General features: G+C 36.5%; 51 protein-coding genes. 43 read left to right on the top strand and 8 right to left on the bottom strand.

Annotated elements, in window-relative coordinates; genetic code table 11:
• Positions 1–169: 169 nt before the first annotated feature.
• The 4 genes from ACIQ0C_RS24675 to ACIQ0C_RS24690 all read right to left on the bottom strand — a co-directional run bounded on the left by ACIQ0C_RS24675 (position 170) and on the right by ACIQ0C_RS24690 (position 4,008).
• Positions 170–1,357, bottom strand: a complete 1,188-nt coding sequence (locus ACIQ0C_RS24675) for a tyrosine-type recombinase/integrase (RefSeq protein ID WP_403064923.1) — start codon at positions 1,355–1,357, stop codon at positions 170–172.
• Positions 1,358–1,405: 48 nt separating this feature from the next.
• Entirely contained in the window at positions 1,406–1,903 is a 498-nt protein-coding gene (locus tag ACIQ0C_RS24680) for an ImmA/IrrE family metallo-endopeptidase (protein ID WP_403064926.1), read from the bottom strand.
• Positions 1,904–1,978: 75 nt separating this feature from the next.
• Positions 1,979–3,520, bottom strand: coding sequence for an SNIPE associated domain-containing protein (locus ACIQ0C_RS24685; RefSeq protein ID WP_403064929.1), 1,542 nt, complete (start codon positions 3,518–3,520; stop codon positions 1,979–1,981).
• Between the two features lie 143 nt (positions 3,521–3,663).
• On the bottom strand, positions 3,664–4,008 hold the full coding sequence (locus tag ACIQ0C_RS24690; protein ID WP_239860735.1) for a helix-turn-helix domain-containing protein: 345 nt from the start codon (positions 4,006–4,008) through the stop codon (positions 3,664–3,666).
• A 161-nt stretch (positions 4,009–4,169) separates the two neighbouring features.
• Here ACIQ0C_RS24690 and ACIQ0C_RS24695 point away from each other — a divergent pair, with 161 nt between their 5' ends.
• From ACIQ0C_RS24695 to ACIQ0C_RS24760, 14 genes are all read left to right on the top strand, one after another.
• Positions 4,170–4,400, top strand: a complete 231-nt coding sequence (locus ACIQ0C_RS24695; RefSeq protein ID WP_239860736.1) for a helix-turn-helix domain-containing protein — start codon at positions 4,170–4,172, stop codon at positions 4,398–4,400.
• A gap of 13 nt (positions 4,401–4,413) precedes the next feature.
• Positions 4,414–4,719 carry a DNA-binding protein gene (locus tag ACIQ0C_RS24700; protein ID WP_239860738.1) on the top strand — a complete coding sequence of 102 codons (306 nt, stop codon included), beginning with the start codon at positions 4,414–4,416 and terminating at the stop codon, positions 4,717–4,719.
• Positions 4,719–4,937, top strand: coding sequence for an ORF6C domain-containing protein (locus tag ACIQ0C_RS24705; protein ID WP_403064934.1), 219 nt, complete (start codon positions 4,719–4,721; stop codon positions 4,935–4,937). Before ACIQ0C_RS24700 ends, ACIQ0C_RS24705 begins: the two co-directional genes overlap by 1 nt.
• A 45-nt stretch (positions 4,938–4,982) precedes the next feature.
• The gene (locus tag ACIQ0C_RS24710; protein WP_403064937.1) at positions 4,983–5,234 is read left to right on the top strand and encodes a helix-turn-helix domain-containing protein; all 252 of its coding nucleotides are present in this window, start codon (positions 4,983–4,985) and stop codon (positions 5,232–5,234) included.
• A gap of 274 nt (positions 5,235–5,508) precedes the next feature.
• Positions 5,509–6,414 carry a DUF4373 domain-containing protein gene (locus ACIQ0C_RS24715; protein WP_403064940.1) on the top strand — a complete coding sequence of 302 codons (906 nt, stop codon included), beginning with the start codon at positions 5,509–5,511 and terminating at the stop codon, positions 6,412–6,414.
• A 3-nt stretch (positions 6,415–6,417) separates the two neighbouring features.
• The gene (locus ACIQ0C_RS24720; protein ID WP_403064943.1) at positions 6,418–6,774 is read left to right on the top strand and encodes a hypothetical protein; all 357 of its coding nucleotides are present in this window, start codon (positions 6,418–6,420) and stop codon (positions 6,772–6,774) included.
• A 2-nt stretch (positions 6,775–6,776) separates the two neighbouring features.
• Positions 6,777–8,087, top strand: coding sequence for a replicative DNA helicase (gene dnaB, locus ACIQ0C_RS24725; RefSeq protein ID WP_403064946.1), 1,311 nt, complete (start codon positions 6,777–6,779; stop codon positions 8,085–8,087).
• A gap of 340 nt (positions 8,088–8,427) precedes the next feature.
• Positions 8,428–8,664, top strand: coding sequence for an XtrA/YqaO family protein (locus tag ACIQ0C_RS24730; RefSeq protein WP_403064949.1), 237 nt, complete (start codon positions 8,428–8,430; stop codon positions 8,662–8,664).
• 97 nt (positions 8,665–8,761) lie between these two features.
• Entirely contained in the window at positions 8,762–9,556 is a 795-nt protein-coding gene (locus ACIQ0C_RS24735) for a spr1630 family ClpXP-sensitive toxin (protein WP_403064952.1), read from the top strand.
• A 32-nt stretch (positions 9,557–9,588) separates the two neighbouring features.
• The gene (locus ACIQ0C_RS24740) at positions 9,589–10,773 is read left to right on the top strand and encodes a spr1629 family repressor/antitoxin (RefSeq protein WP_403064955.1); all 1,185 of its coding nucleotides are present in this window, start codon (positions 9,589–9,591) and stop codon (positions 10,771–10,773) included.
• 291 nt (positions 10,774–11,064) lie between these two features.
• Positions 11,065–12,687, top strand: a complete 1,623-nt coding sequence (locus ACIQ0C_RS24745) for an RNA-directed DNA polymerase (RefSeq protein WP_403064958.1) — start codon at positions 11,065–11,067, stop codon at positions 12,685–12,687.
• A 237-nt stretch (positions 12,688–12,924) separates the two neighbouring features.
• Positions 12,925–13,086: a hypothetical protein gene (locus ACIQ0C_RS24750; RefSeq protein ID WP_403064961.1), complete on the top strand. Its 162-nt coding sequence runs from the start codon at positions 12,925–12,927 to the stop codon at positions 13,084–13,086.
• Positions 13,083–13,556, top strand: coding sequence for an ArpU family phage packaging/lysis transcriptional regulator (locus ACIQ0C_RS24755; protein ID WP_403064964.1), 474 nt, complete (start codon positions 13,083–13,085; stop codon positions 13,554–13,556). Before ACIQ0C_RS24750 ends, ACIQ0C_RS24755 begins: the two co-directional genes overlap by 4 nt.
• On the top strand, positions 13,531–14,073 hold the full coding sequence (locus ACIQ0C_RS24760) for a tyrosine-type recombinase/integrase (RefSeq protein ID WP_403064967.1): 543 nt from the start codon (positions 13,531–13,533) through the stop codon (positions 14,071–14,073). The genes ACIQ0C_RS24755 and ACIQ0C_RS24760 overlap by 26 nt, the downstream gene beginning before the upstream one ends.
• An 841-nt stretch (positions 14,074–14,914) precedes the next feature.
• On the opposite strand, the gene ACIQ0C_RS24765 is transcribed toward ACIQ0C_RS24760, so the two are convergent.
• Both ACIQ0C_RS24765 and ACIQ0C_RS24770 read right to left on the bottom strand, forming a co-directional pair.
• The gene (locus tag ACIQ0C_RS24765; RefSeq protein WP_403064970.1) at positions 14,915–15,580 is read right to left on the bottom strand and encodes an HNH endonuclease; all 666 of its coding nucleotides are present in this window, start codon (positions 15,578–15,580) and stop codon (positions 14,915–14,917) included.
• Positions 15,581–16,834: an AAA family ATPase gene (locus ACIQ0C_RS24770; protein ID WP_403064973.1), complete on the bottom strand. Its 1,254-nt coding sequence runs from the start codon at positions 16,832–16,834 to the stop codon at positions 15,581–15,583.
• 348 nt (positions 16,835–17,182) lie between these two features.
• Here ACIQ0C_RS24770 and ACIQ0C_RS24775 point away from each other — a divergent pair, with 348 nt between their 5' ends.
• The 28 genes from ACIQ0C_RS24775 (at position 17,183) to ACIQ0C_RS24910 (ending at position 42,696) form a co-directional block, all read left to right on the top strand.
• Positions 17,183–17,503, top strand: coding sequence for a hypothetical protein (locus tag ACIQ0C_RS24775; RefSeq protein ID WP_403064976.1), 321 nt, complete (start codon positions 17,183–17,185; stop codon positions 17,501–17,503).
• A 108-nt stretch (positions 17,504–17,611) separates the two neighbouring features.
• Entirely contained in the window at positions 17,612–18,121 is a 510-nt protein-coding gene (locus tag ACIQ0C_RS24780) for a hypothetical protein (RefSeq protein ID WP_403064978.1), read from the top strand.
• A gap of 286 nt (positions 18,122–18,407) precedes the next feature.
• The gene (locus ACIQ0C_RS24785; protein WP_403064981.1) at positions 18,408–18,770 is read left to right on the top strand and encodes a type II toxin-antitoxin system PemK/MazF family toxin; all 363 of its coding nucleotides are present in this window, start codon (positions 18,408–18,410) and stop codon (positions 18,768–18,770) included.
• Between the two features lie 86 nt (positions 18,771–18,856).
• Positions 18,857–19,105, top strand: a complete 249-nt coding sequence (locus ACIQ0C_RS24790; protein WP_403064984.1) for a hypothetical protein — start codon at positions 18,857–18,859, stop codon at positions 19,103–19,105.
• Positions 19,106–19,161: 56 nt separating this feature from the next.
• Positions 19,162–19,491 carry an HNH endonuclease gene (locus tag ACIQ0C_RS24795; RefSeq protein WP_403064987.1) on the top strand — a complete coding sequence of 110 codons (330 nt, stop codon included), beginning with the start codon at positions 19,162–19,164 and terminating at the stop codon, positions 19,489–19,491.
• 44 nt (positions 19,492–19,535) lie between these two features.
• The gene (locus ACIQ0C_RS24800; RefSeq protein ID WP_403064990.1) at positions 19,536–20,255 is read left to right on the top strand and encodes an HNH endonuclease; all 720 of its coding nucleotides are present in this window, start codon (positions 19,536–19,538) and stop codon (positions 20,253–20,255) included.
• 111 nt (positions 20,256–20,366) lie between these two features.
• The gene (locus tag ACIQ0C_RS24805; protein WP_338150301.1) at positions 20,367–20,678 is read left to right on the top strand and encodes a P27 family phage terminase small subunit; all 312 of its coding nucleotides are present in this window, start codon (positions 20,367–20,369) and stop codon (positions 20,676–20,678) included.
• Positions 20,675–22,339 (top strand): terminase TerL endonuclease subunit, encoded by a 1,665-nt coding sequence (locus tag ACIQ0C_RS24810; protein WP_403064994.1) that lies wholly within the window; start codon positions 20,675–20,677, stop codon positions 22,337–22,339. The genes ACIQ0C_RS24805 and ACIQ0C_RS24810 overlap by 4 nt, the downstream gene beginning before the upstream one ends.
• Before the next feature lie 244 nt (positions 22,340–22,583).
• Positions 22,584–23,099 (top strand): hypothetical protein, encoded by a 516-nt coding sequence (locus tag ACIQ0C_RS24815; RefSeq protein ID WP_403064997.1) that lies wholly within the window; start codon positions 22,584–22,586, stop codon positions 23,097–23,099.
• Positions 23,100–23,344: 245 nt separating this feature from the next.
• A complete protein-coding gene (locus ACIQ0C_RS24820) occupies positions 23,345–24,487 on the top strand; it encodes a phage portal protein (RefSeq protein ID WP_403065000.1) in 1,143 nt (380 codons plus the stop codon).
• On the top strand, positions 24,484–25,209 hold the full coding sequence (locus ACIQ0C_RS24825; protein ID WP_403065003.1) for a head maturation protease, ClpP-related: 726 nt from the start codon (positions 24,484–24,486) through the stop codon (positions 25,207–25,209). Before ACIQ0C_RS24820 ends, ACIQ0C_RS24825 begins: the two co-directional genes overlap by 4 nt.
• Before the next feature lie 12 nt (positions 25,210–25,221).
• Positions 25,222–26,361: a phage major capsid protein gene (locus ACIQ0C_RS24830; protein WP_403065006.1), complete on the top strand. Its 1,140-nt coding sequence runs from the start codon at positions 25,222–25,224 to the stop codon at positions 26,359–26,361.
• 15 nt (positions 26,362–26,376) lie between these two features.
• On the top strand, positions 26,377–26,679 hold the full coding sequence (locus tag ACIQ0C_RS24835; RefSeq protein ID WP_403065009.1) for a head-tail connector protein: 303 nt from the start codon (positions 26,377–26,379) through the stop codon (positions 26,677–26,679).
• Positions 26,666–27,034, top strand: coding sequence for a phage head completion protein (locus ACIQ0C_RS24840; RefSeq protein WP_403065012.1), 369 nt, complete (start codon positions 26,666–26,668; stop codon positions 27,032–27,034). Before ACIQ0C_RS24835 ends, ACIQ0C_RS24840 begins: the two co-directional genes overlap by 14 nt.
• Positions 27,031–27,423, top strand: a complete 393-nt coding sequence (locus ACIQ0C_RS24845; protein WP_403065015.1) for a hypothetical protein — start codon at positions 27,031–27,033, stop codon at positions 27,421–27,423. Before ACIQ0C_RS24840 ends, ACIQ0C_RS24845 begins: the two co-directional genes overlap by 4 nt.
• Positions 27,423–27,809 carry a DUF3168 domain-containing protein gene (gene gp17 / locus ACIQ0C_RS24850; RefSeq protein ID WP_258832823.1) on the top strand — a complete coding sequence of 129 codons (387 nt, stop codon included), beginning with the start codon at positions 27,423–27,425 and terminating at the stop codon, positions 27,807–27,809. The genes ACIQ0C_RS24845 and gp17 overlap by 1 nt, the downstream gene beginning before the upstream one ends.
• Before the next feature lie 26 nt (positions 27,810–27,835).
• Positions 27,836–28,447 carry a major tail protein gene (locus tag ACIQ0C_RS24855; protein WP_403065019.1) on the top strand — a complete coding sequence of 204 codons (612 nt, stop codon included), beginning with the start codon at positions 27,836–27,838 and terminating at the stop codon, positions 28,445–28,447.
• A 5-nt stretch (positions 28,448–28,452) separates the two neighbouring features.
• Entirely contained in the window at positions 28,453–28,794 is a 342-nt protein-coding gene (locus tag ACIQ0C_RS24860) for a hypothetical protein (RefSeq protein ID WP_403065022.1), read from the top strand.
• Positions 28,795–28,832: 38 nt separating this feature from the next.
• Positions 28,833–29,180: a phage tail assembly chaperone G gene (gene gpG, locus ACIQ0C_RS24865; protein ID WP_403065025.1), complete on the top strand. Its 348-nt coding sequence runs from the start codon at positions 28,833–28,835 to the stop codon at positions 29,178–29,180.
• A gap of 38 nt (positions 29,181–29,218) precedes the next feature.
• On the top strand, positions 29,219–29,365 hold the full coding sequence (gene gpGT, locus ACIQ0C_RS24870) for a phage tail assembly chaperone GT (protein ID WP_374116811.1): 147 nt from the start codon (positions 29,219–29,221) through the stop codon (positions 29,363–29,365).
• Between the two features lie 34 nt (positions 29,366–29,399).
• Positions 29,400–33,788, top strand: a complete 4,389-nt coding sequence (locus tag ACIQ0C_RS24875; protein ID WP_403065030.1) for a phage tail tape measure protein — start codon at positions 29,400–29,402, stop codon at positions 33,786–33,788.
• On the top strand, positions 33,785–35,455 hold the full coding sequence (locus ACIQ0C_RS24880) for a distal tail protein Dit (protein ID WP_403065033.1): 1,671 nt from the start codon (positions 33,785–33,787) through the stop codon (positions 35,453–35,455). The genes ACIQ0C_RS24875 and ACIQ0C_RS24880 overlap by 4 nt, the downstream gene beginning before the upstream one ends.
• Positions 35,456–35,468: 13 nt before the next feature.
• A complete protein-coding gene (locus ACIQ0C_RS24885; protein WP_403065036.1) occupies positions 35,469–37,799 on the top strand; it encodes a phage tail spike protein in 2,331 nt (776 codons plus the stop codon).
• 92 nt (positions 37,800–37,891) lie between these two features.
• Positions 37,892–40,519 carry a collagen-like domain-containing protein gene (locus ACIQ0C_RS24890; protein ID WP_403065039.1) on the top strand — a complete coding sequence of 876 codons (2,628 nt, stop codon included), beginning with the start codon at positions 37,892–37,894 and terminating at the stop codon, positions 40,517–40,519.
• A gap of 45 nt (positions 40,520–40,564) precedes the next feature.
• Complete coding sequence (locus tag ACIQ0C_RS24895) at positions 40,565–41,005, top strand: hypothetical protein (RefSeq protein ID WP_403065042.1); 441 nt, start codon at positions 40,565–40,567, stop codon at positions 41,003–41,005.
• Between the two features lie 73 nt (positions 41,006–41,078).
• Positions 41,079–41,384 (top strand): hypothetical protein, encoded by a 306-nt coding sequence (locus ACIQ0C_RS24900; protein ID WP_403065045.1) that lies wholly within the window; start codon positions 41,079–41,081, stop codon positions 41,382–41,384.
• Positions 41,385–41,386: 2 nt separating this feature from the next.
• Entirely contained in the window at positions 41,387–41,659 is a 273-nt protein-coding gene (locus ACIQ0C_RS24905; RefSeq protein WP_403065048.1) for a holin, read from the top strand.
• A 56-nt stretch (positions 41,660–41,715) separates the two neighbouring features.
• Complete coding sequence (locus tag ACIQ0C_RS24910; protein ID WP_403065051.1) at positions 41,716–42,696, top strand: peptidoglycan-binding protein; 981 nt, start codon at positions 41,716–41,718, stop codon at positions 42,694–42,696.
• 38 nt (positions 42,697–42,734) lie between these two features.
• Here the strand turns inward: ACIQ0C_RS24910 and spoIIP are convergent, their stop codons facing one another.
• Positions 42,735–43,667 carry a stage II sporulation protein P gene (gene spoIIP, locus ACIQ0C_RS24915; protein WP_403065054.1) on the bottom strand — a complete coding sequence of 311 codons (933 nt, stop codon included), beginning with the start codon at positions 43,665–43,667 and terminating at the stop codon, positions 42,735–42,737.
• Complete coding sequence (locus ACIQ0C_RS24920; protein WP_403065057.1) at positions 43,657–44,196, bottom strand: RNA polymerase sigma factor; 540 nt, start codon at positions 44,194–44,196, stop codon at positions 43,657–43,659. Before ACIQ0C_RS24920 ends, spoIIP begins: the two co-directional genes overlap by 11 nt.
• Before the next feature lie 312 nt (positions 44,197–44,508).
• Between ACIQ0C_RS24920 and ACIQ0C_RS24925 the strand changes: the two genes are divergently transcribed.
• A complete protein-coding gene (locus ACIQ0C_RS24925; RefSeq protein ID WP_403065060.1) occupies positions 44,509–44,820 on the top strand; it encodes a YolD-like family protein in 312 nt (103 codons plus the stop codon).
• Positions 44,821–45,112 lie beyond the last annotated feature (292 nt).

A 45,112-nucleotide genomic window follows, 5' to 3' on the forward strand; every position in this document is an offset into this window, starting at 1 on the left:
GATATGTTTAGAACTCAAGTTCACCCATGGGAACGCGAACAATATATGTCAATGTATTAATAGCTTTAAAGCCTTGGTATTACTGAGTTTCTCAGTTGCCAAGGCTTTTTTTATTTTTATAAAATGAAAGGGAACTGGCTGACTGACCACATTTTGACCACATTTCAAACTATTTCATATTCAACTGGGGATAATCCATGTAATTTGAATATCCGTCCACACTTTTTTCTTCGAGTTTTTTTGATACGTGAGCATAGACATCTGCTGTTGTTTGAATGGATTTATGTCCTAAGCGTTCCTGCACATCTTTTAAACTGGCTCCAGATTCAAGAAGTAAAACGGCGTGGGTATGTCGTAAACCGTGGATGGTTATATGTTTTGTAATTCCGGCTTTTCTACAGATGCGATTAAATGCTCTGTGTAAGGTGGATTTTGAATAGGGGAGGCCATTGCCTCGTTCGAAAACAAGAGTTGTTTCTCTATGATATCTATCTGCCAATTTCAACTTTATTTCCTTTTGCTTAATGACATGACGTGTTAACAGAGCGGCAAGGCTTTGGTCGATTAAAATTTTTCTATACGATGTTACAGTTTTAGGCGGTCCAAACATTTTATCAATATCCAATACATCATAATTTAAAGTTTTGTATACTTTAATTTTATTTTCGGTAAAGTCTAAATCGAGAACCTGGAGAGCTAAAGCTTCGCCTTTTCTTAAACCAGTATCGATTAATGTTTTAAATAAAATAAAATAGTTCCAATTTTCTTTTAGAGCTGCATCTAAAAATCTAATTACTTCATCTTTGCTTAGATACTCTAAATCTTCATCTTCTTTTATTTGGTTTATTGCCTTATTAGGGATAGTCATACCAGTACAAGGGTTTTTAGATAACATTTCAAGAGAAACAGCTTTATTCATTGCGTTAGAAAGAGTGGTGTGAATTATTTCTACTGTTCTTTTACTATTTTCTTGATCAGCTAGTTTATTAACGATTTTTTGGTAAATGGTTGGAGTTAGATCTTTTATTTTCATATGACCAATTAACGGAATGATTTTTTTTTGGACATTACGCTCATGAAGCTTATAAGTATTTTCTTTCACTGCGTTTTTTTTGTAAGTGGCTAACCAATCAGGTAAGTAGTCTTTAAAAAGAATATCTTTGTTATAAGCTTGTCCATTATAAATTCTAATTTCTTTAAGAGCTTCTTCTACCTTAAAAGCAGCTTCCTTTTTTGTGTCCGCACGCCGAGTAATTTGAGTTCTTTTCCCAGTAGCTGGATTACGAGGACCTTCTTCAGTACACTTCCATTTATAGCCCTGTTTATTTTTAGCAGGGACTTTTTGAAAGTAAGCCATAATGATTCACATCCTTTAATTTTTAGCCAGAAATCATTGCCTATAGAATTAGTAGGTATACATTTTTGAATTCTCAGCAACCAAATGAGAAGTGTAAATTTGATTTTGATATTGATCAAATCTTTGTGAAGCAAATTTATTTGTGACATTAAACGTATTAGCTAAATAATAAATTGCCTGATTACGATGGTTAGGCATTTCCAGCTTTAAAAGCATAAAAGTAGGAATGCAAAAATGGTAAGCAAAATAAATTGCCTGATTTTCCTGTAATTCTAAAAACATCTTAGGCATGTAGATTTGATTTCCAGCGTGTCTGAGAACATGGCATAACTCATGGGCAAAATCCTGCCACTGCTCCTGGGAAGATAACCGATCCTCAATAATGATTTCACCATCATAAAACCTGCTAGACATTTCCTCGAAAGAAACGACAAGTCCTAAACGTGCTGCAATATCTAAAAAATCTAGTTGGTGAGCATGAAAGATGTCAATGGAGTAGTAAAAGTCTTTAATCCAGTCCTCTAGTAATGAAGTGGTGTAATACATATTTTCCCTCCTTTATAGTGGAATGTATGTTCGTGTTGTAGTTGAAAGAAAAGCCCGACTGGGCATGTTCTTTTTTTAAGATAAAGATTGAAATTCTTTTTGTAATTGTAATGATTTTCTAAAATCCTCAGCTTCTGCTAATTTAGTGAATGCTACAGTCTTGTTGTGATTTTTCTTAACGACGTCTTCAATTTCATCTAATTCGACTTTGAAAAATTCTTTACGTTCGTTAACTTTATTAACTTTTTTATCAGCAAATGCTTTGTGTAATGCATTTTCAAGACTTGGTGCATCTTCACTAAAAATCATTCCATGAACGTCAAAAGTGAAAGGGACTGAAGCATCGCCTAATTCTTTAACGCGATCCATTGGCTCTAACCGTCTCGTCATACCAATTTTAAAGACATTCTCTCCAAATGAACCAATATTAGAAATAATATAAACATATCCTGCTCTGGTATGTTGAACTCGGAATAATACATCTTCTTTATTCTTCTTAGTTTCCTCAAGCTGTGCTTCAAGTTCTTTAAGTTTAGCAAGTAATTTTGCTTGTTTGTTTTCATTTGTTTCGGTTAATTGTTGTTTCAACGTTTCAATTGCTTGTTCAAAGTGCTTTTCTTCTTTTTCAACTTTTTCTTTAGCCTTTTCAAGTTCTTTCAATGCTTTGGCTTCTTCGCGCATCTGTTCCTTGATAGCCAATTGCTCTTCTTTTTCTTCTTGCTTTTTCTGCTCGTATTCATACTTTAAATAAAGCTCTGCTATTTTTAAGTTTAAGTATTGCTTAGTAATTGAAACATTTTGCATATCAGTAAGCTTATTAAGATCTTCATATACTTTGTTGATACGCTTTTCACTAGCTTCAAGATTATTAAATTTAACTTTTAAGATAACATTGTCGCATTCATTATTAAAAGCTCTTATGGTTAATTTAATTGTATCTAGGATAAACTCTCGTCCTTTTTTGGTATCGGAACCAATGGTCCAGTCTAAACTATGGTCTGTTGCTCTTTTATCTTTGACCAGTTGCTTTTGTTCTTTCCTGATTTCATTCAGTTTTACTTGATACGCTTCAGATGATTCGAAGTTATACTTGGATTCAAAGAATCCAAAAGACTGCATAAGAAGTTCTTCTTTTAATTCAATTACGTTTTCTTGTAGTTTCATTATTTCATTTACTATTTCTTGTTTCTTAGTTGATAGATCATCAATTTCATTTGTAATCCGTTGTTTCGATTCACTAATATCGACTAGAGATGTAATATCATCCAGTTTATTAACAAGATTTTCTTTTTCTTTTTCCAAGTTGCTAATTGTTTCTCTAATTTGTATTTTAGTTATATTTAAATCTGTAAGTGGTTTAAACTCTTCCAATTCACTTGTGATTTTTTCTTTGGTACTGGTGAGTAGTTGGATTTCATCTGTTAATCTTTTAAGTTCATCTTTAATGTTTGCTATTTTATCAAATTCGTTGTCTTCCCAATACCTTTGTGCTTTTTTCAATTCCTTATTACGTTGAATGATCAACATAATAGCTGGTACTAAAGGTAGGATTAAAAACCAGCCAGTAAATAACAGTCCAATAAACCATGATGAGTGATACCATTTTTCTTTATACAACGTTATACCCCCTAAATTAATAATAAACATTTGCAATAAAACAAATGAAACACTTGGAATGTAGTGATAAAGAAATGAGTAAAAACTCCTAGGTTGAGAAGTTTTTTTAGAACACCCCATAAGAGTCTTGGGTGCCCTAAATATTACTTATTTTTATCTCTCTCTTTAATGAATTCCCAAAAGCGAATTAATTCTTCAATTTTTTCTTCTGGAGCGTTTTGTAAATCCTTGAAGAATATTTGTGTTTTAGGATTAAGAAATTCTTGCCACATTTCATCTGGAGATATGTTTTTCTCGTTCCCGGTAATTAAATAATCAAGAGTTACATCAAAAAAGTCAGCGATTTTTTTCAAAGTGTCATAATCAGGTTGTCTTTTATTAATTTCGTAATGAGCATAGGTTCCTCTTGTTAAACCGAGAATTTTAGAAAGTTCTTCTTGAGACAGTCCTTGTCTTGACCTTAGTTTTTTAAGTCTAGCTCCCAACATTATAAGGCCTCATTTCTTTACTAATTACCTTAATTATACTGTAGCAGAATGCTACATGAAATAATTGTAGCAAAACGTTACAAAAGTTATTGACTGTAGCATTATGCTACTGTATATTAATATTTAAAGTAGCATAACGCTACAATAAAGGGAGGGATAAGGTGAAACCAAGACAATGGCTCCTTGATAAAAGAACTAAAGCAAATTTAACTCAAGATGAGGTTGCCACTCAAGCAGACATTAAACGGCCATATTATACTCAAATCGAGTCAGGGGTTAGAAGTCCAAGTGTAAAAGTTGCTAAAGAAATAGCTGAAATCATAGGGTTTGATTGGACGCTTTTTTTTGAGAATAATTGTAGCGATTTGAAACGAAAAACAAATACAGCTTAAGGAGGTAATTCCAATGATTCAAGTAAATCTTGATTTTGCTGATGAAAACTTTCGAGAAGTGCTTCGGCAAGAAATCAAAAATGCAATGGCCGATGTAGTCCAGCAAAATCAATTACCGCCAATGCTCACAAGAAAACAGTTGATGCAACTCTTCAACATCGGTGAAACAAAAACATCTGAATTATTAAGCCGTCCAGACTTTCCGGTTTTCAGAGAAGCTGGTGTATTGATTCCAACACATTTACTGTTCAAGTGGATTGAGCTAAACACTCGCTTTGTTGATGAAAACACAAGTTATTTTAAGAAGGAGGTTGTTTAATGACTCAACTAACTCATGGCGAACAGCTCCGCCTTGAAAAAGGTGTAGCACGTCGAGTCTATGAATTCACAGATGACAAGAAAGAAGCTGCCAGGCTTTTTAAGGAATTGTATCGGGAAATCAAAGATATATTCGGCGTGCATACTTACAAAGATGTGAGGAGCAAGGACCTTCAGTCTGTCATACAGCTCATTGAAAATTGGTCACCTTCATCTTAGCAAGTTCCACCAAGATGAAGTATTCCGATTTGGCATATAAAGGTGGTGAAAGTATTGAAATTCGGATCTGTTCTGCAAGCTTGTAGGGAACGGGCCGGTCTATCACAAGAAGAGTTAGCTCATCAACTGAACCGTACGCAGTCTTGTGTTTCAAAATTTGAGAAGGACCGAAAAGTTCCCGATATAGGGACGTTCATGCAATGGGTTCAGATAACTAATGCACCTGAAGTGGCAGTAGCTTTCCTTTATGGTATGGACGGTATAAATATTATTCATCAGCTGCTCCCGTTGATCTGAGGATTAATTTTATCTATACGTGTTTTATAAAAAATGATTGGAGGAAGTAAAGTGAAGATTATCGCAGGAGAATGGTTGAAGTTGTCTCTATTACAGAAACATGATCTATTAAAAAATAACATAAAAAAAGAGCAGTGAGCTACCGACTCAACTACTCAATATTTCGATAGTTCTATTTTAACAGATTATTAATGGAGCGGCAAACATTCGTTCCTTAAGTAGGTTTTATAATCGATATCCACCAACAATTTTTGAAAAAGGAGGCGAGGTGGTAATGGCCAGACCTAAAAAAGAAGGCTTAGATTATTTTCCATTGGATGTTGATATGGATCAAGACGATAAAATTGCTTTGATTGAAGCGAAACATGGTGTCATAGGTTTTGGAATTACGTTGAAACTTCTAATGAAAATCTATAAAGAGGGGTACTTTTATCGATGGACAGAAAGAGAGCAATTACTCTTTTCCAGCCGAATAAATGTAAACATTAATGCCGTTCAAGAGATAGTTATTGATTGCATTAACTGGGGATTATTCGACAAAGAAACATATGATAAATATGAGGTTTTAACATCAAAAGGCATTCAAACACGTTATATAGAGGCAATTGTCAGGAGAAAGTCCGTTACTCTTCACGAAGAATTTTTGCTGATAGATTATCGAGAACATATTGGCTCTAGTAAAATCTCAATTACTCTGATTAATACGGACAATAAAGAAGTTAATGTAAACATTAATTGTCAATCAAACATAATTAATGGTGACATTAATCCCCAAAGTAAAGTAAAGGAAAGTAAAGTAAAGGAAAGTAATAAAAACAATATACCCGAACAAATTGAAAATTTGCGTCTAAGGTATTCCAAAAATCAATTAAAGATTATTGATGATTACCTAGAAATGATTCGGCATACAAGGGTGAGTGCTAAGATATCTCCTTCTGTGATTTTAGGAATGTATCAAGACTGGGACAAGCATCCAACGATTTGTGTAGAGTATGGCTTAAAAATCCATACTGAAAATCCTGCTTACCATTCTAAAAAGGAGAATTACACCAGTGGAATCATTCGAAACACTCCAGCAGAAGAAGCAGCAGAAAAGTTGGCTAAACCATTGCTACAAATGAATACGGGTACACATAAAAAACAAAATAGCTTTTTAGCTCTTGTAGAAAAAGGGGGTTAACTCATGGAGAGAAGGCAGATTGCAGAATTACTAGATGCGATTCATTCTAGTTATCCAGGTAAGTTCGTTGTTCAGGATCCTACTAGTTTACTTGATTCCTGGGAAAGAGTATTGAAAAAACACGATTCTGAAAAGGTCCTGAAAAACTTTGATCGTCACCTTGAATCCAGTGTTTTTCCTCCTACAATTGCTGATCTTGTGAAGAAAAGGCCATTAGATAGAATGGACTCCATTCCTAGCGTGAATGAAACTTTAGAATATCTAAGGTTGATAGAAAGTAAATCAGAAATTAGCGAAGAGGCTGCACACTCTATCGAAGAATGTAAGGCGCAAATCAGAAAAATACTAGGAAGGTCTTAGATATGGAAGAGCAACTTTTATACAATCTTGAAGTTGAAAAATCATATTTAGGGATTTTACTGGCCGAGCCAGGATTAATTAAAGACGGGAAGATAAAGCCTTTTCAACTGTCGCCAGGGAAGAATTTCAATGTTTTATGGACGTTACAAGATTTAGACGAGAAAGGGATTCCCATTGATTTTGTTTCTGTAATGGAACGAGTAGGAAGGAAAAACATAGAGAAAATTGGTGGCCCTGATTATTTAGGTGACTTAGCAGCATCGGTACCATCTACAGCCAGTTTTACATACTACGAAAAAATAATTCACGAATACTGGCAAAGGCGAGAAGCAGTCACAGTCGCAAATCAAATTAAAGAATCTGCTCTTACTGGAGAGCCTGCAATTGTTATTCAGACAGGAATCAATGATTTGATGAGGTTAGAGGATAACTCTACAGACGATGATGATGGGTCCATAAAGGATGACTTGGTTGCGGTATACGATGAATTAGAAACACCAAAAGGTGAAATTACCGGTATGCCTACAGGATTTAAAGAATTAGATCGAATGACAGCTGGATTACAAAAACAAGATCTTATTGTCATCGCTGCCCGGCCATCTGTAGGGAAAACCGCATTTGCTCTGAACATAGCAGAAGGAGTAGCTAAACAGGAACAATTCGCTGTCGGAATTTTCTCCTTGGAAATGGGCAGAAAACAATTATTAAAAAGAATGATTTCGATTAACGGCAGGATTAATGTTCAGCATATTAGAACAAGCAACCTTATTGATAAGGATTGGGGAAAGCTTACAGGTGCAATGGGAGATGTAAGTAACCTTAATCTAAGAATCTTTGATAATTCAGGTATTACTGTTAACCAAATATGGGCGAAGGTCCGCAAGATGAAACGGGATTACGAAGGTAAAGACATTCTGGTCATTATTGATTACCTGCAGCTCATTACAGGATCGGCCAAACATAAAGGGAATCGAACACAAGAAATTAGTGAAATCAGTCGGATGCTTAAACATCTGGCAAGGGAATTGGATGTATGTGTCATTGCCTTAAGTCAGCTATCAAGGGCGGTAGAACAAAGGCAAGATAAACGGCCTATGATGTCAGATATACGTGAATCAGGCCAAATTGAACAAGACGCTGACGTGATTGGATTTCTTTATCGGGATGATTATTACGATAAAGAATCTGAGAGCAAAAACATTATTGAAATCATCATCGGCAAACAAAGGAATGGACCCATAGGAACCATATCATTAGCATTCATCAAAGAGTATGGGGTGTTCCTCAATCTGGAGCGCAGACATGACGGTTAGGGAACTTTATCATGAGTCCGTCAAACACAAGCATACTTCACTCCGTCTGTTGATTGAATTTCTAGTATACGAAAAAAACACTGTGAACTTTAATGACGATAAATCTGTACTCGATCTTTATTTCAAAGAGAATAATAGGCCGAGAATGAATGAGTTGTTGAAGGAATATCAGAGGATTTATGGGGAAGTTATATGATGTTTTTCCTAGCAGTAGACCTATATTGTTAATTTAGATGTTTTACAAAAACTATTGAAAAATAAATAATCCCCGTTTGACGACGGGGAATCAGAGATTTCTCTATGCATATCCTATCTTTACTTTAGCATAGGAGGAAACTCAATGAAAGAAGCTGCCACGCTAAATAATGAAAATTCTACAAGGTTACAAGTTATTGAAATTAATCCTAGTACAAAGAGGCTGGAAATTGATGTAATGGAACAAGAAGGTAGCTTTGCCATTGTTTTTTGCGATGGGAAGGCCAAGCTTACCCAGCTACCGAATCATGGCGAGACGAAGATTATTACTCATCAGGGGAAGATCAAGCGAATTAAGTTTGATGAAGGAGAAGATTTTTAAACTTTAAAAATTTCTAAATTTTATCACTTTTTATTTAAAATTATTTTAATTAGTATATAATTTAAATAAGATGATAAAATATAGAAAGAGGGATTATATGAAAGAATATCGTTTTTCTTCAGAAGTCAATCAAAGAGTTGTTGATGGTATTTTACATGGATATAGGAATTATATTGATGAGCGCAATGATAAGCGTTTAACTATGAAAATAAGTGATGCTTATGCATGGGTTAAGGGCAATCACATTGATGATCAAACAGCTAGAGAATGTGAAGAAATGGGTATTCTTTATAAAAAGGCAAAGGCAGGTTATACATGGGGATACTTACAATTTGCCTCCTCTAGAGATAAGAGCATGTTTATAATTAAAAATGCTAAATATTTCAATTCGGATAACTTTCCTGGTGGGAAAGGTATTAAAGGAAATAAAAAAAGTAATAATGACGAAGATAATTACCTGAAAAAACTCTCAAGAATAAATAGTAAGGTTGCATTTCCTGAAGAGCTTTCATTTTTTTCTCAAGAAACAGAACTTCCTGAATATCTATCTATTTTTGATGATAATACACTTAAATCGTTAGAGAACAAAGAAGTCGACCGATTAAAGGAAGATTACGATAAATTTTATATCATTACCTACGAAATTGACCAAGCTTTTATGATTTCAAAAATACAGGTATTGATGCCTAATCCCAATGATAATAAAGCCTATCTAGTGGATGACTTGACTGAACTTATTAATAGTAGTTCCGTTGACTTTGATGATGTAGATACTACAGTTTTAGAAAATGATGAGATTGAATATGATTTTGATTCACCTGCTGCAATTGATTTTGATATCATTCATGAAAATGATTTGGACCAAGAAAAAACAGAAGATGAAGATGATTAATGTGAAAATTATATTTAAGGAGGTATGTACTCATGTTTGTTGGTACAAATTTGACCAACATTCGAATTCTCCATGGATATACAAGGAAACAACTTGCTGACATGCTCCAAATTACAGAGCAATCTGTTTGGCAATATGAAAATGGTTACATGTCTCCAAAAATGGAAGTTGTTAATGAAATGAAAAAAATTTTCAGAGTGAAAGGTAAGTATTTTTACTCTCAAGATTTCCTTAATAAAAATGGTAGAGCGAATATACAACAAAGCCACATTGCTTATCGAGCCGAGATTATTAATAGTGCTCAAAAGACTCAAAGCGAAGCTAAGAATATTGAATTCATCAGCTCATTTTTAAATATCATAGAGAAAAAACTCCATTATCCTAGAAATGAAATAGTTATCTTAAGAGAAAAGATAATTGAATATATTACGACTTCAAATGAAGAGGATAAAATAAAAATTCAGCAAGCAGCTAAAATAGCTAGGGGATTTTTGGGGTTGGACAATAAAAGTAACTTGAACTTGTTATTTATGCTTGAAAAAAAGGGAGTATTTATCTTTGAGAAGGCTATTGGAGAAAAAATAGATGCCTATAGTTTATGGACCGAAGACGAAAGGCCCTTTGTAATATTAGGTAATTTAAAAAAGTCAGCAGCTAGAAGGAATTTTGACTTAGCTCATGAATTAGGTCATTTATTATTACATTATAAAGTTGAATTTTCTTCTTTAGATAATAAATCTCACAGGCAGCATGAGCAAGAAGCAAACTTATTTGCTGGGGCTTTCTTGTTACCTGAAAAGGAATTTATTGAAGACTTTATTTCTCTTCCTAAAAAATCAAATCCAGATGCTTATATTGATTTAAAAAGGAAATGGATTATTTCGATCCAAGCACTTGCACATCGTGCTTATTCCTTGGGATTATTAGAGTATCAACAATACAGATATTTCAACATCAAGTTAAATAACAAGGGGTATAAAATTCAGGAACCACTTGATGATAATTTGAAAATAATGAGACCAGGAAAAATTAGAAGCATATTGCAACTATTGTTTGACAAAAATTATTTATCATTACGTACACTTTTAGATACACTAATGGTTGATATTGAATTTCTATCTAATTTACTAGGAATAGAATTAGAATTCTTTGAAAAGTATCAAATTGAGATGTCTAAAGAATTTACGGTCTCTGATTTGAATATAAAAGCAAAATAAATGTTCTACCAGCTCACTGGAGGACACTGAATGAACGGTTAAAGCCGTCATTTGGTGTCCTTTTTATAATTTTAAAATTTCTATACTTAGTACTATGGGCCTGTAATCTGCTATAATTTAATAATAAGATGGATGTACCATTATTAGATGGATGTACCATTATTGTATGTGGAAGGAAAGTCTAGCGTACTCTTGGACTAGTACATTGGGAGGGGAAGGTTTTCACTTTCAAAAGAAAGTAAGATTTAATGAGGCTCGATTTTGCTCCTTATAGAGAGAGGAAGAGAATAATTGGAAAAGGTTAGCGCGAAAGAATTAATTGGAAAAGGTTATTTTCCAAAAGAGATCCCTGAGATATTTAGTACAGATAAATTATCAAAAATAATGAATCAAATCGATTTTACAATATTCAATAAGCATGATAATAAAAAGTGGTCTAAAACACTTAATATATCAATCCCTAAACTTGCGCATGCAAGGAGGATATTAAATGTTCCTACTCCATTTCATCAGATAAAACTCTCAGAGTATATTGAGAGTGAGGCAGCTAATCTAAACGATTTTTTTAAGCAATCAAAATTTTCATTAACTACACCGGTAATCAAAGAAAATTCTAAAAGAGCTGTTGACCGGAAGTATGACTTTTCAGAAATTGTAACAAGAAGAATATATGGTACTTCAGATAAAAAATACGTTCTAAAAACAGACTTATCTAGATATTTTCCTACAATATATACACATAGTATACCCTGGGCCTTACATACGAAATCTACAGCTAAACTTAATATAAAAGACAAGGATTTAACGGGAAATAAAATTGATGAGCTTATAAGGAATATGCAAGATGGCCAAACTTTTGGTCTACCAGTCGGGCCAGATACTTCTTTAATTATTTCTGAAATCATTGGGACTGCTATAGATATTCAATTACAAGAGTTATATCCGGATTTAGAAGGTGGTAGATATACGGATGACTTTGAGTTTTATTTTAAAACATTTTCGGATGCAGAAAAGGTATTAAATTCATTACAAAAAATAGTTAGGGACTTCGAATTAGATTTAAATCCTTCCAAAACTGAGATTATTACTTGTCCTGATATGTTAGAACCTATTTGGCTATCTAACTTAAAACTATATCATTTTAGAAATAATTCACAAAACTCCCAAAAGAATGATATAGTTACGTTTTTTAGTAGAGCATTTGAATTTCAAAAAAAATTCCCATTTCAAGGTGTGCTAAAATATTCATTGCAAAAAATCAAGAATGTTAAAATACTTCCAGATAATTGGTCTATTTTAGAATCATTGCTATTACATTCTATGCTAATAGATTCCAGCACCATTTCTATAATTCAAGACATATTTTATGGTTATAAAGAAAAGGGTTATACAATTAATAAAGAAAAAATACAATCAACTATTGGAGAAATAATTAATAGCAATATATCTATTGGTAATCATTATGAGGTAATATGGGCCCTATCAATGAGCACTAAATTAAAATTAACAATTAATGAGGATATAGGTAAGTTACTATTCAATTTTGAAGATTCATTTTCTAACATATTAACTATGGAATCATATATAAATGGTAACATTAAGGGAAATCATGACTTGGATTATTATCAGTCACTATTAAATGACAATGAATTGTATGGTCGTAACTGGCTGTTTGCCTATGAAATGGGTATAAAGGATTGGCTAAAGCCCAAAGAGAATATGAATTACATCAAAGAAGACAAGTTTTATAATCAGTTAGTTGAAAACAATGTAGAGTTTTATAACCTTATTGATGAACAAATAGAGGATATAGATGATGATTGGTTAACGGCTATTTTAGCTGAAGAAGATTTCTTCAATTCAACAAACCCCTCTGAGGGTGAAGGTTATTTCTTAGGATTAAAAGATTATTAGTTCGGATGTTCTACCAGACTTCTGGAGGACACCAAACGAACGGATAAAACCGTCGTTTGGTGTCCTTTTTATTTTTCTAAGGGGGCAAAGGGATGGATCAGAGAAGTAAAAAGCAAATAGTAGCACGGAAGGCTAAAGAGTTCAGTCATCGCGAATTGTACGGATTAATTGGCAAATATAAACCGAAAATGGAGCGTAGTGGTGGAGTGTTAAAACATAATAGGAGGTCGTTATTAGATGACTGAGCAAATGATGAAGCGCCAAGTGAACCCTTATCGGATGGACAAACGCACGGGTGCTCTCAGTCCGGTAAAGCCAAGTCGTTATGTACAATATGCTTATGATAAACCAGAACGTCAATTTCCTAAAGAACAGAAGGAGAGGTGTCAGGACACATGAAAAGTAGAAGTGATATGCCGGTTGTTGATGAAAAAAAGACTAAAAGAGAAGTCGAGAAGGCGATTGCGGAATATCGGGATTTCTTAATCACGTTACCTATCTTTTTAATGCCAAAAGTGACACCCTCTTATTCATTGGTGCCTCCTTCTAACACCAACGTGTTTCATTCCAGCACGGAAGATGCAGCACTTGAACGGATTGAATTTGAGCAAAACCGAGCGGATTGTTTAACTAAAATGCACGATGCGGTGAACAGTTTGAAAGATATCGAGAAATTGATCATGGTGAAAAAGTATCTTCTCCATGATCAACACGGTTACGACTTGTTAATTTGGACTGAATTAGGGCTAGGAAAAACCAAGTATTATGCCATTAAAGGAGAGGCCATGTTGCGCCTGGCCTTCGCCTTGAAAATCGAAGTCTACAATAAAGGGGGTGTTTCGAATGAACGTGGTCCAACCCATTCGTGATAAGGTCCTGCTGCAGGATATGAAAGACTTCCTGAAACAGAATAATGAACGAAATTACATTATGTTTTTGCTCGGAATCCATACAGGCCTACGTATCTCGGATATTCTTCGTTTACGGGTAAGGGATGTGCAAGGATGGGACATTGTCCTGAAGGAAAAGAAGACGGATAAACATAAAGAAGTAAAGATGTCGAATGAATTGAAAAGGGCGATCCGCAGTTATGTGAAAGAAAAACCTTCGAATGAGTATTTGATTAAAAGTCGAAACGGAAAAAACAAGCCGATTACAAGGGGAATGGCCTATGTGATTTTGAGTCAGTTGGCGGAGGAATTCAGACTGGAACGAATCGGGACCCATTCCCTTCGAAAGACGTACGGGTATAATCATTACAAGAAATTCAACGATGTCGTAGCCCTTCAACAGATCCTGAATCACACGGATCAACGAGAAACCTTAATTTACATCGGAATTAAACAAGATGAACTCAATAAAATGCAGGGGAAAATCGATTGGTGATTTCCTCTTTTTTGTAGGTTATTTTGCTTTTGTCCTTTTAATTCACTTCAACCTGGCGGTTGTTCAATTCATTTTTAGTAAACGTGATATTCCCTTGGGCCTGTAGGAAAAGGTGGGTGCCTGTGAATTATACACAATCTGGATTATAGCTAATTCAAAGGGGTATTTTCATTCCATCATTGAAGAGGCAAAAGGAAAGCAATGATTTACTATCTAAATTTAGGACGAACGATTCGTGAACGATTTCTGAACGATTCGCGAACGATAAACGGACACTTATTCATTTTGAATGTGATAAAGTGATAGTATGGAAGTTTTGAAGAAGACTTCTAAATAAGGTGTGATGGTTTTTAGCTGTTTCGGCTTATCCCCTTTTTTACCTGAATTAGATAGAAATGCGACTCAATCGGCTGTTGAGGCTGAATTAGAGAAAATATCGCTTATATATTTACTTAATCTTTGAAGAACGTGAGGCATCTGTTACTGTCAGCTCAGAAGTTCGATATCATGGTCCTACTAATATGACCACTGATCAAACTGGTTCTATTGCAATATATAATGCAGATCAGCAGCGGTATAGAAAAGAATACTGTGAATGGTTGAACGAGCGGTTAACAGGTTGCCAAAGATGGAAAGCTTTTTAATTGAGGAAAGGTATATGTCTCAGGATGGGGATTATTTAACAGATTTTAATGTGTATTGTCACAAGTTTCAACCACCAATTAGTGCAATGACATATGCGAAGGTTCGATGGAAATCTTTTTATAGACTTGCGCTAAATTTGAATATAGCAATTACGAAAAAATAAATTAGAAAAGCCACTATATACGTGGCTTTTTGTTTAGGCGGATTGACTATTATCATACGTTAAATTAAATTGTTTTAAGAAGAATGTTACCATGGAACTGAATTCCTTATTCTTTTCTTTATAACTTTGGATGTCTTGAAGCAGAAGTTTTTTTAATTCAGCATCCTGTTCATTTTCATAACAGTCAAGTAATGGTTGGATCTGATTAAGTAATTCAATTCTTTTTTCAATAAGATCAACACGGTCAAGTTGTAATTTTTTGATTGTAATTTTAGCTTTACTGCTACCTGGCTTAGGGAAAGGTAGTGGTCCACAAAAAATAATTTCTTCTTCAGTTTTATCAGTATAGGGGTTTAATAAAGGTAAATTTGTATTATAATACTGAGCTTTATTTTGGTTACATTTCCTACAAGCTATGGTCAGATTAAACCAATCGAAAGTCTTACTCGGAACTAAGCTCTTTGGCTCAATATGCTCAATATCGCCATGATCAATATGTAACACTTTGCTTTCACAATAAGCACACTTATTATTTGTTTCCTTTAATAAGCCTACTTTAATGTCTAAGTGCCTATATCGATTTTGTATTGTATTTGGTATAGGACTACCTTTAGATAATGCCACTGTAAGCTGGCTTAACCATTGTTCCTCTTTATTAACAAGAATCTCTGGTTTTTCTCCTTTTTCTAAAGCAATCACCTAATTTCCTCCTCGCATGAAACTTAATGCTTGGGGCAAATACTCGCTAAGTCCGTATTCAGATAGATCTAATTTAAGTTGTATATAATTTTCTGCGTTTAATTCAGTATTTGAGTACCTCTCTATTACCTTTTTAATTTCATGCTCTACCCAAATAGGAAAAGTAACAGGTACACCCAATACATCCCTTAATATTTCAGCTGCATTAGCAGTTTTATTTTCAAAATCAAGTGCTTGTGAGCAGACTAATTTATTTTCATTATAGCTGAGTGCATAGACAGATGAGTCTTGAACAGAATTCACCATAAAAGGACTGTGAGTCGAAATAATGAATTGTGCATTTGGAAATGCTTTAATTAAATCAGGCAACAAACTTCTTTGCATCGAAGCATGTAGGTGGTTCTCTGCTTCATCAATTAATACGATGAAATTTTCACTTTTTCCCTCATCATACATATAAATTTGCCATGCTAAGTCGATTATGGCACCAATCCCACCAGATACAGAGTCTAGTAAAAAATCCCCTGTATCTGTTATTAAAAGAATTTCTCCATCTTTAATATGTATATTATTAAAGCCTAGAGATGGGGGTAGTAACATTTTAAGAACTTCTACAAATCCAAGAAAAAGATCATAAGCTTCTTTATCACTAGAAACATGTTCATTACCTTTTCCAAAAACAGCTAATGACATCATTGTTGATTTCATATGTAAAGTAGGATCGTCATCTTGAGGGTTATAATATTGATTTTGTAAAAATCTTTTCTTTACTGAATTAGTGAAATGATTGAAGGCCTCTTTCTTTGATTGGGGTTTAACTGGAATAGAATTTAGTTTTTTATATGAATAGGGCAATCTGTGAGAAGGGATGTTAAGCCCGTTCAAATTTCCTGTAGTTCCCTCATGTTGCCAAAATACATTATATACGGCATTTTCAGAATGTGTTGGTACAAAAATTTTATATCCACCAGTTTCAGTCTTTATAGAACCAATCTGTGTATTCGTAGTATCATTATCAAAATTTAACCTAGAGGATCTTATACCTGAGTTAAATCGCCCTCTTAATTTAAATTTTTTGGAACTGGGAATTCCATTTTCATTATATTGCCAACCTATTATTCGGCCTATTAATCTAATTAGGGTGCTCTTTCCAGAGCCATTTGCACCAGTAATCACAGTTAATTTCGGGTGGAAATTAATAGATATATTTTCGAATTGATTCCAATCGTTAACTTGAAGTTGAGTTAATAGCATAACTAATATCATTCCTTTTCTAAAAATGCCTTACAAATGATTCTAAACTATTTATTTATTTCGAACTACCTTTTTGGTATACCTTCTATTAGTTTTTTAGAAAAAAATAGTAAATTTTAATAATATGTTAGATTCAGGAGTAGTTAGCAGTGATTACTTATAGGTTATGTGTAATGATCGAGGCGTAGTCGGAAGTAAACATCTTGACCCAGGTACGGTTGGAAGCTAAGGATTTATATCATCGAGAATAAGAAAAGGGGCAGACTCAAAAGGTGTCGTCTATTTATGGATAAAGAAGGAAAATAAACCTTTGTGTCGAATGTAATAGGCAGAAAGGGGTGTTTTGAAATGAAATTTAATATTGTAGTAGTTCCACCAGATGGGGGAGAAGCAAATTTTTCAGCTCCTATAAAAGGTAACAGAATTCCTCAAAAAGGTGAGTATATTCAATTTACAGAGGAAGATGGTACTTCATATTTTTTAGTCAGAAATATTATATCTTGTTTTGAAGATGATGATTCGCCAGTGAAAAACTTTAGTGAAACTGGAATTCATGTAGAAGTTGAACCTCTTGATTATGAGATGCAATCACCTTCACAACAAAGGATGATAGAAAGTTATAAAGCCAAAGGATATACTGTTAAACAATATATTCCGTCAGGATATTAAGGGAGAGCGAACAATGAAAGATCCAGGAGTAGTCAGTAGTGAATACTTAGATCCAGGTGTTGTTGGAAGCTGAATAAAAAATATTAAGGATTCATAAGGTGAGATAAATTGGAACTGGGACAGGAATTTCAATTAGAGATTGAACAGTTTGTTCAAGAAATAAACTCTCCAGATTTATTAAACGTTATTTTAAGAGGCCATTTGTATATCGAAGCGAAGATTATAGAATTATTAGAGAATCGTTTTACTCATCCGGAAGAATTTAGAATGTCTGACATAAATTATCCGAATAAAATAAACTTATGTGTAGCTTTAGGGATTATAGATAGATCTGAGACTAAAGCTTATCTAAAATTAAATAAGTTAAGAAATACTATGGCTCACCAATTACAACCATCGCAAATTGAAAAAGAGATTGGAGATATTATTTCTTCTTTAAGTAATGAACAAAGGAAACTATATAAGACCAATAAAAAGGAAGATGGCCTGCTCTACAATCTCAGGAAAGCTTTAGCAGTTTTGTTTGTAGATTTAAATGTAATCTTAGAGTCCATAAAGCACGAAGATCAGTTGTTTCAAGAAATAATTCCACTGTTTAAAGATTACAAAAAAGAATAAGTACTGTAGTAAGGCGCTCATTTATTGAGTGCTTTTTTTAATGGGAAATCTGCAAACAAATGTTCCGTACTCCAATTGCAGTACAGTCAGGGTATTCCAGTTACAGTACGCTAGAGTACTCCGATTGCAGTACTCTAAAAATTTTTCCTTCATTAAAGCAGAATTCCTAAAGAAAATCTTTAAAGAAAATATATAAAGAAAACCCTTTGAATGATTTTAAGGGAATGTCTTTAGAAGGTAATTGGTTCTTTTTGTCGAATTAACCAGTAATAAAAGGGGGGGTATTATGAAAGAAATCAAAAGGGGAGAAATATATAATATTGATTTATCTCCAGTCGCTGGTTCCGAACAATCTGGTCTGAGACCTGCTCTAATAATACAAAATGACATAGGAAATGAAAATTCTCCAACTGTTATTATTGCTGTATTGACTAAACAAATTAAGAGGAATAATTTTCCTACTCATATCTATTTAGATAAAGATAAATTTAAGCTTAAAGAAAACTCTATATTGATGTTGGAACATATAAGAACTGTAGATAAAACTAGGATTTTTGATAAAGTTTCATCTATAGATGAAAAAACCATGTTTGAAGTAGAACAAAAGATACTCATTAGTTTGGGTATAAATGCAACTATAAATAGATAAGTAAGCATCCATTCATTGGGTGCTTTTTGTTTTGAAGGAAATTATCTTATTTTGGCGAATATGTAGTACATTAGGAGGTGTTTTGTATGTTAATTGAAGGGGAGACTACTTGTCAAGATTGTAAGCATGGCTTTATGTGGTATTACTTTTATAAGGAAAAGGGAAACACTGTCTATAAAATACCGCGGTTTAGCAATAAGGAATGCGCTACATTAGTGACAGCTAATGAAGATAAAACACCAAAGAGTCTAAAAGCTTATTGTCCTAAACAAGAATGTGGATATTCAAATTATTTTGATGTCGATTATACCAATGTGAAAATACCCAAACAGTAAAAGCGAAGCGCTCAAAACAGAGCGCTTTTTATTATGTTAAGGGAGGTAGAGGGGAAGTGACAGAGTATAAGTCAGAAGAACAGAAGCGAACCTTCTATAAGTCAGGGGCATGGAACAAGCTAAGGCAGCAGGCATTGGATAGAGACAATCGTGAGTGCCAACAGTGTAAGCGAGAGGGCAAGGTTCATGTGGACTCAATCAAAGTAGAAGGTGAACGTAAGAGTGTAGAGCTCAACGTTCATCATAAGTATGAGATTGAACACTATCCAAAGTTAGCGTTGGTATTAGATAACCTCGAAACGGTTTGCTTGAACTGCCACAATATGCTGCACGACAGAGTGTTTGGAGAACAGAAAAAGAAAAGATGGGATGATGAACGGTGGTAGTAAAACCTGTCATAATAGGCTTATAGTTTGAGGGATGGTTTACAATGACTTACTCAATTGTTTGTTTGAATTGTGGCAATGAAAAGTTATCAAGGTATAGGACCACTAAATTTTGCAGTGATCAGTGTAGAGGAAAATATAACAAAAAGAACAGAGGGCACAAACAAAAATGCAAACAATGCAATACGACATTTTATAACTACAAAGAAAGAACTTTTTGTTCTTATGAATGTAACGTGAAATTCTTAAGAGATAACCCTACACCTATACAAGTATACAAACCAAGACCTAAAAGGATAAAGAGTTGTATTAACTGCAATAAGGAATATGACACTCATCAAGATAGAAGTAAGTATTGCAGCTATAAATGTAAATATGAATATAAAGTTAAAAAGAAGCCGATCTCAAATATTAAATGCAAAGAGTGCGGTAAATGGTTTTCTACAACAAATAAGTTAAAGGTATTTTGTTCTGAAAAATGTGGAGATAAAAATTACTACAGAAGAAAAGAAATGTTGAGAAGAGAACGAATTGTTTCTAATGGTAAAGTTCATTGGGATATAGCTATTGAACGGTTGTTAAGAAGGGAACGACATAGTTGTTATCTCTGCGGTGAAACAGTTAATACTAAGACTGATCATAACGACGATTATTATCCAAGTATCGAACACGTCGTTCCAGTAGCAAAAGGTGGGACTCACACTTGGGATAATGTTAAATTAGCACACAGAAGATGCAATTATTTGAAGTCAGATGAAGGATAATAAGCCCCCCCATTCTAGGATTGGTCAAATATTTTCAAACCGGGGACCGGGGAGGGGGCTCGATTTCCGAGATTTATGATCAATTTTTTTCACGTTAGGGGGGGGGGTAACATGCCGGTGAGTGTGATGGAGCTAAAAAAACAATTAATGTCAAAGATTGATAAACAGGATTTCGTACAAGTTGATAAAGTAGAAAGGTATATAGATTTGGTTAAATCCTTCAGAAAAATAAACAAAATCATTAATAAAGAGGGAGAGACTCTTACAACAAAAAATGGGTCACAGCAATTCTTGAAGGCCCACCCTCTCATAAACGAACGGAATAAAATTAATGCTACATTGTTGAGTATTGAGAAATCTTTTGAATTCAGCAATGGGGAGGACCCAAAGCCTTTAAAGCGTAACGCGAGTGATTTAATATGATATCGAACAAATATGTTGATGGATATATAAAACTGTATGAAACAGGAAAAATAAAGCTAAATAAAGAGCGGGTCCTGCTAATTGAATATCTTAATAAACATGTTTTGTCTCGAGATGATCTATATTTCGATGAAGAACAAATCAATAATTTCAAGAGGTTTACCGAGAAATGGTATTTCCCATTAGAACCCTTTCAAATGTTCATAGCGGCATTTGTTTTTTTATTTTATAAAGAAAACGGAAGAAACTTCTTTCGGAAATTCCTTATCATGATGGGGCGCGGTGGAGGTAAGAATGGTCTAATTACTGCCCTAACGAATTTCTTCATAAGTGAATTACATGGTATCCCAAAGTACAATGTTTCCATAGTAGCAAACTCGGAGGACCAGGCTAAAACTTCCTTTATGGAAATGTATGAGACTATTGAAGAACATGAAGTTCTTGAAGAAATGTTTTATAAAACAAAAGTGGAAATAAAAAATAATGCCACAAAGAGTATTGTTAAATATCGAACGTCCAACGCCTCCACGAAGGATGGTTTGCGTGATGGCTGTGTCATTTATGATGAGATCCATCAGTACGAAACAAATGAAGTCGTTCGAGTATTTTCTAGTGGATTAGGAAAAGTCAAAAATCCACGAGAGTTTTTTATTGGTACAGACGGTTATGTCCGTGAAGGATATCTCGATAAAATGAAAGAACGCGCCAACAATATCCTTGAGGGAAAAGAATTAAACGATTCCCTTTTTCCGTATATTTGTAAGCTGGATAAAGCGGAAGAAGTCGAAGATATAAGCACATGGGAGAAAGCTAATCCCATGTTTTGTGAGCCTAGAAGCGATTATGCAGAAGGGCTTTTTTATACGGTCCAAGAAGAATATAAGGATCTAGCTAACGACCCATCTAATCGTGAAGAATTTATGACTAAGCGAATGAATATCCCCGAGGTAGACCTAGCTAAATCAGTAGCCAGCTGGGAAGAAATAATGAGAACTGGTTATGAAGAAGATGGGGAAACTCTTAGACTTATTCCAGAGCTTGAACATCGTACTGCTGTGGGAGGCCTTGACTTCGCCAGCATCAAAGACTTTGCATCAGTAGGATTATTGTTTAAGGTTGGCGAGGATTACATTTGGAAAACTCATTCTTTTGTCCGCAAAGGTTTTATTGATACAGTCAAGTTAAAAATCACACCTAAACTCAAAGAGTGGGAAGGAAAAGGGCTGCTAACCATTGTCGATGAACCTGTTATTAATATCAAGCATATTGTTAATTGGTTTGTGGAGAAGCGTGAAAAGTATGGAGTTAATACAATTGTTGCTGATACCTTTAGACTCGATTTAGTAAAAAGCGCATTGGAGGAAGAGGGATTTACGTTATTGTACATCCGTAATCCCAAATCGATTCATTCCCTTTTAGCCCCACGAGTAGAAACTCTATTTGCAAACAATCATATTATCTTTGGGGACAATCCTCTTATGCGTTGGTATACGAATAATGTATATGTCCATATCAAGAAAGATGGAAATAAAGAGTATTTAAAAAAGGATGAGTTTAAACGAAAGACAGATGGATTCCAAGCACTCATTCACGCCTTATGGCAAGCGGATGAAATACTAATCGATGATGTGGACTTTTTCTTAGACGATATAGATTTTTAAAAGGGTCTGTTAAAGGATGTTGTTGATTTTTTGTCTTGAATTTTTTTGTCCCTTACACAGGAGGAATATTACTCTGCCGCAATGGCAGCTTAAGTATTTGAAAATAAGGCGGTTTTCAGAATTTATCAAGGGAAGACTAAAGATTAGTTTATCTAATACATAAAATGTCTTAGTTTGGTTAAATTAAGTTTATGATGCGATGTATATTAAGATTTTGCATCCGAAGCACGCCCGGTGATGATTGATGGGCTGGGGTACTGAACCGGCGGGCCCGCTCGACCTGGTGGACGTCGCGGGTGAGAATGTAGCAGCCCTCTCTCGCCCACAGGATCTTCCCGTCTTTCAACGAGAAGCAGCCCGCCTATCTGAAAGTGCCAGCGTGGCAATCATCCAGAAGGGGAAAGGAGGTTTCATGATGCCCAACGAAGTGAGATTTGTAAGGCTTCAATGCCTAGAAACGGAAGATAATGGAAATGATGAGATCTATATGCATTACAACGGCAGCCATCTGTACCCACAAGGCGCTGACACTGCCGACATCGCAACTGGACAGACGCTGCAAATGGATATGAATCGACGCATCGACGGAGAGGCAATAGTGTCTCTCTTTGATGAGGACGACATCGATGAGGACGATCACCTTGGTACCATCGTTATAAGTGAGTCTGAATTAAATCAAGGACTCCGCTCTCAGACGTTTAACGGAGACGATGCCAACTACATCCTGTTCTATCGAGTGGTGCAGGGGTTTGACGACTAGCTAATTCCCGGACAGCGTTCTAATGATGAAAAAAGCCTTGGTTTTTCCGAGGCTTTTTCCGAAATAATCAGTAGATCACTGATTTTGATTTACATAAATGATAATAAGAGAGCTTTTTTTATTGAATTAACAAGTGCGTTAGTTCTTAGGATTCACTAAAGAAGACCACAATATAAGTGGTCTCTTTTATTTGTTCAAAGATCAACAATAATGTTTAACAAAGCTTTAAAAAAGAAGGTGAGAAATTGGGATTTCTGGATTTAGTGAAAAGCAGAAATAAAGAACTTGAATTTATGTTGGACTTTGATTTAATCCAAGATACGTCCAATAAAATTCACATGAAACAATTGGCAATCCAAACCTGTATTAATATGATTGGTCGCACCATTAGCCAATCGGAATTTTTTGTGAAAAAGGATAAAAAAATTGTGAAGGACGAAATGTATTACCGGCTAAACGTCAGACCGAACCCAAACATGTCAGCAAGCCAATTTTGGCAAACTGTTGTTCACAAACTGATATATGACAATGAATGTTTAATCATCCAGTCCGATACACAAGATTTATTAATTGCTGATTCTTTCACGCGGATTGAGTATGCCCTGGTCAATGATTCATTCAAAGATGTAACGATTAAAGACTATACATTTTCCAGGACATTTCAAATGAGTAATGTTATTTATCTGGAATATAGCAATAAAAAGTTATCGACTTTGTTTGACGGTTTGTATTCTGATTATGGAGAACTGTTTGCCAGGATAATAGAGTTTCAGAATCGCAAGAATCAAATACGTGGGCTTGTTGATGTAGAGGCTATCACTGATAAGTCAGAAAAAGGACATGAAAAATTACAGAATTATATAAACAAAATTTACAATGCTTTTACCTACAAGTCAGTAGCTATTGTTCCACAACAAAAGGGATTTAAATTAGAGGAAATGAAGAATACAACTCAGCTTCAGAGTGTGGATGAAGTCGCCAAGGTAATTGATGGTTTTTTAGATCAGGTTGCCAAAGCTTTAGGCATTCCAGTTTCCTTACTACACGGTGATATGGCTGATGTAGAAAAGCCAACACGAAATTACATGACATTTTGTATTGACCCATTTTTGAAAAAAATCAAGGATGAATTGAATGCCAAGATGATTGATAAAAAGGAATTCCTTGCAGGAAAGAAGATGGAAACTAAACGGGTTTCTTACAGTAATATGTTTGATGTGGCAGCAGCTGCTGACAAGCTCCGGGCCGCCGGCATCTTTAATGGCAATGAATTGCGTGAAGCATTAGGAGCTGAACGAGTGGAGGGAGACGAGATGCTGGACAAGTATGTTATCACCAAAAACTATCAAGAAAGTTCAGAAGCACTTAAAGGAGGTGAGAAAAGATGAAGCATAAAATCAAGGGTGACATTATTAATTGGAATTCAAGTATTTGGGATTTTAACTACTATATGAAGTCAATTAAAGAAGATGAGGATATTGATTTATCCGTTAATTCTTATGGTGGTGATGCCTTTTTAGGAATTGATATTTGTAATACTCTTAAAGATCATAAAGGATTTGTTACAGTAACGATAACTGGAATGGCAGCAAGTGCTGCATCAGTTATTTGTATGGGTGCTGATAAAATTAAAGCTCATGCCAATACAATGCTAATGGTTCACAATGCTCAAACATACGCTATGGGCGATGCTAACAAACTTCGCAAAGCAGCTGATAATGTAGAAAAGGTAAGCCAAGCTGTACTTAAATCATATACCAATCGGGTAGATGAGGATACCATGAAAAAATTACTCGATGATGAAACATATCTTACTGCTGAAGAGGCTTTAAAATATGGGTTGATTGATGAAATTATTGATGCTGAACCAGAAGAAGTTGAGTCTGAAATCTTTGAAAACAAAGCAAAAGAATTTAATAATAAAATATCGGCTTCTGTTGCTCCCAAGCAACCTATCTCTGCATCAACATCAGGCATCGACGAAAACACTTTAAAACAAATGTTTGCTGAACTTAAAAATGAAATTACAAATGAATTAAAACCAAAAGAGATTGTTCCTGATCCTGTTGCATCTAAACAGAACTTGGGCAGTCTCTTTTTAAATTTATAGGGGGAATGGAAAATGACAATAAAATTTAGTAACTTCACTGAGAAAAAACAGGCATTTGCTTTAGCAACACAAGAAGGAAGTGCTGAAGAACAGGCAACAGCGTTAAATAATATGCTTGAGGCACTCGCATCAGACGTCCAGGGGGACATTATGGCGAAAGTTAATACGCATATGGCTGACAACTCAATCATGCAAGCCAGAGGTTCTAATGTACTTACAAGTGAAGAAACAAGATTCTTTAATGTTGTCATTGAAGATGGTGGTTTCAAAGAAAATGCTACTTTACCGGTCACTACACAAGAGCGCATTTTTGAGGACTTAGTACAAGCACATCCTTTATTACAACAAATCGGCATTCAAAATCTTGGTGCTGTAACTGAATACATCTATGGTGATCCTGAAGGTATGGCAGTATGGGGCGAATTATTTGGGGGAATCCAAGGGCAATTAAATGCTACGTTCCGTAAAGAAAAAATCAGCCAACTTAAATTAACAGCATTCATTCCATTATCCAATGACATGCTTAATCTTGGACCAGCATGGGTAGAACGCTATGTCCGTACGATGATTGTGGAAGCTATGACAGTTGGATTGGAACGTGGGTATGTTGCCGGTGATGGAAAAGGCATGCCAATTGGTCTTTTGAAAGACCTAAAAGGTGCCGTTGTGGATGGGGTATATCCAGACAAAGCATCTGCCGGCACTCTTACATTTGAGCCAGGCCGCAAAACAATTGATGAATTAAAAGGCGTTGTGGAAAAACTGTCTATTCGTACAGTCGGAGCGAATAATGAAGAAAGAGTTCGCAATGTGGCCGGAAAAGTTGTAATGGTTGTCAATCCATTCGATAACTTTAGCATTCAAGCTAATGCAACAGTTCAAAACGCTGCTGGTATATACGTGACAAGCCTGCCATTTAATCCAGTTATCACGGAATCCATGTTTGTGCCAAAAGGCAAAGTGGTATTCTTTGTTCGCGGGGAGTACATTGCAGCTATTGGTGGAGCTATGGAAGTGAAGAAATACGATCAAACATTAGCTTTGGAAGATGCTACCCTTTATATTGCTAAGCAATATGCGACAGGTAAGCCGAAAGACAATTATGCATCACAAGTGTACACTCTTGAATTAAATGCACCTGCAGGCGCATAACCGGGGGTGATATGATTGGACATCTCTACTAATTTATTAGAAGAGTTTAAAGAACGCATGCATATTTCCCATACGAGTGAGGACGACAATTTAAAAAGATTGTTGTCCTTTTCTATTTCTGCGATAAAAAGCAGTTGTGGAGAGTTTGATATTAATGGCGAAAAGGATACTGATCAGAGAGCAAAGGAACTTATATTCGAACGTACTCGTTATGCTTACAATGATGCTCTGGAGTATTTTGATGACAATTTCTTAAGTCAAATCACAAGCTTAGGGCTTTCTTTAATACCGGAGGGGGATACTGATGCAGCCGTTTAAATATAACCCACCAAGGGTGAACACAGGAGATTTACGCACTCCCATTACGTTTTATAAGTATGGAGCAAATGAGGGTCCGGAACCTGGTGAGTCTGAAAAAGGAAATCTCTATGAGGCATGGGCCAAAATTGATAATGTATGGCTGAAAGATTTGGAGTTAGCAAAAGCAAATGGGACCTTATCCGATATCACCATCAAGATAAGAGATCCACAGGCCGATTATATTCCCAATAACAAGCATTATCTTTCAATCGATGCTCCTGAATACCGCGACAAGCGATATAACGTCAAACACGTTCAACCTGACTTGCAAAACAAAGATTTTATTACGATTGTGGCGGGGCTAACCGAATGAGTGTGAAATTGACAGGTGAAAAGAAATTGATTGCGGACATAGAAAAACATATAGGGAAATTGAAGATGCAGCAATTAAGTGATATGGCCCTAAAAAAAGGTGCTGAGGTTTTTGTCAGGGAATTAAAAAGTCAGTTTGAATCCTTTAAAGATACAGGTGCCACAATTGATGAAATGACTATTTCCGAACCAATGTGGGTGAATGGTTCCCGTACGATAAAGATTCATTGGAGTGGTCCTAAAAATCGTTATAGGATTATTCACCTGAATGAATTTGGTACAGTAAAAAATCCGAACCCAAAAGGTAAGGGAGCAATAGCCAGAGCCATGAGAAATGCGGAGAAACAATATCGTGATACCATCAAAAGGGTGATAAAGGAGGGAATCTAATGGATATGATGATGGTTATTTACAATGCACTTCTTGCTGATGAGTACATCAAAGAGCAAGCATCTGGGCGCATTAAATTTTACGAATATCCACCTACTGGTGACTTAACCGGACCATACATCGTCATCGATCCGTTAGGCCCTCCACAATCAGCAGATTATGGTGATAACGAGCCCATCACAGACGATTACCTATATCAAATTGATGTATGGACTAAAAACCGGTTAGTGACAAAGGAATTGTCCAGGCGTGTTCAAAAGTCTATGAGATCAATTGGGTTTGGTTATTTTGCTGGCGGTGTGGATGAGTACGATGAGGACACAGGTATCTATCGAGATGCTCGAAGGTATCGAGGCAAGGCTTACACAGAAGAATTCGAGATTTAAAAAACTTAAATTAGGAGTGAAGTAGAATGCCGGAAAAAAGTTATAGATCTTCCACAGGGGTAGATGAATTTTACTATGCAGCGATTGATGAAACAGGGACTGCAGTAACCCTGGGAACACCAGAACGAGTAAAGTTTTTACAAACTATCAGTATTGAAATGCCACAGGAAGCAGTGAGAGCTTATGGTGATAATCAAACGGCTGAAATTGCAGTTTCCAGTGGGAATACGACCATTACATCTGCGTTCCATAAGTTGCCTGATGAAGATAAAGCTGTACTGTTTGGATTGGAGAAAACAGCAGGAGGCTTATATTCTTATGGTTCTAACGACACACCTCCATATGTGGCTTGTGTGTTTGCAAAAACTTATGAAGATGGATCAAAAGAATGGGTAGGCTTAACGAAAGGTATTTTCATGCGCCCGAATATGGAAGGCAAAACAAAAGAAGATGGCGTTGAATTTTCTTCTGAAGAGATTTCTGCTGAATTTATGGATCGTGAAGTTGCTGGCTTCAATGAGGAAAAATCGGTTATTTTTGGTCGGGATGCTAAAGGTGTAACTGTACAGCGTGATGCATTGTTCACTGCAGTATTCGGTAAACCATATCCAGGTACATCAGTACCAGAGGGAGCGTAAGTTAAATGGCTAGAAAAAAACAAGAAGATATAGTAAAAAGTGAAGAAATAGTAGATACAGAGCAGGAAAACAACTTGGAAGATTTTCAAAAATCCGACCAAATAAATGCGGCAGGGGAAGCAGTCGAGATTAGTCAAAATGAACAGGAGTTAAGTGAAGCTCCCAAAAAATATGTTGTTATTCATGATTTTAAAGATTTGAATGACAAAAATATTATTTACATTAATGGTGACATTTACCCTCGACGTGCTGACGCTGTAATTGATGAAGAAAGAATCAAGGAACTTTCTTCATCTAAAAACAAGATTGGCAAACCACTAATCAAGGAAATCAGTGAGCAGGAGTAATCCTGCTTTTTTTTATTAGAAAAGGAGACGTGTTGAAAATGGCTAACTTGAAACGTAATATGATCAAATTGGTGAAGGAAGTAAAAGAAGGAGAAGTCATTACCGAAACATACTTAACACCTGTTTTTATCCCTTTTTCCGTAGTATATGAGGCTGTTGATATTCAAGAAGAAATCGAAAAGGAAACATTAACTGAAAAAGAATTGTTCGATAGGATGATTGATATTGTAGCCAATAAAATTTACAACAAGCAATTTTCGACCCAAGACTTAATCAATGGCCTGCATGCACCCGATGCTGCTCTTATACTTGAAGAACAAATTCTATTCGTCTCACGAGGGTACCAAAATGATGAAACAAAAAAGTATATGGAGAAGAAAGGTTAACGGATGAGGACTTTTCTCCTGCCAAACAAAAGGAATACATGGACAAACTCATCTTTGACTTAGCGAAAAACGGGAAGGACATCAATGAAGTGCTAAATATGCCTTTCCATTTCTTTATTCAAATCCTTAGCGAACAAAATAAGCCGAAAAAAGAAAAGTCCCTAATTGCCGCATTTGGAGGGTAGGGGCTTTTTTGGCATGTGAAGGGAGGGTAAATCAATGGAGAAAATTGAAGGGTTATCAATAGGACTCGGTTTAGATACGTTAAAACTCGATAGTGGATTAACTGATTTGAAAGGTAAATTAAAATTAGTTAATAGCGAAATGAAAGCCAATCTTTCTGCTTTTGATCGTGGCGATAAGTCATTAGAAAAATATGAAACTCGTTTACAAGGTCTAAATAAGAAATTGGAAGTCCAAAAGGCTATTACTGATAAGGCATTAAAAAGCTATGAAAAGATGGTTAAAGAGCATGGTGAAGGTTCCAAGCAAGCGGAAAATGCAGCAAAAGGCTATAACAATGAAGTAGCTTCTTTAAAAAATTTAGAACGCTATGCTGGCAGAGTTGGAGATGAATTAAAAAATCTCCAAAAAGAGCAACGACTTGCAGAATCCGGTTGGGGCAGAATGAACAAGCGATTAACTGTCTTTTCAGGTAAGTTGAGCAAAACAGGGCAAGAAATGAGCGAAGTCGGGCAAGGAATGACCAGCTCATTTGGTGTGGCAACTGCAGCAGTCGGAGGAGGTTTAGCCTTCGCAACAAAAAAGGCTATGGACTTTGAATCTCAGATTTCATCTATGAAGTCTGTTATGTCCCCCGAAGAAGCTGAATCGTTTGGTAAAGAGCTTGAAAATTTGGCCATAACCATGGGTGAGAAAACAAAGTATTCAGCTACTGAAGCTGCCCAGGGTATCGAAGAACTAGTCAAAGCCGGTGTATCTGTGAAAGATATATTAGGCGGTGGATTAGAAGGAGCACTAAATCTAGCAACAGCAGGTACGCTTGAGTTGCAAGAAGCTGCAGAAATAGCCTCCACAGCCTTGAATTCATTTAAAGATGATAACATCACGGTAACACGGGCAGCTGATATTCTTGCAGGTACGGCAAACGCTTCAGCTACAGCGGTAGGTGAAATGAATTTTGCATTGTCTGCAGTTTCAGCAGTTGCAAGTGGTGTGGGGCTCAACTTTGAAGAAACAAGCGCAACCCTTGGCGTATTTGCTCAAAACGGGTTAAAGGGCAGCGACGCGGGAACGTCCCTGAAAACCATGTTGCTAAACCTTTCCCCTCATACAAAGGCGGCGCGGGAGCAGTTCGACGAATTAGGATTATCAGCTTATAACGTTTCAGCAGGATATAAATACTTAGTGGACAAAGGCATAACACCAACAGAAAGAAGCGTCGAGGGCATACAGGCTGGATTAATGGAGCTTGCTAGGCAAGAAGCAGGTGCGGCTGCATCAAAAGCTGACCTAAAAAAAGCCTACGACACTGTTACGGAAGCATCAGGTTTAAATTCAAGCGCGTTCTACAATGAACAGGGCGAAATTAGATCCATGTCTGAAATTGCGGGTATATTAAAGAAATCGTTGTCAGGATTGAATGATGAACAGCGGCAAAATGCTTTAAATACCATGTTTGGATCGGATGCTATCCGAGCAGGTAACATTCTCTACAAAGAAGGCGCTAAAGGCATAGACGGTATGACCACAGCCTTAAATAAGATTAAGGCTTCAGATGTTGCTAAACAGAAGCTTGATAACCTAAAAGGTACCATAGAAGAATTAAAAGGGGCACTGGATACTGCGGGAATAAGCATCGGGACAGAACTTATTCCACCATTAAGAGATCTTGCTGAACATATTCAATCCAGTGTGGAATGGTTCAACAATTTATCGCCATCTATGAAACATACCATTGCCATAGGCGGAGCGTTATCAGTTGTTGTTCTAGGTCTAGGAACTGCAGTTGGTGTTCTTCTATCTTTATTAGGTAGCGCGGCGACAGGAATAAGTGTATTATCTGCAGGACTTGGAAAAGGTATTGGCCTGTTCGGGAAGTACCGAACTCAGACAGCACTGACGAGTACCTCTGTGAATAACCTTGGTAATTCTGCATTAGTTGCTTCCACAAAAATGAATACAGCGAATGTTGCAATGGCAAAGTCCACAAAAGGAATGGGAGCTCTACGAGGCGGTGCTGCAGCCGCAGGCGGGGCCATGACAAGGTTTGGTGGTAAATGGGGAATGGTTGCAGGAGTTGCGACTACATTTTTACCGGAAATATTAAAAGGCGGTAAAGCCGTTTTTGGATTTGGGAAGACTGCCCTTGCTTCTGCCGGTGGTATAGGTACTCTTACAAAAGGACTAGGTGCAGCCCGTCTTGGTGCAGGCGCCCTGGAAGGACCAATCGGATTATTAGCTACCATTGCTATTCCAGAACTCATATCCGGTGGTATAAAGCTATATAAACACATGAAAGAAGAGCAGATCCCTGCATTAAACGATTTTGGCAATAAGGTTTCGGATTCAACAACTAAAGCTGTTTTAGGATACAAGAAGTTGAATGACGATGCTACTGTGCAGTTAAATCTCCTATCCTCTTCAGGTAAAGCAGTTTCTCAAGAAATGGCTGATAACTTGGTAGGTACATTCAGCAAAATGGGCGGAACTATTTCAGCGAGTTTAAAGAAGGATTTTGAAGAGAGTACGACACATATCCAAGGTCTTTTTAAAGAAAGTAACTTGCTTAATGATAGTTATGAACAAGAATTACTTGGGAAAATGGAAACATCTAATCAAGAGAAATTAGACAAACTTCAAAAGTATGAAGCAAGAGTTAAAGAAATCACTGATAGAGCTGTTGCACAAAAACGCGAAACCTCCCAAATTGAAAAGGCAGAGATTAATGCAATAAAACAACAAATGATGGATATGGCCGTTAAAACTTTATCAAATGGCGAAGTTGAGCAACTAGCTATCATGGATAGATTAAAACGGGAATCTGGTAACATCTCAGCAAGAATGGCAGCACAAACTGTAGCTGAGAGTAAGAAAGCTAAAGACGGATCTATTAAAGAAGCAAAAGAAAAATTCAAAAATGTTCAAGCAGCTGCCATTCGTGAACGTGATGAGACAGGCTCAATCTCTTCTGAAGAAGCTGATGAAATAATTAGATTAGCTGAAAAACAGCGGGATAAGTCTATTGAAAAGGCAAAAAAAATGCATCAAGGTGTGGTCAAAGCATCAAAGGCACAAGCGAAAGACCATATTCACGATGTGAATTGGGAAACAGGTGAGGTTCTAACTGGCTGGGACAAGATGTTGGGCGGTGTAAAGAAGGCAGTTGATTGGTTCAAGAAAGTATTTGGACAAGGTAAAACGAAAGATACGCCTTCCTTAACGACCAATAAAAGTGTTGCAAAGCCACCTAAAGAATTAGCGTATGCAAAGGGTACGCCCAAAGGTGGGCATCCTGCTGATGGGATTGCAATTACTTCAGAAAAAGGGCGAGAATTAATACACGACCCTAAAGTTGGTACTTACCTTTCGGGTTCTCTTGGTCCAGAGCTTAGATATCTTTCAAAAGGTACAAGTGTTTTACCAAATGATAAAACTGAAAAACTATTAAAAAGTCAGGGTTTAAATGGGTATGAAAAAGGAACGGGTGACTATTTTGATTGGATGTTAAAAGGACCAAAACACCTTTTAGGAAAAGCTTTTGAAAAGTTCAATTTGAAAGATTCACTAATCCCTAGCTGGATGAACAAATTAACAGGCAATCCAATTAGTTCAATGATAAATTTGGGTGCAGATTGGGTTAAAGGGTTATTGGATAAGTTTACATTAGGTGGCGGAGGTAGCAGTAATAACCCTGTTGGTGCTGGTGTAGAACGTTGGAGAAGTACTGTCATTAAAGCTTTGTCAATGAATGGTTTACCTACATCAAAGGCTTTTCAAGATGCATGGTTACGTCAAATTAAGTCTGAATCAGGTGGTAATCCACATGCAATCCAATCATCAGGAGTAAAAGATGTCAACTATTACTCTGGAAATTTAGCTCGTGGACTCGTCCAGGTGATCCCGCCAACATTTTCCGCATTTTCATTCCCGGGCCATAAGAATTGGAAGAACGGTTTGGATAGCTTGCTTGCAGGTATGAACTACGCTAAAAGTCGATACGGTTCAAATATGCTTGGAGTTATCGGACATGGTCATGGCTATGCCTCTGGGGGTCTGATTAATAATGCTGGCATGTATGAACTAGCAGAGGGTGGTTGGCCTGAGTACGTTATCCCTACTGATCCGAGTAAACGGACAGATGCAATGAAGTTGTTAGCCTTAGCCGGTCGCGAGATACAAGGGAATAAAAGGCCAAATCAGCTGCCTAATATAAAGGGTGGAAGTAGCAACGATTACTCTGCCATTATCAATAAGCAGGAAGAACAAATTAACCTTATGACACAACAGATCCAGCTATTAACACAGCTTGTCTTAAAGGATACTGATATCTATATTGGTTCCAAACAGATATTTGATGCTAACAAGAAAGAAAATGATAAACAAGTTCGCGTTAGAAATATTTTCAAGGGGGTAGCCACCATATGACTTCAGTCATCTTCTGTGGAATTGACCTAGAAAAAGAAATAGGTTTAATAATTAATGAAATCAAGAGACCTGTTACCCCTGAAATCACCGAGACAACTCAAGATGTTCCCGGTATGGTCGGGAGCTTGTTTTTAGGCAATAACTATGGACAGAGAGTTTTTGATATTGAAATTACAATCAAAGCTCAATCTGAATCGGAAAGAGTACAAAAAATTCATCGATTAGCAGAATTGACAATGACGTTTGGTGATGGAGAATTCCCCATGATTTTCGGTCATGAATCGGATATAACTTATTATGGGCATTTTACAAATATCACAATTCCGGAACGGCTTGCCCTTACTCATTGGGCTACATGTACTTTAACTTTTTCTTGTAGTGATCCAAAAGGTTATGGGGAATACGAGACTAATGATATGACCGAAAACCCCACAACTATAACTCCAAACGGTACTGATGAATGCTATCCTACCTTTACTTGTATACCAAAGAAAGACGTTACAAAGATAGCAGTTACCGATGAGGATGGGAACTATGTTTTCTTAGGTTCAGAAGTAGACCCAGATACAGGGAACTCACCGATTGATAAAGAGCCACTAGTACTGGCTGACCCATGTAACACCCTTGCAACTTGGACTAAAATCACTAGTTCAACATTGACCTGGCCCTTAGATAACGGTGTGATTGGTGGAGAGATGACATCATCGCCTAACTCCTTGTTACCAGGTAAAACCAGTGATGGATATGCCAACTTCGGACCTCCAGCCAAAGACAAATGGCACGGACCATTACGTTTACAATGGTTACCTGGTAGTTACAATGATTACCGTGTTCGAGTTAGATTTATTAACCAGCAGAGTTATAACAGGGCGCAGGGTAAAGTTGAGATGTATTTACTAGACGCTAATGGTTCACGTATGGGTAAACTTATGCTTAAAGATAACGGTACTGAGAGTAAAGTAGTATACGCCGGGTTAAAGTTATATGGTTCGACGGATAAAGATTTATATTATGGTCCTGGTACCCTCAAAAGAGGTAAATCTAAAACCCGTACAATCAAGGTTGGTAATGGTACGAAAAAAGTTAAAGAAAAAGGTAAGACTAAAACGGTCCAACTATGGAAAACCGTTAAACTCGATGAGGATTTAGACACTAGTACCTTCACAAACTTCTACGGGTATATAGAGCTAGAGAAAATCGGAAATAAATATCGTTTTAATATAATGAAATTAGACGATAACAGTAATCCAGCATGGAAAAAACCTATCACTCAGACTTGGACAGATACCAAGAATGCATATACTAGAGATCTCGCTGGTGTAGCGTTCTATGTTGCTAAGTGGGACATATACGAAGATACCACCGTACCGGTAACCCATTATAGAAATAACGATATGAGGTTATGCGATTTAAGAGTGTGGAACATTATCGACGGTGGTGACGGTTCAGACTTATCCAAACCTACAGTGATTGCGCGCAAAGGTGATGAAGTCAAAATCAATTGTGAAGACCGAACTATTTATAAAAATGGCGACTTCTTTATGAAGAAACTATATATTGGTAGCGACTTCCCTACGATGAAAGGCGGAATTCCAAAGACCTTTGCGTTTGAACCTGATTTAGCTGACGCTGACTGGTATGTGGAGTATAGACCAACAACCAATTAGGAGGTGATGGTTAATGTATACTATTCTTAACCCAGATTTAGAAGTGGTTGGCATACTCGATATAGAGGGTAAGGGTTGTAAGTTTTATAACGACTTAAGATCCACTAAAATCGCAGATGACCAAGGAAAGATTTGGAGTGACACTTTAACTCTTTCGGTCCCTTACGGATATCGAGAAACTGAATATATGACACAGGGCTATCACCTTCTAAAACAGGGAGATGATGGTTTTTTTTATTGCTATCGAATTATTGAATGGGAAGATGATGTAATTGGCCCAACTCACGTAAAGAATGTAAATGCCATTAACCTGGTGGCCTGGAAACTAGTGCATAAAATTGTTCCGGCAAAGACATTCAGTGCTGCAAGTAGTCAAACTGCATTTGAATATATTTTGCAAGGCACTGGTGTAGAAATCGGAAATATGGACTTTTTTGGTGGAACGAAAACTCTTGAATTTTCTGCAGGCAATAATGCTCAATATTGGCTGGATCAGCTTACAAGCCAGTTCAGTGTTGAAATTCGTGGTTATGTCCAAATTTATAACGGCAAAATTATCCGGGTATTAATGGATATTGTGGAGGAGTTAGGGGAATCAACTGGAAATCGGCTGGAGTATAGTCATGACCTGGTAGGGTTAAAACGCACAGGCAGTGACAACGAAATGTATACTAAATTATTTGTATACGGCGGTACTAATAGCCAGAATCAACTTGTTACTATTGCAAGTGTCAATAATGGTCGCGAGTACATTGTGGATGAGGATGCTAATGACATATTTAACAATGGCGGGCCTTATCTGGAAGGGTACATTGTTAATGATCAAATTCTCAATCCAAGTGGTTTAATGGACTGGGCAGAAGAACAAATAAAGAAATGGAATCATCCTAAATACAATTACGAAGTTGATGTTGCTCACCTCAAGGAAAATCCGAATTTGGGTGACCATATCCAAGTAGTGGATTTCTCTATGCAACCTGAACTGATGATTTCAACCAGGACAATTCAATTAGATGAATCCGAAGCTAATCCACCAAACAATAAAGTCATCTTGGGGGAATTCATTGAAATCCTGGCTGTCACTCCACAGGATATATGGGAATTAAGAGCTAAAGCATCGCAAGCACAGCAAGCAGCAGAAGCGGCTAGAGCATATAAGCTTGATTATTTTACACCCGATGGTACCGATTTCTCTGATGAAACAAGCGAAAAACGTATTATCGTTCGTGTATATTATGGGTCTTTGAATGTGACAGAAAAGATTGCTCCGTCAGAATTCACTTGGCAAAAAATAGATTCAGTTGGTGTCCATGATTTAGTGTGGGAAGAAGCACACGCTGGAGTAGGAAACATCATAACAGTAGGACCTGAAGTTGTGGATTGTACAATTCGTTGTGAAGTCAATGTTGAAGACCTTGAGAACGCAATGACAACTCTATATGCTGAGGAAACTGATGCTGCATACTTTGCCACATTACAAATGGATGCTCCTGAAGGTTGGACTGATTTTAATAAAAGCGTGGCTCAATACGCCCAAGTCGATAATCCAAGGGGTGATATTTATTGGAGTCAGAAGTATTATGGTCCTAAGCTACATAGTGGCGATTCAGCAGCAAATATCGAAAGTTACAACATCACAAGAACTGATATGACCGGAGCAATCAAGGACCGAATGTGGTGTATAAGAGGTGGTCATGGTGCACAATTCGGAATCGAGTATATCAGCGGTAAAATGTGGATTTGGTCTTACTATAGGGATGTTGCTAATAATCAATGGCATGTTGTCAAATTCCCATATACCACTAATAAAGTGTTAGATTGGGGCGACCCTTCGATTGTTAAACTAGTAAAAACTCCATTTCCATATCGAACAAATTTAGATGACCGGAATGGATATGTGTTATTTTGTCAAGGTGTAACTGATCCGGCTATGTATGTATGTAAAAAGAGCGATATTTTAGCAGGAATATTAAAACCTATTTATTCAATGAGGGGTTCAGACGTCGACTTTTTCGGGAAAGAGCAAACGTATCAAAGCGCTTGTTTAGATTTCCCATATATGTATTTCACAAGCGGCGATTTTAGTATGGATCGTGATCAAAAAATTCTTTGGTGCGTCGATGTACGATCAAAAAGTATAGTGTATAGGATTATATATACTTTCGACAAAGGTACGATTCAAGATATAGCTGATCATCATGAGCCGGAAGCAGCCAGTGTTTATTATGATGAAACCGGTAAAAAATGGATTATCCAGGGCTTTGCTTTCGGAAATGAAATAATAGAGAGTAGTATGAGAACAAATCAATTGTTCAGGATTAATGAGCATAAAAGAGGTGAGTAGCTATTCCAAACGTAGGTAACGTAGACATCCAATTTACCAAAAGTGCTAGATATAGTTGGATAAAATACGCCGATGATTCAAGTGGTAATGGAATGTCAGATTCTCCAAATGATAAAAAATATATGGGTATAGCATATAATAAGAAAACATCGGTTAGTAGTAACAATCCAGACGATTACATTTGGAGTTTATTCCAAGGTCCACAAGGAGTCCAAGGACCTAATGGTGCTAACGGTCAACCAACTTATACATGGATTAAGTATGCTGACGATGCCATTGGTACTAACCTGGGTGACGACCCTACTAGTAAGAAATATATGGGGATCGCATATAATAAACTAACCCAGTCTGAATCTACCATTGCTTCAGACTATACTTGGTCGTTAATACAGGGACCGCAAGGTGAACAGGGACCAACTGGTTTACAGGGTATACAAGGTGATAAAGGAGACCAAGGTATCCAAGGGTCCAAAGGCGCTGATGGTTTATCATCTTATACTCACATTGCCTATGCTACAAATTCCACGGGTACAACTGGTTTCTCTGTGAGTGATTCAGCAGGAAAAACCTATATCGGTATGTATGTAGATTCAATTGCAACGGATTCTATTGATCCCTCTAAGTATAAGTGGTCGTTGATTAAAGGTGACAAAGGGGATACTGGTGCTACAGGACCTCAAGGACCAACTGGTTCTACTGGACCTAGGGGACCACAAGGGAGTGCTGGACCGACAGGACCACAGGGTCCGGCTGGACAAACTGGAAGTCAGGGACCTAAAGGAGATACCGGTGAAAGGGGTCCCGAAGCTGACGAGTCTATGCTCTTCGGTAAAAACAGTAACTTCTACGATTGGACAGGGGTGTTGCCTGCGGGATATTCCGGACTAACAGGTACGGCGCCTACAAAGGTAGCTTCAGACAATTCTTCTGGAAATGCTGCTCAGTGGACCGTTGCTGATGGAGTACAGGGATATATAAGTAAATCGGTGACAAACGTACCTTACAGTCAGTACTTGTATCTGGAAGTCACTTTCAAATTAGTGTCTGGAACTATCGATAGCGCTGGTGTTCTTGTAAGAATGGAAGCCACTGCCGATAGCGATACGAGGATAGACTTTAAGAATTACGTTCCTAACCCAGTGTTGAACAAGTGGTATACAATCACAGAGGTTATTAAACTACCATATTCCAGTTCACCAGCAGGATATACAGGTTACACGATTTATCCAATGGGTGCATGGGCTAGTTTCAGACCTATCACAGCTAAGACAATCCAGTTTGATTCCGTTAGAGTACGACCAGCTACAGATGGAGAACAATTCGGTTTTGAAAATGGACTACTAGTTAATGGTTGGGTTAAGACTGGAACGGTAACTATTGACGGTGGAAAGATTGCTGCGGATTCTATCACTTCTACCCAAATCAAAGTAGGTGAACTTTCGGCCCTTTCTGCTAACTTAGGAACCGTTACAGCTGGGGATATTACAGGGGTGAATATTTCTGGTTCGACACTAAAAATATCGAATACTCCAATCTATTCTAATGGGACCACCTTTGTACAAATGAAAAACGGGGAAATCTTTGTAACAGATGTAAACCCGGACACCGTAAACCGCGCGAATGCCGACGATGTTCGCATTAATAGTGGTGCTATATGGATGACGGGCCATGATGCTGCCGGGATCGGAATATATGAATTAGATCTTGCACCAAAATATATTCTATTTACCGAACTTAACACAGATAATACTCTTAAATATCAAACGAATATTAGGGCCGAGTTCTTGGAAAGTCCCAAAGTAACCACCGAGGATTTAACGGTAAATGGTCTGACTAACCTTACCCAACTAAGGGTAGATGGTCCGGTCACCATTACCGGTTATGTTACTATGCCGGGCGGTATCGGTGGGGATATAGATATGCACAATTATAACCTGAACAATGTAAATCATATTACTATCAACGATTACGGCGGTAATGAAGGTATTGAGTGGTTAGGCGGTAGTGGGTGGAAACTGTTTGAGTCGCCGGATGATGCGTCTAATAATACAGGTGCTTTCCAGTTCTTCACCGGGTCTACTAGACGTTTCACAATAGGGACCACCGGTAATGTTTACGCCACCGGTACCATGTTCAGGATTCAAGGGAGTGGTGGAAGTTATGAAGCTGAAGGCAGGTTGTCTTTACTGAATAAAACAGGTTTAACAGAGTTGCATCTAAGTTCTGATTCTACAAGCCCATTCATTCAGTCGCTAAACGTGTACAACCGTACTTATTCCTATGCTGCTAATATGTACGTAACAAGTAATGGAGTAATAGGACGTGCAACTTCCGCCACCAAGTATAAGCTTGAAATCGAGGAATCGGCGGTAGATCCGCATAAGATATTGAACCTAAATCCTAAAACGTGGTATGACAAATCAGCTACGGAGGCCTATGCAGCTACACTGACAGCTGAACAGGCGGGGGAAATAGTGGATTGGGACGAGGTTGATATTCCGGCACTATCAAGGATTCCGGGGCTTATCGCAGAAGATGTTATAGAGGCAGGACTTCCGGAATATGCTTCATACGGCGAATTCAAGGAAGACGGAACACGCGAAGTAGAGGGGCTTATGTATGACCGTCTTTGGACTTTGCTTATTCCTATTGTTCGGGAACATAAGGGAGAAATCGCTTTACTGAAAAATAGAATCGCACAATTAGAAACTGCTGTTTAAATAAGAAATCAATTAAAATTAAAAATTGCCTGGGAGGAAACAACAATGAAACAAGTATTAATCAAAAATATGTATTTACTATCAAGTGTAGAGTTATTATATGGAATGACTTTAAGAGGTAAAGAATCTCGTCATAGATCTAAATTGGTAAGGATTTTAAACGAGAAGGTTAAAGAGTTAGGTGAAAATGAGATTGAATTGATTAAAGAATATACTGGTGTAGATGAAAATGGAAATCCTAAAAGGAATGAACAAGGTGATTTTCATGTTGGTGATGTATTTAAATTTAGAAAAGAGCAGCAAGAATTACTGGAGGAAGAAATATTTATTGAAGGTGAAGGAAACATGGAAATGATTAAAACGGTTAAGGAAATATTATCTAATTATGACCAGGAAATTGGTGGTAAAGAAGCTGATGCTTTTGATTACCTTTGTGAAGCCTTTCGGGTAGATGAAGAAGATCTGGAAGAACAGAAAATAGGATAGGTAAGTCATGTAGGGACCAACAATAGGGGTCTTTTTTTTTATGGAAAAATAAAATCGGCAAGGAGAGATATCCTTGGAAATAGGATTTGGGGTTTTAACAACGGCCATTGGGCTCTTATGCACAGTCACTGGGCTTGTGATTGGATTTTTCACTTTTAACAGGAATAGGGATAACGACGTTAAAAATGATGCTACAGAATCGGCAATCATCAGAACAAAGTTAGATAACATTGGTCAATCAGTTGATTCAATTAGGATTGACTTTAAAGCAAGTGATCAACGTTGGACTGCATTATCAGAAAGAGTAATTCGAAATGAAGAAAGTACAAAACAGGCTCATAAACGAATTGATAAAATTGAAAATAAGGGAGAGATTTAAAAATGGAAAACGAAGTCATGAAACAAGTATTAATTTTTACAACTATATTGGCACCAATCGTAGCAGCAATGGTTCAGGTGGTTAAACAGACGGTTACTTTGCCAAACAATGTACTGCCAATCTTAAGCTTGGTAATAGGTCTGGGAGTAGGTTCAGTTGCCTTTCCCTTCACAGATATGGATATTGTATTAAGGTTATGGGCCGGGGCTTTCGCTGGTCTAGGTGGAACGGGCCTTTATGAGTTAGTTGCCAAAAGAGAAGGAACTTCAAAATAAGCTGCCCATTGGGTGGCTTTTTTGTATGAATTTAAATTAAAAGGAGACGATGGAAAATGACAGTAGTATTGCAAAGGTTATTGGATCGTTCAATTAAAAATATGGGTTCTGGTATGAATTCAGTGGTGAAAGCCTCAGCTTTAGAAATGATTAAGCGTGCCTATAAAGAAGGGATTTACGCACAAATCAGCGCAGGTTATCGCTCCATGGAAGAACAGGCGGCTCTATTTGGCCAAGGTCGTTTTTTTAGCTACAAAGGTAAAAATTATAGCAACCTATCCAAGCCAAAGGTGACAAACGCTTTGCCAGGGCAATCTTTCCATAACTTTGGTGTAGCAGTTGACTATTTCCTTGTAAGTGATGACGGTAAAAATGCCTTGTGGACTATTAACACTAAATGGAAACGTGTAGCTGCCATTGGTAAGGAATTAGGTTTTAAATGGGGTGGCGATTGGACAGGCTTTAAAGATTATCCCCACTTGGAAATGACGGGTGGATTAACCTATTCACAGATGAATGCAGGGAAAAAACCAAGTCTTTCTTTGAAGTTCAATACCGAAAATGAAACTGTTGTTACAGTGCCTCCTAAAACTGAGGTCGCTTCTGAGGTTAGTAAGGATCCATCCAAGAACAAAGGTAAAGGTGATGCTACTATTGTTTCCATTCAAAAAACGTTAAATAGCCGTTATAAAGCTGGTCTTATTGTTGATGGAATTAATGGCCCTAAAACCAAATCATCACTTATCAAAGCTCTACAAACAGAACTCAATAAGCAATTCAATAAAAGGCTAGTTGTGGATGGAAAGTGGGGGGCTAAGACCAAGGCTGCCATCGTCACTGTCCAAAAAGGTGCAAAAGGCAATCTTACATGGATCCTACAGGCTGCACTGTACACTGAAGGATATAACCCTGGATCACTTGATTCTATCTTTGGAAAAGGTACAGAATCAGCATTATCTAAATTCCAAAAAGCCAAAAGGATAACTGCCGATAAGAAGGCAGGCAAAGGTACCTTTACTGAATTGTTTGCAGATTAATAAATAGCCCTTACTCGTATCGAGTAGGGGCTATTTATTTAATCAAGTTCAACTAGTATTTCATCTATAATTTCTGCTAATAATTCAACGCTCCTATTTTCTTCTTCAATTGTATTTTCTACCCCTCCAATTTGAAGGAGGAGTGAGTTCGCAAATAAGTCTTGATTATAAAATTTTTGTTTATAAGCATTTCTTGTTTGTGATACTTTCAGTAAGACTCCCCTAGAAAGTCCAGGATACTTCTTTTCTAATTTTTGATGAAAGAGATTTGCGATTTTTCGGTTTTCTTTAAAATTAGGACTGTTTTCCGATACAACAAATGACACACTGGCTACATCTTTTCCATCTATTCTAACGGTTGTAGCATCTTTTAGTTGAGTATCTCTGTGAATATCTATAATTAATTTTAAATTCTTATTTTTATCAAGAACAGTTTGTACTTCTTTCCCTGAAATATCGTATATGTTTGAGTAATCTAAATCACGGTCACGAACTATTTTGTCAAAATCCGTGGTGCTGTGCAATACATTAATATTTTTTTTCTTTAATTCACTAGTTAGTTCTGCACCTACCATCGTAATATTTTTTTTATTATCTAATGCTTTATCCGGATTTTTATTATTAAGTAACGGCGTAAAGGATTCCGTGGTATGGGTGTGGTAAATGAATACAGAAGGATTTTTATTTGAAGCAGTCATGCTTTCCTCATTATTTTTAGGAATGGCAGACATTACAGTATGGTATGAATTTACAATGTACTGATTTCCTCCAAAAAGGAAAGTCCAGGCAGTTAGCGCCACTGTTGCAATAACTACAGACCAATAATAAGAAAGCTTCTTAATTTTACTTACTTTCCTTATATGATTAGCCTTTTTAACTAATAAGTGTCTTGTATCATTCACAAACTCTGTTCTTGGATTTAAATTCGTAGAGCGTTTAATCTCTTCAAAAATTTCATTATCATTTTGCATTCTCAAAAACCTCCTCTATTGAAAGATTAAGTTTCTTTCTTAATAATTTTAATGCTCTATGGTAATCGACTTTGACTTTTGCTTCGTTACATTGCAATATTGTTGCGGTTTCCTTAATCGAAAATTCATTTATTCCCCTTAGAATGACAATACTTCGATACGTAGGCTTTAATGACTGTATAGCCTGTTGCAATACTTTTGTTCGTTCATTATCTTGTAGAATCTCATCAGGAATTTTCCTATTTGAAACAAGTTGTTTAAAAAAGCTATCTTTAAATACAGCGTAAAATCTTTTTTTTCTGTGGTGGTCAATTGCAGCGTGTTTGGCTATGGAAAGTATCCACGTTTTTAATGTGCATTGCTTGTTAAATTTAGATTGAGATTGTAGTAACCGTATAAAAACATCTTGGGTTAAATCTTCAGCATCGTTTTGGTTCCCAGTAAAACAAATCAAGAACTTATAAACATCTCGATAATACTTGTTATAGATTATCTCGATACTCTCGTCTAAATTATCTTTATCAAGCAAAAATACCCCTCCTTTTTTGTGTTCAATTATTAATCGAATAAGAATCCAAAAAGTTACAATATTTAAGGGAAAAAAAGATATTAATTTAAAATAATTTAGAATTAATTATAAATAGGTGCATAGCGTTGAATTATTTCGAGGGAATAAATTTACTAGTAACAAACCATTCCATAACTTTAATGAACTAACCTGCTTATTTGTTCAAAAAATCAATATTTCTCTTGTCCGAACTTATTAGAGGAAGGAATTTTTTTCTGTCTTTTGTGGGAACGGTTGTTCGTATATAATGGATAAAAAGGAGGGATATTTCGGATGGGTACAATTCGTGATAGAGGGCTTGTTAAATGGCAATCAGTATTGATTATGCCAGAACATAAAGCTTTAAGTAAAAAAATGGGTGAGGTTGATTATTTCTTAAATAAAAAGCCAGTCCTTGATGAATACCAGGTTGAAGAGATTGAAAACAACATTCATTATGCAATGGAATATCATTTACCAATAAGGTTTACATTACATAATGAGGGAAATAATGATTCATCATGGGATTCCTTTATTAATTTTTTTATATTAGATTTCATTTACATCATCACTATAAAACATTCTCAAGGTGATTATACATGGTAACAATAAAAAAATGATTACTTATGCTCTTAACCGAATTTTAGTGTATGTATTAAATTCGAAAAGGGAATTAACTTGATAATAAGAGAGGGGCAACGGTCGCTGATGATCGGTGGACCAATAAAAAACAGTAGGTGATCACCCAAATATATTTGACCACCAACTGACCACATAATAATAATTCAAAGGTGAAAAAACTTAATAGAAATTTGTATATTGGTTATATAAAACCTTATTAAATCAACCAATATGAATCAGTCTGAAAAAGTACGAAAGGCAAAGATATGTTTAGAAC

It is taken from the genome of Peribacillus sp. NPDC096448 (assembly GCF_044762675.1).
In the GTDB taxonomy this organism is placed as follows: domain Bacteria; phylum Bacillota; class Bacilli; order Bacillales; family DSM-1321; genus Peribacillus; species Peribacillus frigoritolerans_B.

Excerpts from the sequence above, each read along its gene's own strand:
- ACIQ0C_RS24675 (WP_403064923.1), bottom strand. The coding sequence starts at position 1,357 with ATGGCTTACTTTCAAAAAGTCCCTGCTAAAAATAAACAGGGCTATAAA.
- ACIQ0C_RS24680 (WP_403064926.1), bottom strand. The coding sequence starts at position 1,903 with ATGTATTACACCACTTCATTACTAGAGGACTGGATTAAAGACTTTTAC.
- ACIQ0C_RS24690 (WP_239860735.1), bottom strand. The coding sequence starts at position 4,008 with ATGTTGGGAGCTAGACTTAAAAAACTAAGGTCAAGACAAGGACTGTCT.
- ACIQ0C_RS24700 (WP_239860738.1), top strand. The coding sequence starts at position 4,414 with ATGATTCAAGTAAATCTTGATTTTGCTGATGAAAACTTTCGAGAAGTG.
- ACIQ0C_RS24705 (WP_403064934.1), top strand. The coding sequence starts at position 4,719 with ATGACTCAACTAACTCATGGCGAACAGCTCCGCCTTGAAAAAGGTGTA.
- ACIQ0C_RS24715 (WP_403064940.1), top strand. The coding sequence starts at position 5,509 with ATGGCCAGACCTAAAAAAGAAGGCTTAGATTATTTTCCATTGGATGTT.
- ACIQ0C_RS24720 (WP_403064943.1), top strand. The coding sequence starts at position 6,418 with ATGGAGAGAAGGCAGATTGCAGAATTACTAGATGCGATTCATTCTAGT.
- dnaB (WP_403064946.1), top strand. The coding sequence starts at position 6,777 with ATGGAAGAGCAACTTTTATACAATCTTGAAGTTGAAAAATCATATTTA.
- ACIQ0C_RS24730 (WP_403064949.1), top strand. The coding sequence starts at position 8,428 with ATGAAAGAAGCTGCCACGCTAAATAATGAAAATTCTACAAGGTTACAA.
- ACIQ0C_RS24735 (WP_403064952.1), top strand. The coding sequence starts at position 8,762 with ATGAAAGAATATCGTTTTTCTTCAGAAGTCAATCAAAGAGTTGTTGAT.
- ACIQ0C_RS24740 (WP_403064955.1), top strand. The coding sequence starts at position 9,589 with ATGTTTGTTGGTACAAATTTGACCAACATTCGAATTCTCCATGGATAT.
- ACIQ0C_RS24750 (WP_403064961.1), top strand. The coding sequence starts at position 12,925 with ATGACTGAGCAAATGATGAAGCGCCAAGTGAACCCTTATCGGATGGAC.
- ACIQ0C_RS24755 (WP_403064964.1), top strand. The coding sequence starts at position 13,083 with ATGAAAAGTAGAAGTGATATGCCGGTTGTTGATGAAAAAAAGACTAAA.
- ACIQ0C_RS24760 (WP_403064967.1), top strand. The coding sequence starts at position 13,531 with ATGAACGTGGTCCAACCCATTCGTGATAAGGTCCTGCTGCAGGATATG.
- ACIQ0C_RS24770 (WP_403064973.1), bottom strand. The coding sequence starts at position 16,834 with ATGCTATTAACTCAACTTCAAGTTAACGATTGGAATCAATTCGAAAAT.
- ACIQ0C_RS24775 (WP_403064976.1), top strand. The coding sequence starts at position 17,183 with ATGAAATTTAATATTGTAGTAGTTCCACCAGATGGGGGAGAAGCAAAT.
- ACIQ0C_RS24785 (WP_403064981.1), top strand. The coding sequence starts at position 18,408 with ATGAAAGAAATCAAAAGGGGAGAAATATATAATATTGATTTATCTCCA.
- ACIQ0C_RS24790 (WP_403064984.1), top strand. The coding sequence starts at position 18,857 with ATGTTAATTGAAGGGGAGACTACTTGTCAAGATTGTAAGCATGGCTTT.
- ACIQ0C_RS24800 (WP_403064990.1), top strand. The coding sequence starts at position 19,536 with ATGACTTACTCAATTGTTTGTTTGAATTGTGGCAATGAAAAGTTATCA.
- ACIQ0C_RS24805 (WP_338150301.1), top strand. The coding sequence starts at position 20,367 with ATGCCGGTGAGTGTGATGGAGCTAAAAAAACAATTAATGTCAAAGATT.
- ACIQ0C_RS24810 (WP_403064994.1), top strand. The coding sequence starts at position 20,675 with ATGATATCGAACAAATATGTTGATGGATATATAAAACTGTATGAAACA.
- ACIQ0C_RS24815 (WP_403064997.1), top strand. The coding sequence starts at position 22,584 with ATGGGCTGGGGTACTGAACCGGCGGGCCCGCTCGACCTGGTGGACGTC.
- ACIQ0C_RS24825 (WP_403065003.1), top strand. The coding sequence starts at position 24,484 with ATGAAGCATAAAATCAAGGGTGACATTATTAATTGGAATTCAAGTATT.
- ACIQ0C_RS24830 (WP_403065006.1), top strand. The coding sequence starts at position 25,222 with ATGACAATAAAATTTAGTAACTTCACTGAGAAAAAACAGGCATTTGCT.
- ACIQ0C_RS24840 (WP_403065012.1), top strand. The coding sequence starts at position 26,666 with ATGCAGCCGTTTAAATATAACCCACCAAGGGTGAACACAGGAGATTTA.
- ACIQ0C_RS24845 (WP_403065015.1), top strand. The coding sequence starts at position 27,031 with ATGAGTGTGAAATTGACAGGTGAAAAGAAATTGATTGCGGACATAGAA.
- gp17 (WP_258832823.1), top strand. The coding sequence starts at position 27,423 with ATGGATATGATGATGGTTATTTACAATGCACTTCTTGCTGATGAGTAC.
- ACIQ0C_RS24855 (WP_403065019.1), top strand. The coding sequence starts at position 27,836 with ATGCCGGAAAAAAGTTATAGATCTTCCACAGGGGTAGATGAATTTTAC.
- ACIQ0C_RS24860 (WP_403065022.1), top strand. The coding sequence starts at position 28,453 with ATGGCTAGAAAAAAACAAGAAGATATAGTAAAAAGTGAAGAAATAGTA.
- gpG (WP_403065025.1), top strand. The coding sequence starts at position 28,833 with ATGGCTAACTTGAAACGTAATATGATCAAATTGGTGAAGGAAGTAAAA.
- gpGT (WP_374116811.1), top strand. The coding sequence starts at position 29,219 with ATGGACAAACTCATCTTTGACTTAGCGAAAAACGGGAAGGACATCAAT.
- ACIQ0C_RS24875 (WP_403065030.1), top strand. The coding sequence starts at position 29,400 with ATGGAGAAAATTGAAGGGTTATCAATAGGACTCGGTTTAGATACGTTA.
- ACIQ0C_RS24880 (WP_403065033.1), top strand. The coding sequence starts at position 33,785 with ATGACTTCAGTCATCTTCTGTGGAATTGACCTAGAAAAAGAAATAGGT.
- ACIQ0C_RS24885 (WP_403065036.1), top strand. The coding sequence starts at position 35,469 with ATGTATACTATTCTTAACCCAGATTTAGAAGTGGTTGGCATACTCGAT.
- ACIQ0C_RS24890 (WP_403065039.1), top strand. The coding sequence starts at position 37,892 with ATGTCAGATTCTCCAAATGATAAAAAATATATGGGTATAGCATATAAT.
- ACIQ0C_RS24895 (WP_403065042.1), top strand. The coding sequence starts at position 40,565 with ATGAAACAAGTATTAATCAAAAATATGTATTTACTATCAAGTGTAGAG.
- ACIQ0C_RS24905 (WP_403065048.1), top strand. The coding sequence starts at position 41,387 with ATGGAAAACGAAGTCATGAAACAAGTATTAATTTTTACAACTATATTG.
- ACIQ0C_RS24910 (WP_403065051.1), top strand. The coding sequence starts at position 41,716 with ATGACAGTAGTATTGCAAAGGTTATTGGATCGTTCAATTAAAAATATG.
- spoIIP (WP_403065054.1), bottom strand. The coding sequence starts at position 43,667 with ATGCAAAATGATAATGAAATTTTTGAAGAGATTAAACGCTCTACGAAT.
- ACIQ0C_RS24925 (WP_403065060.1), top strand. The coding sequence starts at position 44,509 with ATGGGTACAATTCGTGATAGAGGGCTTGTTAAATGGCAATCAGTATTG.